The sequence below is a fragment of the Faecalibacterium sp. BCRC 81149 genome (genome assembly GCF_022750605.1).
Classification (GTDB): Bacteria; Bacillota; Clostridia; order Oscillospirales; family Ruminococcaceae; genus Faecalibacterium; species Faecalibacterium duncaniae.
In genome coordinates this window covers 1-41,679 of record NZ_QXJA01000018.1, presented here as the reverse complement: position 1 = coordinate 41,679, position 41,679 = coordinate 1, and the positions used below count along the sequence as shown (strand labels likewise).

At 52.0% G+C, this 41,679-nt stretch carries 35 protein-coding genes and 1 tRNA gene; 12 read left to right on the top strand and 24 right to left on the bottom strand.

Features of this window, described 5'->3' with window-relative positions:
• Positions 1 to 674, top strand: a 674-nt coding sequence (locus D3F01_RS14370; RefSeq protein ID WP_242889378.1) for an FAD-binding protein, incomplete at its 5' end; no start/stop codon positions are given.
• The gene (locus D3F01_RS14365) at positions 671 to 1,372 is read left to right on the top strand and encodes a 2Fe-2S iron-sulfur cluster-binding protein (protein ID WP_242889377.1); all 702 of its coding nucleotides are present in this window, start codon (positions 671 to 673) and stop codon (positions 1,370 to 1,372) included. The genes D3F01_RS14370 and D3F01_RS14365, both read left to right, overlap by 4 nt.
• Positions 1,373 to 1,416: 44 nt before the next feature.
• Here D3F01_RS14365 and D3F01_RS14360 read toward each other — a convergent pair whose 3' ends face one another.
• Both D3F01_RS14360 and D3F01_RS14355 read right to left on the bottom strand, forming a co-directional pair.
• Entirely contained in the window at positions 1,417 to 1,668 is a 252-nt protein-coding gene (locus tag D3F01_RS14360; protein WP_242889376.1) for a DUF6061 family protein, read from the bottom strand.
• 174 nt (positions 1,669 to 1,842) lie between these two features.
• Positions 1,843 to 1,929: transfer RNA gene (locus D3F01_RS14355), tRNA-Leu, on the bottom strand.
• A 220-nt stretch (positions 1,930 to 2,149) separates the two neighbouring features.
• On the opposite strand from D3F01_RS14355, the gene D3F01_RS14350 reads away from it, so the two are divergent.
• Together D3F01_RS14350 and D3F01_RS14345 are read left to right on the top strand one after the other, a co-directional pair.
• Positions 2,150 to 2,524, top strand: a complete 375-nt coding sequence (locus tag D3F01_RS14350) for a DUF3592 domain-containing protein (RefSeq protein ID WP_097770026.1) — start codon at positions 2,150 to 2,152, stop codon at positions 2,522 to 2,524.
• 15 nt (positions 2,525 to 2,539) lie between these two features.
• Entirely contained in the window at positions 2,540 to 3,475 is a 936-nt protein-coding gene (locus D3F01_RS14345) for an FKBP-type peptidylprolyl isomerase (protein ID WP_242889375.1), read from the top strand.
• A 44-nt stretch (positions 3,476 to 3,519) separates the two neighbouring features.
• Here the strand turns inward: D3F01_RS14345 and D3F01_RS14340 are convergent, their stop codons facing one another.
• The 5 genes from D3F01_RS14340 to D3F01_RS14320 all read right to left on the bottom strand — a co-directional run bounded on the left by D3F01_RS14340 (position 3,520) and on the right by D3F01_RS14320 (position 10,249).
• The gene (locus D3F01_RS14340) at positions 3,520 to 5,295 is read right to left on the bottom strand and encodes an ABC transporter ATP-binding protein (protein WP_242889374.1); all 1,776 of its coding nucleotides are present in this window, start codon (positions 5,293 to 5,295) and stop codon (positions 3,520 to 3,522) included.
• Positions 5,292 to 7,031 (bottom strand): ABC transporter ATP-binding protein, encoded by a 1,740-nt coding sequence (locus D3F01_RS14335; protein WP_347568006.1) that lies wholly within the window; start codon positions 7,029 to 7,031, stop codon positions 5,292 to 5,294. Before D3F01_RS14335 ends, D3F01_RS14340 begins: the two co-directional genes overlap by 4 nt.
• Before the next feature lie 169 nt (positions 7,032 to 7,200).
• Positions 7,201 to 8,310, bottom strand: coding sequence for a GGDEF domain-containing protein (locus D3F01_RS14330; protein WP_242889373.1), 1,110 nt, complete (start codon positions 8,308 to 8,310; stop codon positions 7,201 to 7,203).
• An 11-nt stretch (positions 8,311 to 8,321) separates the two neighbouring features.
• Positions 8,322 to 9,488, bottom strand: a complete 1,167-nt coding sequence (gene rlmD / locus D3F01_RS14325) for a 23S rRNA (uracil(1939)-C(5))-methyltransferase RlmD (RefSeq protein WP_242889372.1) — start codon at positions 9,486 to 9,488, stop codon at positions 8,322 to 8,324.
• Between the two features lie 338 nt (positions 9,489 to 9,826).
• Positions 9,827 to 10,249 carry a BlaI/MecI/CopY family transcriptional regulator gene (locus D3F01_RS14320; protein WP_242889371.1) on the bottom strand — a complete coding sequence of 141 codons (423 nt, stop codon included), beginning with the start codon at positions 10,247 to 10,249 and terminating at the stop codon, positions 9,827 to 9,829.
• 315 nt (positions 10,250 to 10,564) lie between these two features.
• Between D3F01_RS14320 and serC the strand changes: the two genes are divergently transcribed.
• Positions 10,565 to 11,647 (top strand): 3-phosphoserine/phosphohydroxythreonine transaminase, encoded by a 1,083-nt coding sequence (gene serC / locus D3F01_RS14315; protein WP_242889370.1) that lies wholly within the window; start codon positions 10,565 to 10,567, stop codon positions 11,645 to 11,647.
• A 24-nt stretch (positions 11,648 to 11,671) separates the two neighbouring features.
• Positions 11,672 to 12,832, top strand: a complete 1,161-nt coding sequence (locus tag D3F01_RS14310; RefSeq protein WP_242889368.1) for a phosphoglycerate dehydrogenase — start codon at positions 11,672 to 11,674, stop codon at positions 12,830 to 12,832.
• Between the two features lie 152 nt (positions 12,833 to 12,984).
• Here D3F01_RS14310 and D3F01_RS14305 read toward each other — a convergent pair whose 3' ends face one another.
• A complete protein-coding gene (locus D3F01_RS14305; protein ID WP_117476371.1) occupies positions 12,985 to 13,854 on the bottom strand; it encodes a phosphoribosylaminoimidazolesuccinocarboxamide synthase in 870 nt (289 codons plus the stop codon).
• A gap of 311 nt (positions 13,855 to 14,165) precedes the next feature.
• Here D3F01_RS14305 and D3F01_RS14300 point away from each other — a divergent pair, with 311 nt between their 5' ends.
• Entirely contained in the window at positions 14,166 to 15,599 is a 1,434-nt protein-coding gene (locus tag D3F01_RS14300; RefSeq protein WP_242889366.1) for a 6-phospho-beta-glucosidase, read from the top strand.
• Positions 15,600 to 15,631: 32 nt separating this feature from the next.
• Positions 15,632 to 16,588 carry a glycerophosphodiester phosphodiesterase family protein gene (locus D3F01_RS14295; RefSeq protein WP_242889365.1) on the top strand — a complete coding sequence of 319 codons (957 nt, stop codon included), beginning with the start codon at positions 15,632 to 15,634 and terminating at the stop codon, positions 16,586 to 16,588.
• A gap of 69 nt (positions 16,589 to 16,657) precedes the next feature.
• Here D3F01_RS14295 and D3F01_RS14290 read toward each other — a convergent pair whose 3' ends face one another.
• Positions 16,658 to 17,959, bottom strand: a complete 1,302-nt coding sequence (locus tag D3F01_RS14290) for a Gfo/Idh/MocA family oxidoreductase (RefSeq protein WP_242889363.1) — start codon at positions 17,957 to 17,959, stop codon at positions 16,658 to 16,660.
• Between the two features lie 344 nt (positions 17,960 to 18,303).
• Here D3F01_RS14290 and D3F01_RS14285 point away from each other — a divergent pair, with 344 nt between their 5' ends.
• The 4 genes from D3F01_RS14285 (at position 18,304) to D3F01_RS14270 (ending at position 24,590) form a co-directional block, all read left to right on the top strand.
• Entirely contained in the window at positions 18,304 to 19,887 is a 1,584-nt protein-coding gene (locus tag D3F01_RS14285) for an extracellular solute-binding protein (RefSeq protein WP_242889361.1), read from the top strand.
• Between the two features lie 115 nt (positions 19,888 to 20,002).
• A complete protein-coding gene (locus D3F01_RS14280) occupies positions 20,003 to 20,959 on the top strand; it encodes an ABC transporter permease subunit (protein ID WP_097770046.1) in 957 nt (318 codons plus the stop codon).
• On the top strand, positions 20,959 to 21,867 hold the full coding sequence (locus D3F01_RS14275) for a carbohydrate ABC transporter permease (protein ID WP_223384868.1): 909 nt from the start codon (positions 20,959 to 20,961) through the stop codon (positions 21,865 to 21,867). The genes D3F01_RS14280 and D3F01_RS14275 overlap by 1 nt, the downstream gene beginning before the upstream one ends.
• A 17-nt stretch (positions 21,868 to 21,884) precedes the next feature.
• A complete protein-coding gene (locus tag D3F01_RS14270; RefSeq protein ID WP_242889360.1) occupies positions 21,885 to 24,590 on the top strand; it encodes a hypothetical protein in 2,706 nt (901 codons plus the stop codon).
• Positions 24,591 to 24,664: 74 nt separating this feature from the next.
• On the opposite strand, the gene D3F01_RS16050 is transcribed toward D3F01_RS14270, so the two are convergent.
• From D3F01_RS16050 to D3F01_RS14195, 15 genes are all read right to left on the bottom strand, one after another.
• The gene (locus D3F01_RS16050; RefSeq protein ID WP_242889359.1) at positions 24,665 to 26,773 is read right to left on the bottom strand and encodes an AraC family transcriptional regulator; all 2,109 of its coding nucleotides are present in this window, start codon (positions 26,771 to 26,773) and stop codon (positions 24,665 to 24,667) included.
• Positions 26,774 to 27,580: 807 nt separating this feature from the next.
• Positions 27,581 to 28,756, bottom strand: coding sequence for a UDP-N-acetylglucosamine 2-epimerase (non-hydrolyzing) (gene wecB / locus D3F01_RS14260; RefSeq protein ID WP_097770049.1), 1,176 nt, complete (start codon positions 28,754 to 28,756; stop codon positions 27,581 to 27,583).
• A gap of 13 nt (positions 28,757 to 28,769) precedes the next feature.
• Positions 28,770 to 29,966: an NAD-dependent epimerase/dehydratase family protein gene (locus D3F01_RS14255; protein ID WP_097770050.1), complete on the bottom strand. Its 1,197-nt coding sequence runs from the start codon at positions 29,964 to 29,966 to the stop codon at positions 28,770 to 28,772.
• A complete protein-coding gene (locus D3F01_RS14250; protein ID WP_097770051.1) occupies positions 29,963 to 30,541 on the bottom strand; it encodes a lipid carrier--UDP-N-acetylgalactosaminyltransferase in 579 nt (192 codons plus the stop codon). The genes D3F01_RS14255 and D3F01_RS14250 overlap by 4 nt, the downstream gene beginning before the upstream one ends.
• Before the next feature lie 212 nt (positions 30,542 to 30,753).
• Positions 30,754 to 31,479 (bottom strand): hypothetical protein, encoded by a 726-nt coding sequence (locus tag D3F01_RS14245; protein WP_242889358.1) that lies wholly within the window; start codon positions 31,477 to 31,479, stop codon positions 30,754 to 30,756.
• Positions 31,480 to 31,507: 28 nt separating this feature from the next.
• Entirely contained in the window at positions 31,508 to 32,548 is a 1,041-nt protein-coding gene (locus tag D3F01_RS14240) for a polysaccharide biosynthesis protein (RefSeq protein ID WP_097770053.1), read from the bottom strand.
• Positions 32,549 to 32,570: 22 nt separating this feature from the next.
• Positions 32,571 to 33,857, bottom strand: a complete 1,287-nt coding sequence (locus tag D3F01_RS14235) for a flippase (protein ID WP_242889356.1) — start codon at positions 33,855 to 33,857, stop codon at positions 32,571 to 32,573.
• A 19-nt stretch (positions 33,858 to 33,876) separates the two neighbouring features.
• Positions 33,877 to 34,827, bottom strand: a complete 951-nt coding sequence (locus tag D3F01_RS14230) for a glycosyltransferase (protein WP_097770055.1) — start codon at positions 34,825 to 34,827, stop codon at positions 33,877 to 33,879.
• Entirely contained in the window at positions 34,808 to 36,004 is a 1,197-nt protein-coding gene (locus D3F01_RS16045) for a glycosyltransferase (RefSeq protein ID WP_223384861.1), read from the bottom strand. Before D3F01_RS16045 ends, D3F01_RS14230 begins: the two co-directional genes overlap by 20 nt.
• Positions 36,005 to 36,027: 23 nt before the next feature.
• On the bottom strand, positions 36,028 to 37,059 hold the full coding sequence (locus D3F01_RS14220) for an EpsG family protein (RefSeq protein ID WP_097770057.1): 1,032 nt from the start codon (positions 37,057 to 37,059) through the stop codon (positions 36,028 to 36,030).
• Positions 37,060 to 37,062: 3 nt separating this feature from the next.
• Positions 37,063 to 38,289 carry a glycosyltransferase gene (locus D3F01_RS14215; RefSeq protein WP_097770058.1) on the bottom strand — a complete coding sequence of 409 codons (1,227 nt, stop codon included), beginning with the start codon at positions 38,287 to 38,289 and terminating at the stop codon, positions 37,063 to 37,065.
• Positions 38,270 to 39,574 (bottom strand): glycosyltransferase, encoded by a 1,305-nt coding sequence (locus tag D3F01_RS14210; RefSeq protein ID WP_097770059.1) that lies wholly within the window; start codon positions 39,572 to 39,574, stop codon positions 38,270 to 38,272. Before D3F01_RS14210 ends, D3F01_RS14215 begins: the two co-directional genes overlap by 20 nt.
• A gap of 223 nt (positions 39,575 to 39,797) precedes the next feature.
• A complete protein-coding gene (locus tag D3F01_RS14205; RefSeq protein WP_223384857.1) occupies positions 39,798 to 40,583 on the bottom strand; it encodes a glycosyltransferase in 786 nt (261 codons plus the stop codon).
• Between the two features lie 72 nt (positions 40,584 to 40,655).
• Positions 40,656 to 41,444, bottom strand: a complete 789-nt coding sequence (locus D3F01_RS14200) for a glycosyltransferase family 2 protein (RefSeq protein ID WP_186851505.1) — start codon at positions 41,442 to 41,444, stop codon at positions 40,656 to 40,658.
• A partial coding sequence (locus tag D3F01_RS14195; protein WP_242889354.1) for a sugar transferase occupies positions 41,444 to 41,679 on the bottom strand: 236 nt, incomplete at its 5' end. The genes D3F01_RS14200 and D3F01_RS14195, both read right to left, overlap by 1 nt.

Below are 41,679 nucleotides of genomic sequence, written 5' to 3'. Positions count from 1 at the left end.
GCCGTGATTATGAGGTGTTCCTCGACATGACAGAACTCCCCAAGGAAGTCATGGAACATAAACTTGCCGGACTGGTGGATGATTGTCAGACCTATCTGCACAAAGATATTCGCAAAGAACCCATTCCAATTTTGCCGGGTATCCATTACTTTATGGGCGGCATTCAGGTGGACGAGCGGCACCGCACTTCGATGCGGAATCTGTACGCTGCCGGTGAATGCTGCGCTCAGTACCACGGCGCAAACCGTCTGGGTGGAAATTCCCTTCTGGGTGCGATCTATGGAGGGCAGATCGCTGCGGAAACTGCCTGTCAGGAAGCAGCCGGCTCCCCCAATATGCCCTGTGCCGAAGAACCCCTTCTGCCCGATCTTTCCCCGGATGCTCAAATGCAGATGAATCGTATTCTGTTGAACGCACTCGGTGTCGTGCGGGATACGCAGACATTGGAAACGGGCGTTCAGGAAATCCGCAAGTTGTCCGGCACACTTCCGCTTCTGGGTCGTGCCATGCTGGAAAGCGCCCTTGCCCGAAAAGAAAGCCGGGGCGCGCACTGGCGGGCAGATTATCCACAACGCAATGATGCCGTTTACTGCAAAACCACCGTGGCACACTGGAACGGGCAGCATATCGCCATCAGCTTTAAATCCATCCCGGAAAGGCGGTATGATTTATGAACTACACCATCCGAATCAAACGGCAGGAAAACCCGCAGGCTTCTCCCTGCTGGCAGGAGTTTACCTTTGAGGGAAGTGCGGACACCTCGATTGCTTCGGTGTTGAACGAGCTGAATCACCGCAGCCCTCTGTGTGAAAAGAACGGAACGGTCGTTTCCCCCATTGCGTGGGAATGCGGCTGCATGATACGCAAGTGCGGTGCCTGTGCCATGCGGATCAACGGTCTGCCTCGTCTTGCCTGTTCCGTTTTTCTGCGTGACTGCAAGGGAAGCGTTGTTACTTTGGAGCCTTTGAGCAAATTCCCGCTGGTGAAAGATCTGGTCGTAGACCGTTCCGTGATCTTTGAAGCACTGAAACGGACAAAGCTGTGGCTGGAAGGAGATGCGTTCCAGACCAGCTATACGCACAGCCAGCGGTATCAATCTGCTAAGTGTCTGCTCTGCGGCTGCTGTCTGGAGGTCTGCCCGAACTTTGACCCGAACAGCGAATTTGCCGGAGCTGTTCTGCCCGTCAACGCTTACCGTATTCTGAACGAAGAACAGGATATTGCCCATCGGACAGAACTCGCAAATGCGTATCGTCAGCTTTATTTTGAAGGCTGCGGAAAATCTCTTGCGTGCCAGGACATCTGCCCAGCCGGAATCCCGGTCGAAGAACTGATGTCACGTTCCAATGCCGCAGCGGTCTGGAAGCGATAAAGTGTAAAAGGGTATGCGGTTTATAGCCGCATACCCTTTTATGCTTAATCTTCTAATCCGTGACTTCCCGCCACATTCTTCAGATACTCCTCTGGTTCGCCGTTCAGAATCAAGTCTGCATAGCCAAACGGGTCATTGTAGATGAGATACTCCAACTCCGACCTCTGCGCCATGGTCACGTCCAATTCATCCTCGACCCCAGTGCAGTCAATGGAGATCATTCTCCCATCCCGGAGCAGCAGCTCCACGCAGCCGGTATCCATGTTGAAATGGCAGGCTCTTGCATCGTACTTCATGCTTGTGTCCTTTCTGCCTTACGGCACCTTTACAGTTGTGACTTTTGTTATACGGTTCTTCTGATAAGGTTTTGGACACACAGCCGTCAGGGAAGAGCCCTTGTTTTCGTTTCCGAAGAAAACAAAAAATCCGAACCCTTCTCCTATCGAGAAAAGGTTCGGATTTTCATGGTTTGGTGCGGATAAGAGGACTTGAACCTCCACCGAGTTGCCCCGATTAGAACCTGAATCTAACGCGTCTGCCAATTCCGCCATATCCGCATATTCTGTTTTGTTCGTAGGCCGTTCGGCTCGGAACGTTAATTATTATACCACAGCCACAAGAAAAGTCAAGCACTATTTTCAAAATTGTTCGACAAAAAAATGCTCTAAATTTCGGGCACTCCGTACAGGGGCATTTGGGCCGGAATATGGTACAATAAAAGCTGACCGTCCGGCCTGTATGCCGCCGGGCGAGTAATGACGGAATGAGGGAAACTGAATGTTCAATGTTCTGATCTTTATCATCGGCGCGGGCATCATGTTCTACATGGGCCTGCGCAGTGTGCTGCAGCGCCGCCGCTTACAGCAGAAGGGCCAGCGTGTGGAGGCCCGGGTGGCAGGCACCGTTCAGAGCCGGGACGGCACGGCTTATCTGCTTGAGTTCGAGACCGAGGGCGGCAGCCACCGCCTGCACTACCCCAAAGCCGCCAAGAGCAAGGGCTTTGCCAGCGGGGAAACGGTCACGCTGTACTACGACCCCGAAGATCCCGAAAAGATGTATGTGGAGGGCGACCGCTCCGTTCTGGGGGCCGAGATCCTCTATTTCTGTCTGGCCGTTGTGCTGCTGGCACTGATGGTCAGCTTTAGCCGCTGAGAGGAGGTCACCGCAATGGTATTGGAACATGTAGGAATGCCCCAGCCCGGGGACTGCCGGGTGGTATTTTCCGCCAGCGCCGAGGAGCTGGAAGCGGCCATTCAGGCCGAGCAGGCCGCAGAGAACCCACCGCAGGCGGAAGAGGACCTGCTGACCGCCGCCGTGAACCGGGCTATCCTGACCGGTTTTTCCACATTATATCAGGAGCTTGTGGAAAAAGAGCATCTGGTTCCCGTGACCGATCCGGATTTTGAGCTGCTGGCCGTCAACCGGGCCGAAGGCTTCCGGGCGGGGGCAGAGTTCTACTGCCTGCCGCCGCTGGAACTGGAGCGTTACACCGGCTTCACCCAGCCCATCCAGCCCCGGCCCATCCGGCAGGTGAGCATTGAGCTGGAAGTGAACACCCGCCACGGCGATGAAGACCGCGCCGCCGATACCGCAGGCAAAGCAGCCCTGCGCCAGCAGGTGGCACGGGAGCTCTATTCCCAGCGCTGTGCGCAGGCCAGAGCACTGGCCCGCCGGGAACTTATCTTCCAGCTGGGCGGCTGTGTCAGGGGCCCCCTGCCCAAGGACCTGGTCTCCGGCAACTATTTTGCCGAGCAGCGGAACTTCAACCTGCGGCTGCAGGCCAACAACGTCAACTTTGACCAGTACCTCAAGGTGCGGGGCCAGACCGTGGAGCAGTTCCGCACTGAGCTTCACGCACAGGCAGAGCAGAAGCTGCGGGGCAGTCTGGGCCTTCTGATGGTGGCCGAGCAGGAACACCTCTGGCCCACCGATGCCGAGGTGGAGGCCGCACTGGCGCACTGGAAAGGTGAGCGCACCTTCCCTGCCAACGATTTCCGCAAGGTGCGGCAGGGCATTGCCAGCCAGCGGGCGGCAGAGTTCATGGAAGCCCACTCCACCCTGCTTCCCCCGCCGGAGGAACCGGTGCTGGAAACCATCGCATAAAAAATGGGAGATGCCGCTGTTGGCATCTCCCATTTTTTGTTTTTTCAGGTCTCCACGCCCTCGAACTGGCTGTTATAGAGCTTGGCATAGAAGCCGCCCTGCGCCAGCAGGGTGTCGTGGTCGCCCTGCTCCACGATATGGCCATCCTTCATCACCAGGATGACATCGGCCTCACGGATGGTGGACAGGCGGTGGGCCACAATAAAGCTGGTGCGGCCCTGCATCATCCGGGCAAAGGCAGCCTGGATGCGCACCTCGGTGCGGGTGTCGATGGAGGAGGTCGCCTCGTCCAGAATCAGCATGGGAGGCAGGCAGAGCATCACGCGGGCGATGCAGAGCAGCTGCTTCTGGCCCTGACTGATGTTGCCGCCGTCCTCAGCAATGACGGTATCGTAACCCTTGGGCAGGCGGCGGATGAAGCTGTCGGCGTGGGCCGCTTTGGCGGCGGCAACGATCTCTTCCTCAGTGGCATCGGGCTTGCCGTAGGCAATGTTCTCCCGCACAGTACCGGCACGCAGCCAGGTCTCCTGCAGCACCATGCCGTAGCTTCCGCGCAGGGAGGCGCGGGTCAGGGTGCGGATATCATTCCCGGCCACCTCAATGGAGCCGCCGTTGACATCATAGAACCGCATGAGCAGGTTGATGAGGGTGGTCTTGCCGCAGCCGGTGGGGCCGACGATGGCGATGCGCTGGCCGGGCTTCACATCCAGATCCAGGCCCTCGATGAGGGGGCGGTCCGGCAGGTAGCGGAAGGAAACGTCCTTCAGCTCCACATGGCCGTCGGTCTCCAGCACCTTGGCGTTCTCCGCCTCGGGCACCTGGTCCTCGGCATCCAGCAGCTCGAACACACGGGCCGCGCAGGCCAGTGCGTTCTGCAGCTCGGTGACCACGCCGGAGATCTCGTTGAAGGGCTTGGTGTACTGGTTGGCATAGTTCAGGAAGATGCTCAGCTGGCCGATGGTGATGCCGCCTGCCACAGCGTAAACGGCACCCACCAGACCGACACCTGCATAAACGATGTTGTTCACAAAGCGGGTAGCGGGGTTGGTCATGCTGGAGAAAAAGATGGCCTTCAGGCTCACGCTCTGCAGGCGGCCATTCACCTCGTCAAAGGCGGCAAGACTCTCGGCCTCATGGCCAAAGGCCTGCACGACCTTCTGGCCCTCGATCATCTCGTTGACCAGGGCAGTCTGCTCACCGCGCACGGTGCTCTGGCCCTGGAAATACTTGTAGCTGCGCTTGGCAAGGAAGCTTGCCACCACCAGGCTCAGCGGGGTGATGCAGACCACCACCAGCGTGATGGGCACATTCTCACCGAGCATGAACAGCAGGGTGCCAAAGATGGTCAGCACACCGCTGAACAGCTGGGTAAAGCCCATGAGCAGGCCGTCCGCAAAGGTGTCCACATCGGCGACCATGCGGCTGACGATATCGCCGGAGGGGTGGCTGTCCAGATAAGAGAGCGGCAGGGTCTGGATCTTACGGAGCGCGGCGTTGCGCAGGTCCCGGCTGACCGAGAAGGTGATGCGGTTGTTGCAGACACTCAGCAGCCACTGGGCAAATGCAGCCACCACGGCCACGATCACGATTTCCACCACGATGCGCAGAACACCGTTGAAGTCCACATTCCCCTTGCCCAGCATCATATCAATGGCGCTGCCGCAGAGGATGGGGATATACAGCTGGGCAGCCACGCTCACAGCGGCCACGATCAGACTGCACACCACAAAAAAGCCGTAAGGGCGGATCTTTTCCAGCACACGCCGAAGCGTTGCGTTGCGCTGTTCCGGGGTCAGCTTACTCTTTGCTTTTGCACTCATTTCTGCGCATCCCCTTTCTTGAACTGGCTGGCGTAGATCTCCTCGTAAACGGGGCAGGTCTTCAGCAGATCGGCGTGCCTGCCCAGGCCCACCATCCTGCCGTCATCCAGCACGATGATCTGGTCGGCGTGCTGCAGGCTGGCGGCACGCTGGCTCACGATGAACACGGTCAGGTCACCGGGCAGAGCGGCCAGTGCCTTGCGCAGGGCCGCATCGGTGGCGTAATCCAGCGCGCTGGCGCTGTCGTCCAGGATCAGGATCTCGGGCTTGCCCACCAGCGCACGGGCAATGGTCAGGCGCTGCTTCTGGCCGCCGGACAGGTTCCGGCCGCCCTGCTCCACAGGCTCGTCCAGCCCAAGGGGCTTTGCCCTGACAAAATCCGCAGCCTGCGCAGTCTCCAGTGCGGCCCACAGATCAGCGTCCGCCGCGTTTTTGTTGCCCCACAGCAGGTTGGAGCGGATGGTGCCGCCAAACAGCTGGGCTTTCTGCATCACGACCGCCACACTGCCGCGCAGAGCCGCGCGGGGGTACTCCTGCGCCGGACGGCCCAGGATCTCCACGGTGCCCTCCGTGGCATCATAGAAGCGGGGGATCAGGTTGATGAGGCTGGATTTGCCGCTGCCCGTGCCGCCGATGACACCAATGGTCTGGCCGCGCTTTGCGGTAAAACTGATATCGGTCAGGCTGGGGGCACCGGCACCGGCGTAGGTCAGGCTGACATGGTCGAACCGCACAGCGTCCCCGGCCTTGTCCGCAGGTGCCTCACCCTTGAGTGCAACGGGGAATTTCATGCCCGGTTCGGTGTCCAGCACAGCCTGCACACGGCCGGCACAGGCCAGCGCCTTGCTCACCTGCACGATGAGGTTCGCCAGTTTGACCAGCTCCACCAGGATCTGGTTCATGTAGTTCACCAGCGCGATCACATCGCCGGAGGCCATGCCGCCCACATTGATCTCGATGCTGCCCACATAGAGCAGAGCCACGATGGCCAGATTGATGATGACGTAGGTCAGCGGGCTCATCAGGGAGGAGATGTGGCCCACATGGAGCTGCATCCGGGTCAGCAGGTCGTTGGCCGACTCAAAGCGGTCGATCTCGCTCTGCTCCTTATCAAAGGCGCGGACCACGCGCACACCGGTCAGGTTCTCGCGGGTCAGGCCCAGCACACGGTCCAGCCGGGCCTGGGCCGTTTTGTACAGCGGGTTGGTGATGACCATGACCCCGAACACCACCACGCTCAGCAGCGGGATGGCGACCACAAAGATCCAGGCGGCCCGCACATTCACGGTGAACGCCATGACCATGGCACCAACCACCACGAACGGGCTGCGCAGGAACAGGCGCAGGAAGAGGTTCAGACCGCTCTGCACCTGATTGATGTCACTGGTCATGCGGGTGATGAGGGTGCTGGTGCCCATGGTATCCATCTCGGTAAAGCCAAGCCTCTGGATGTGCTCAAATAGAGCATGGCGCAGGGAGGTGGAATAGCCCACCGCCGCCTTGGCCGAGAAATACTGGGCCGTCAGGCTGCAGGCAAGGCCCACAACGGCCAGCAGCAGCAGGATGCCGCACCGCACAAGGATATAGTGGAAATCATGTGCTGCAATGCCCACGTTGACGATGTCTGCCATGACCAGCGGCACAAACAGGTCGAACGTGGCTTCCAGCATCTTGAACAGCGGTGCAAGCACAGCCTCGCGCTTGTAGCCGTTCAGGTGGGTAAGCATTTTATTCAAGGGGTGATTCTCCTTTCCCAGTGATAGCGGGTGTAAACTTCACAGTTCTTTATTATAGTACAGGAAATGCAAAAAAGCCAGTTCAAATCACGTCATTGCGCACCGTGCCCTGCCAGAACAAGGAAAGGGACTGCCGCACAGGGGGAGACCCCAGTGCAGCAGTCCCTTTTCATAGGAGGGTATGATTCGGAGAACAATGAGCGGCATCGGGCTTCCGGGCCTTTTTGTGGCGGTACATTTCCTGATCGGCCCGATTCTTCACAGCCAGCACATCCTCCCCCAAAAAGGGAGCTGAACCAAAGGACACCATGGGCAGAAAATCCACGGCCTTTCGCCGCTGTTCCAGCTGGCGCACAAACTCCTGTGCGCACTGGGCCTCCCGGTCTGCATTTTCCATCAGAACACAGAACTCGTCGCCGCCGGTGCGGTAACAGTAGCCGCTGCGGGCATAGGCTTTTTTGATGCAGCGGCCGATCTCGGCCAGACAGAGATCCCCCTGCAGGTGGCCATAGCGGTCGTTGATCTGCTTGAAATCGTCCACATCGAACACCACCAGCACCCCGCCGCGGCGGCGCATCTCAGCAGTGCGGTTCAGATAGCTGTTCTGATTCAGCAGCCCGGTAAGGGCATCCAATTGGTTCCACATCTCGCTGCAGTAGATAAAGTACAGCACCGACAACAGGGTAACGCACAGCCATGTAACGTGGAGGTCCGGCAGTGTCACCTGAATGATGGTCTCAATGAGCAGAAAGATCATCAGGGGGTAGATCAGCGCCCGGCTGCGGTTCTGAAATTCCCGCGCCGTGACAATGGTGGACACCGAGAGATACACGATGGCCGCAAAATACAGGATGATATAAATATAGAAGTATTGCCCACGGGAATAAACGTTGTCGGCGCTGACGGAGAACACCAGCCCGGCGGGGATGGACAGAGCAAGGAACAGCAGGTAGCACGCCTCGCAGCACACCGCCGCCCTGAACCAGCGGTTCATCCTCTTTTTCCGGTCCATGACATACACAAGGCAGAGACACACCCCCGGGGACAGGCCGAACCCCAGATAGTTGGACAGGATGTTCAGCCAGCGGTAGCCCGCCGGGGTTCCATCCACCGCCAGTGTCACCACCTCCAGCACCGAGATCGCCGCGATCAGCGCAAAAGCAAGGAAAAATCCCTGCTTTTGCTTTTTGTTCAGGGACTCGCTGAGCTTTGTGAGGATGCACATGAAGCTCAGCACAAAAAGGTCAATGGCCGTTAATACATAAAAATATCCATTCATCGTGGCTTGTTTCACCCTTTGGACTTCTGTGATCTGGTCAGCGCGCCGACCACCTCACAATGGGCGGTCTGGGGGAAGAGATCAACAGGGGTAAAACCCTCGGCACGGTAGCCCTTGGCGGTCAGGAGGGCAAGATCACGGGCCATGGTCTCAGGATTGCAGCTGACATAGACCACCCGTTTGGGGGCCATGCGGGCCACGCTCTCGATGAACTGGGGGGTGGAGCCTTCGCGGGGCGGGTCCATGAAAATAACATCTGCCCTCTGCCCGGCAGCTGCTGCTTCCGTGATCCACTGGGTGGCATCGGCGGCAAAGAAGCGGGCGTTTTTCACGTTGTTGTGCCTTGCGTTGCCGATGGCATCCCGGACAGCGTCCCGGTTCAGCTCCACGCCCACCACCTGCTTTGCCCTGCCGCTGGCGGTCAGACCGATGGTGCCAATGCCGCAGTAGGCATCCAGCACCACCTCTTTGCCGGTCAGGCGGGCGGCTTCCACAGCCAGACCATACAGCACCTCGGTCTGGTCATGGTTGATCTGGTAGAAGCTCCGGGGGCTCAGGGCATAGGTCTTGCCGCAGAGGGTATCCAGAATGAAGCCCTTGCCGTAGAGCACCTTTTCCTCTTCGCCCAGCACAACGCTGGTGCGGCGGGGGTTGTAGTTCTGCACCACGGTGGTCACGGGGACATGGCGCTTTTCGGCTTCGGCCAGCAGGGCGCGGACAAAGTTTTTTGCCCCGGGCAGAACCGGCTGGGCGGTCACCAATACCACCATCACCTGCCCGGACACCACACCGCGCCGCAGCAGGCAGTGGCGGAGCAGGCCGGTGCCCTTGTCCTCATTGTAAGGCTGGTAGCGGCAGGCGCTGACCGCCGCCCGCACCGCCTGCATCACGGTGTCCAGCACTTCGTCCTGCAGCAGGCAGCTTTCCACAGGCAGCACTTTATGCGTGCCTGCCGCATAGATGCCGGACACCAGTTTCCCGCCGGGGCCCGCTGCAAAGGTAGAGATCACCTTATTGCGGTAATGGCAGGGGTTTTCCGCGCCCCGGATGGGAGCCACCGGGCCGTATTTTCCCACCAGCTTACGGACAGCGGCCTCTTTTTGTTTCAGCTGCTCGGCATAATCCAGCCCCAGCATCGGACAGCCGCCGCATTTTTTTGCTTTCAATCTGCACTCCATCGTATATCCTTCCGCCACTTGACAAAACAAAAAAAAATCACTATACTACAAATAGAAAAGGCACTGCGACAAGCGGTTAGCCCTGAAGGGTTTTAGCTATCTATTTGCATAGAAAACCGTCACCGGCCAGGGTGGCGGTTTTCGCTTTTCACCTTGATGGTAAATACCAGTCCAAAAATATGGAACGTCAAAGTAATCGGCATTGCTCTCACCTCCTTCCGGAAGTGTGGGCTCCCCGCCTGCCGTTATGTGCAGTACCTTTTCGCATTTGATTTTAACACATCTTTCGACCGAATGCAACGAAAAAGCTCCCGTAATGGGAGCTTTTTCGTTTTCCGTCACCCATAGGGATCGTACAGGTCATATTCTTCTGCCTCCTCATGCTGCTCCTCCAGCACCCGGATGGCCTGTTCCAGCTGGCTCTGGGAAGCGCCGCTCTCGCTGGCAAGGGCGCGGACCGCTTCGGGCAGGCTGCCGCCGAACAGGGTGTCCATCCGCTGGCGCATGGCCGCAACGCAATAGGCCCGGCGGGTGACCGTGGGCAGATAGGTGTTCTGGCTCCCCGCCTTGCCGCCCTTGACCCAGCCCTTTTCCTCCAGACGGTACAAAAAGTTGAGCACCGTGGCCGGAGCCCAGCCGGTGGCGGTCAGCTTTTCGCTGATATCCCGCCGGGTGGCCGGGGCGGGGCAGTCCCAGAGCGCCAGCAGCACCTGCTCCTCGGCGGCAGAGAGTGGTTTCAGTCTGTCTGAAAGTCCATACACCGGTTTCACCTCCGATTTTTTGCTTTTACATTTGTCTTATTTTAACACGATTATACCACACCCGGCACAAACAGGCAAGCAGTAAAAGTGAGGAGCCATGCGGCAAAACCGCTATCTTTTACATTCGTCTTAAAAAGTGTTCTTTGTTCAAGGACAGTTGTGTGTTTTGTGCGTTCAGGGCAGGCAGAACAGTCCCATCTTTGTGCAAAGATGCTCTTGTTTTTGCACCCCCGGAACCGGTATACTACGGACAAATCAAGCACACACCTGCCGCAGATGAGAGCGGCGGTACGGATAGGAAAGGGAGAGTTCCATATGGCACGAGTATACAACTTCAGCGCAGGCCCCAGCATGTTACCGGAAAAGGTGCTCCGCCAGGCACAGGCAGAGCTGCTGGAATACGGCGATTCCGGCCAGAGCGTGATGGAAATGAGCCATCGCAGCAAGTGGTTCGATGCCATCATCACTGAAACCGAAGCCACCCTGCGCCGGGTGATGAACATCCCTGACAACTACAAGGTCGGCTTCTTCCAGGGTGGTGCCACCCAGCAGTTTGCCATGGTACCCCTGAACTTTATGACCACCGGCAAGGCCGATTATCTGGTCACCGGCAATTTCTCGAACCTGGCTGCCAAGGAGGCCGCCAAGTTCGGCGAGGTGAAGATCGTTGCTTCCAGCAAGGACAAGAACTTCACCTACATCCCCGATGTCAACGCCATCGACTACGACAAGGACGCAAGCTACATCCACATCTGCCAGAACAACACCATCTTCGGCACCCAGTACGTTGAGGTACCTCAGGTGGAGGGTGTGCCGCTGGTGGCGGACATGAGCTCGATGATCCTCTCCAAACCTGTGGATGTGAACAAGTACGGCTGCATCTACTTTGGCGTGCAGAAGAACGTAGCCCCCGCCGGCATGGCCATCGCCATTGTCCGGGACGACCTGCTGGGCCACGCCGCCGACATCGTGCCCACCATGATGAACTACACCACCCTGCTGGCCAAGGACAGCATGTACAACACGCCCCCCTGCTGGTGCATCTATATGACCGGTCTGGTGCTCAAGTATCTGGAAAACGACATCGGCGGTCTGGAAAACATGCAGAAGATCAACGAAGCTAAGGCCAGGATCCTGTACGATTATCTGGACGGTCAGGAGTTCTTCCACAACCCTGTGGAGCACCGTTACCGCAGCACGATGAACGTCACCTTTACCAGCCCTGACCCCGACATGGACAAGAAGTTCTGCGCCGAGGCCGCCGAAGCCGGTTTTGTCAACCTGAAGGGCCACCGTCTGGTGGGCGGTATGCGCGCTTCCATTTATAATGCAATGCCCACCGAAGGCGTAGAGAAGCTGGTGGACTTCATGGAGAAATTCCGCAAGGCAAATGCCTGATTTGTGTATAGGAGATAGGAAAGTATGTTTACGATCAAGACCCTGAACGCCATCAGCCCGGTGGGCCTGGCAAAGCTGAACAAGAACCTGTTTGATGTTTCGGTGGACACCGATGCCCCCGATGGCATTCTGGTGCGCAGCGCCGACCTGCTGAACACCACCTTCAACGACAACCTGCTGGCCATTGCCCGTGCCGGTGCCGGTGTGAACAACATCCCGCTGGATCGCTGCTCGGAGCAGGGCATCGTGGTGTTCAACACCCCCGGTGCCAACGCCAACGCCGTGGCTGAGCTGGTCATTGGGATGCTGATCGCAGGCAGCCGCAATGTGGCCGCCGCCGCCCAGTGGTGCCAGGGCCTGACCGGCGATCCCGCCATGGCCAAGACCGTGGAAAAGGGCAAGAAAAAGTTCGTGGGCAACGAGATCAAAGGCAAGACGCTGGGTGTCATCGGTCTGGGTGCCATCGGTTCCCGGGTGGCCAACTGCGCCATTGAGCTGGGCATGGAGGTCTACGGCTACGATCCCTACATCTCCATTGATGCCGCCTGGAACCTGTCCAGCCAGGTCCACCACTGCGTGAACCTGAACGACATGCTCCCCCTGTGCGACTACATCACCATCCATGTTCCCTATCTGCCCACCACCAAGGATACCATCAACACCCAGACCCTTGCCCTGTGCAAGGACGGCGTGAAGATCCTGAACTATGCCCGCGGTGAGCTGGTGAACACCGCAGCCCTGCTGGAGGCCATGGAGACGGGCAAGGTCTCCGGCTACATGACCGACTTCCCCACTGAGGCCATTCTGGGCAAGCCCGGCATCGTCTGCACCCCGCATCTGGGTGCTTCCACGCCGGAGGCCGAGGACAACTGTGCCGCAATGGCCGTGCAGGAGATCAGCGATTACCTCAAGAACGGCAACATCACCCACTCGGTGAACATGCCCGAGGTGCATCAGCCCCGTGCAGGCGGCAAGCGCATCTGCATCATCCACAAGAACGAGCCCGGCATGATCAGCCAGATCACCGCCCTGACCACCGAAGCGGGCCTGAACATTGAAAACATGGTGAACAAGAGCAAAAAGAACATGGCTTACACCATGCTGGACGCGACCGGTGCCGTGGACGGCAGGCTGGCTGAGAAGCTGGCCGCCATCCCTGCTGTCATCCGGGTGCGCATCCTGTAACACTGCCAACCCTTAGCTTTCCCCTCGCCCCATCTGTTCATGGGCGGGGGGATTTTTTGTGGAACACCCCACCGTCCCTCCGGGGGAAGCCGTTGACACAAAAAATCCCCCCTGCCATTATACAGCAGAGGGGAGAAAGAAGATCAGAGTGTTTACAGCTTCTTGCCGGTCAGGAGCTCATAAGCTTCCTCGTACTTGGCAATGGTCTTGTCGATGACATCCTGAGGCAGATCGTAGTTGCTGTCGGGATTGGCCTTGAGCCAGTTGCGGACGAACTGCTTATCGAAAGAGGGCTGACCGTGGCCGGCCTCATAGCCCTCCAGCGGCCAGAAGCGGCTGGAATCGGGGGTGAGCATCTCATCGCCCAGCACCACGTTGCCATTCTCATCCAGACCAAACTCGAACTTGGTGTCGGCAATGATGATGCCGCGGCTCAGGGCATACGCGGCGCACTTCTTGTACAGAGCAATGGTATAGTCCCGCAGCTTGGTGGCGTAGTCCTCGCCATGGCCGGGGAACTGCTTTTCCAGCACCTCAATGCTCTTTTCGTAGCTGATGTTCTCATCGTGGTCGCCGATCTCAGCCTTGGTGGAAGGAGTGTAGATGGGCTCGGGCAGCTGCTGGGATTCCTGCAGGCCCTCGGGCAGACGGATGCCGCAGACGGTGCCGTTCTGCTGGTAGCTGGCCCAGCCGCTGCCGGTGATGTAGCCGCGCACGATGCACTCGATGGGCAGCATGGCCAGCTTGCGGCACTTCATGCTCCGGCCCTCAAAGGCAGGCGTGCGGAAGAACTCGGGCATATCGGCGGTATCCACGCTCAGCATGTGGTTGGGCAAAACATCCTTGGTGTAGTCGAACCAGAATCTGCTCATCTGGGTCAGCACCTTGCCCTTGTTGGTCACTTTATTTTTCAGGATCACATCAAATGCAGAGATACGATCGGTGGCAACCATAATGAGGCTGTCGCCATTGTCATAGATCTCGCGGACTTTGCCTTCCTTGATGGGCTTGAATTCAGTCATAGCAAACACTCCATTTTTCCTGATAGCTCTTTCATCAACGTCCTCGCCCGCTCCGGCATTGCAAAGCAACGAAGGGCAGGGTGAGCCGTTTTCCGTTTACCTATTCAGTCTATCACACTTACTGTCCGTTTGGAAGAAACAGATTCCAAGGAAAATCGCTCGCAATTTTCGATTTCTTCGTGAAAAGTGTCAAAAATCAGCAACATTTTTCGTCGAATTGACGGCTAAAGTCATACTTTCCCGGTTGACAGCGGCGCAGAACATGGTATCATTGAATCATCAGAATTCAACTGCATCAGGAGGTAAGACCTATGGGCAAATTCCCGAAAGACTTTTTGTGGGGCGGTGCCACTGCCGCCAACCAGTGCGAGGGCGCTTACAACGAGGGCGGACGCGGCCTGTCCAGCGTGGACGTGGTGCCCTTTGGCCCCGACCGCTTCCCCGTGGCGCTGGGCCAGCTGAAGATGCTGGACTGCGATGCCGAGCACTTCTACCCCTCCCACGAAGCCATTGACATGTACCACCACTTCAAGGAGGACATCAAGCTCTTTGCCGAGATGGGCTTCCGCTGCTACCGCCTGTCCATTGCCTGGACCCGCATCCTGCCCAACGGCGATGACGCGCAGCCCAACGAAGAGGGCCTGCGCTTCTATGAGGAACTCTTTGATGAGTGCCACAAGTACGGCATTGAGCCGCTGGTGACCCTGTGCCACTTTGATACCCCCATTGCCCTGATCAAAAAGTACGGCGGCTGGAAAGACCGCCGGATGGTGGATGCCTACGCTCACTACTGTGAGGTGCTGTTCCAGCGCTTCCGGGGCAAGGTCAAGTACTGGCTGACCTTCAACGAGATCAACATGCTGCTCCACATGCCCTTTATGGGAGCCGGTCTGCTCTTTGTGCCCGGCGAGAACGTGCAGCAGGTCAAGTATCAGGCCGCTCACCACGAGCTGGTGGCCAGCGCGAAGGCCGTCAAACTGGCCCATGCCATCATGCCCGATGCCATGGTGGGCTGTATGTTGGCCGCCGGTCAGTTCTACCCCCGCACCTGCGCCCCTGCCGATGTGCAGGCCGCTGCCGAGGCTGACCGCGACAACTACTTCTTCATTGATGTCCAGTCCCGCGGCGAATACCCTGTCTGGGCCAAAAAACGGATGGAACGTGCAGGCATCACCCTGCAGATGGAGCCGGGCGACGAGCAGCTGCTGAAAGAGGGCACTGTGGACTTCATCTCCTTCAGCTACTATTCCAGCCGCTGCACCACTGTGGACCCCGAACTGATGAACAAGGCCAGCGGCAATGCCATCATGGATGCCGTCAAGAACCCCTACCTCAAGGCCAGCGATTGGGGCTGGGCCATCGACCCGGTGGGCCTGCGCATCACCATGAACAGCCTGTATGACCGCTACCAGAAACCGCTCTTCATCGTGGAGAATGGTCTGGGTGCGGTGGACAAGGTGGAAGCAGATGGTTCCATCCACGACACCTACCGCATCGACTACCTGCGGGCCCACATTGAGCAGATGGAAAAGGCCATCAACGAGGATGGCCTGCCCCTGCTGGGCTACACCACCTGGGGCCCCATCGACCTGGTCAGTGCTTCCACCGGCGAGATGAAGAAGCGGTACGGCTTCATCTATGTGGACAAGGACAACGAAGGCAAGGGCACGCTGGCCCGCAGCCGGAAGGACAGCTTCTACTGGTATAAAAAGGTCATCGCCTCCGACGGCGAAGATCTGGCCTGAGCCAACTGTGAGGAAAGGAATCATAGCACAAGATGACGACACCCCAAATCATTGCGCACCGCGGTGCATCCTATCTGGCCCCTGAGAACACGCTGGTCGCCTTCCGCAAGGCGATGGAGATTGGCGCGGACGGCGTGGAAATGGATGTACAGAAGACCTACGACAACGAGCTGGTCATTCACCACGACTATATGGTGGATATGCACACCGACATCTCCGGCCAGATCTACGACCTGACCATGGGCGAGCTGAAGACCCTGGATTTTGGCAGCTGGAAAGATGCCATCTACGCCAACGAGAGGATCGCCACGCTGCAGGAAGCGCTGGAGCTCTGCGCCGGCATGGAGGGCACGCAGGTGCAGCTGGAACTGAAAAGCCCACTGCAGGACGACCCCGACTTTGTGCCCCGGGTGCTGGATGCGGTCCGCGCCGCCGGGCTCACCGACCGGCTCACCCTCATCTCCTTCCACCACTCCCAGCTGCGGCAGGCAAAGCAGCTGATGCCTGAGCTGAAGGTAGGCGCACTGACCTACGGCGCTTTCCTCAGCATGGTGCTGCCTCCGCCGGTGGTGTGGAAGGATCTGGGTCTTGTGAACAGCATGGACGAGCCCTTCAGCCAGGAAAACTGCATCGACCTGCGGAACAATCTCATCTACCGCACTGTGGCCGACAAGGTCGATATGCTCCGCGCCAACTTCCCCGGCGAGACCGTGGAGCAGGTCATCGGTCATCTGGAGGAGCAGGCAGATGTGGCTGCCTACATCAAAACGCTGGATTTCCCTGTGGACATCGTCAGCTGCGAGTACCACACCGCCTATTCCAACCCCGAGCTTGTGAACCAGCTCCACGCCATGGGCATTCAGGCCGCGTTCTGGACCGTGGACACCCAGGACGCTGTCCGTTCCCTGCTGCCCCTTGGCCCTGACTGCATTGTCACCAACCGGCCTGACCGCGTGCGGGAATGGGTGAATGCGGAAATGAGGAAATAAAAAGATCACAAAACGTCCCCGTGCAGGATATCAAAACTGCACGGGGACGTTTTCTATGTCAGCACCGCATTATCTGATGTCTGGCATCGGTATGACGGCGCTCTCCTTGCGAGCACGCTCTGCGCAGAAGACCCCCAGATGCCCATTGATCGAATCTTTGATCGTCGTGCAGGAGATGGAAGGCTCCTCGCCCTGAAGCACATGAACAAAGTCCTCCACCAGCCGCAGGTCGCCGCCGCCATGAGAGCCTGTCATGCCGCTCTTATCTCCACCGATCTTCAGGTCTACCACTTCCTCGTTCCAGCCCTTCTCGCTGGCGGTATCTATGGTGCGCACAGTGAAAACCGAATCGTCAAACACGCCCTTGATCTCACCCTTCGTACCAATGATATGGATATTGCGCTCCGGCTTCGCGGTGCCGCCGATCATGTTCAGGGTCGCAGTTGCACCATCCGCAAAATTCATCAGCACCGATTGATGATCCACCACCGTATGTTCACAATCCCACACACAGCGTCCATGGATATTGTCTGTCATCAGCGACTTGCGCTTGTCCTCCAGCGTCGGATTCTCAATATTCTCCAGGCAGTCCCATACATAGAACGCCCACCGATCCGGGTGATCCAGATAATGCTTTTTGGCAGAGTACAAACAGGTCTCCTCGCACTGGCAATCCACCAGGCAGCGCTTGCCTGCCCCTGCGGGCTTTTTGGCAGGATCAAACTGGAAGTCACTTCCAAAGCTAGCGATCTGTTTGGGCGAAACGCCGCTCTTCAGCCACATAATGAGATCCATGTCATGGCAGCACTTTGCCAGCAGCATCGGAGCCCCGCATTTTTCCTCGTTGCCCCATTTGCCGCGCACAAAGGAGACGGCCAGATGATGGTAGCTGACATGTTCTGTGGCCTGAATATTGATAATGTCACCGATCTCCCCGCTCAGCAGTCTCTGCTTGATTGCGACATAGAAGGGCGCATACCGCAGAACGTGGCAGATCATCACCTTCCGCCCGGTCTCTTTTACCACCTTATATAAATAGTTTACTTCCTCCTCGCTGATCGCGAAGGGCTTTTCCAGCAGCATATCATATCCTGCACGCAGGAGCGGAACCGCAGTGGGCACATGCTGGCGGTCCATGGTTCCATTGATCACCGCGTCTGCCAGCTTAGGCCTTTCTGCCAGCTCCTCAGCGTTCCTGAAGCACATTTCCTCCCCGAAGCCATGCATCTCCGCAACCTTTTTCCGCCGGATCGGATCCGGATCTGCTACGCCCACGATCTTCAGCTCGTCCGGGTGTTCCAGCGCATACAGGCTGTACAGGATCGCCCGATGGCCCGCGCCCACGATGATGGCTGTGATCTGCTTACTCATAGTTTCTCTCTTCCTTTCTTTTGAATGGATTCCGATTCCAATTTTGTTTCCAGCATATCTTTTTGTGCCGGAATCGTCAAGGTGAAGGAGCATGACATTTCATCCCGCACCATGACAAAAGGAAGAATAATCGCATCTTTGTGGATATTGTGCAACAATCACGCTCAAAAATGAGAAAATCTTTTGTGCGTTTTGTATCAAAAAATGTTGCAATTCCAAAAAGAACATGATATGCTTCTGCGTAAGGAAAAACCACTGGTCGGCAGCGTACGAGCTGAACGGAGGTTATGGAAGCACGGGGATCTCCCCTGTCCCATTCCATAAATCAAGGAGGAAAAGATCTTATGAAAGAAAGAAAAATCAGCAGACGCGCCGTATGCAGCGCTATGGTCGCTTCTCTGGCATTGGGTGTTCTGGAGGGCTGTGGCAGCTCTTCCTCTACTACTTCTTCTGCTGCCGGTTCCGGAGCAGCTGCTTCCAACGAGCGCATCACTGTTCGCATCCTGAAATCCAAGGCCGCAAACGAGGTTGCTGCCGAGCAGATGGATGTCTGGAAGGTCCTGGGCGAAAAATTCAATATGGATTTTGAATTTGATAATCCCCCGCAGGACAACTACAACGAGCGCCTGAACCTTGTGATGATGGATGCTCAGCTGCCGGATATCATTATGGATATGCCCACCACCGAAGTGCTGAAATACGGCGAGTCCGGCGTGATCCTGTCCCTGAACGACTACATCGAGAACAACATGCCCAACCTGAAGAAGGAGATCGACAAGCGGGACGGTGTCGAAAAAGCACTGACTTACAGCGACGGCAATATTTATTATATGCCCATGCTGGATGAGAAGGTCTCCGGCAATATGCCCTACATCGTCCGCACCGACTGGCTGGAAAAGCTGGGCATTGAGAGCCCCGTGACCCTGGAGGACTGGGAGAACTACTGGCATCTGGTCAAGACCACCGACCTGAACGGCAACGGCACCAACGATGAGATCCCCTTCAGCTCCTACGATATGACCGGCCTGCGGAACTTCTGCACCGCCTTCGGCTGCCTGGATGACTTCTACACCGACCCGGACGATGGCGGCAAGGTCCACTACGGCCCCATCGACCCCAAGTACAAAAAGGCCGTGACCTGGATGCATGACATGTATGAGAAGGGCTATATTGATCCCGAGATCATCACCATGGACTACGCTTCCTTCGTGCCGAAGCTGGCCCAGAACGCGGTGGCTTCCTTCTACGGCCCGCTGGGCGGTATGCTGGCTGCACAGAACGCCACCATGCCTGCCTCCTTCCCCGGCTTCCATGTTGAGGCCACCGTACCCCCCAAGGGCGATGCACAGATCCACTCCTATATTGATCAGGAGCCGCGTGCCATTGCAGCCGCCACCATCACCGCAAGCTGCAAGAACGTTGACCGCGTGGTCGCTCTGCTGGATTACATGTACAGCGACGAGGGCACCCGGCTGATCAACATGGGTATTGAGGGCACTCACTACACCATGCAGGACGGCAAGCCGATCTTCACCGATTATGTTATGAACAATCCTGACGGCCTGTCTCCCAAAAACGCGATCGGCACCTTCACCTTTGCACAGAGCTCCGGCCCGTTCATTCTGAGCCAGGATGAGGTCACACAGCTGGATGATGAGTCTGTCAACCGCGCAAAGCAGGACTGCATCATTCCCTTCCTGGAAGAATCCAAGAAGTATGTGATCCCCGGCTCCACCTCCTTCTCCTCTGAGGACGATGCCGTCCGCCGTGCTGTGATGGCTGATGTAGACACTTACGTTGACGAGATGATCATCAAGTTTGTTTCCGGTCGTGAGCCGCTGTCCAACTGGGACACCTACGTTGAAAAGGTCAATGGCATGGGCATTGCAGAAGTCGTCGATATCTACCAGAAGACGCTGAATGGCTGATGCCTCAGCAGGCACCTATTTTTTGATCCAGTAAAATAACGGCCGGGGCAGGAATACCCTGTTCCCGGCCTATTTTTTCCTGGGTTCTTCAGAACGAAAACAGGAGAATACCACCATGAAAACAGCCACCGCAGCAAAACCGATCACACTGCCAACAGCGAACCGCCTTGATCATGCCTGCAAAAAGTTCTGGCGCAGCCGTTATCTGCTTTTGATGCTGCTGCCCGCCCTGATCTGGTATATCGTGTTCATGTACGCGCCCATGTACGGCGCGCAGATCGCCTTCCGTGATTTCTCTCCCGTACTGGGCATCACGGGCAGCAAGTGGGTCGGCTTCAAATATTTCATCCAGTTCTTTAAATCCGAGTATTTTGGCCGTCTGATCAAAAACACGCTTGGCATCAGCCTGTATTCCATTATTGTGGGCTTTCCCATTCCCATCATTCTGGCTCTGCTGATCAACGAAGTCCGCGGTAAATTCTTCAAACGCAGCGTACAGACCGTAGTGTACCTGCCCCACTTCATTTCCGCCGTGGTCGTTGTCAGTATTCTGAGTGCCCTGCTTTCTCCTTCCAGCGGCCTGATCAACCAGCTGATCACTGCCTTTGGCGGTACGCCGATCCATTTTATGGCCGAACCCAAGTACTTCAAGACGATCTATGTTCTTTCTGACATCTGGCAAAGCGCCGGCTACGGTTCCATTGTGTACATGGCGGCACTGACCGGCATCGACCCCTCTCTCTACGAGGCCGCCACCGTTGACGGTGCTTCCAAATGGGACAAGCTGATCCATATCACGCTGCCCGGCCTGCTGCCCACGATCATCATCATGCTGATCCTCCGCATGGGCTCTATTTTCTCGGTCGGCTATGAAAAGATCATGCTGATGTACAACCCTGCAACCTATGAGACTGCCGATGTGATCTCCACTTACGTTTACCGCCGTGCCTTTGAAAGCGGCGATTACAGCTTCTCTGCGGCTGTGGGCCTGTTCAATTCCGTGATCAATTTTACCATTATCGTGCTGTTCAACAAGTTCAGCAAAAAGATCAGTGAGGTGAGCCTGTGGTGATGAAAAAAAATATTGATGCGATGAATCACCCCACGAAAGTGAAGGAAAGCATCGGGGAACGGATCTATACCATTGTTGTGTATCTGCTGCTGATCCTGATCAGCGCAACCATTATTCTGCCGCTTCTGCACATCGTCAGCGGCTCGTTCAGTGATCCCATGCAGCTGCTGACAGGCAATGTTTCCTTCTGGCCCAAAGGCTTTACGACCTCCATGTATGAGAAGGTTCTGAAGGATGCCAGCATCTGGACGGGTTATCTGAACACGATCCTGTATACCGTGCTGGGCACCCTGATCAGCGTGACCCTTACCGCCTGCGCCGCCTACCCCCTGTCCCGCAAGGATCTGTTCGGGCGCAACGTCTTTATCAGCCTTTTCATCTTTACCATGTTCTTCAACGGCGGCATGATCCCCACTTACCTGATCATTCAGAAGCTGGGTATGCTGAATAAGATCTGGGCGCTGGTGCTGCCTTCCGCCATCAGTACCTATAACATGATCATCATGCGCACGTTCTTTGAAAACACCATCCCGAATGAGCTGATCGAGGCCGCAGCCCTGGACGGCTGTAACGATATCACGACCTTCTTCCGCATTGTTCTTCCGCTCTCCGGTGCAGTGTTCGCCGTTATGGCGCTGTTCTACGGCGTTGCGCAGTGGAACAGCTGGTTCCCGGCATTGCTGTACATTCGGGATCGTTCTCTGTATCCTTTGCAGATGATCCTGCGTGAGGTCCTGATCCAGAGCGACATCGGCAACATGGCCGGTTCCACCGGTGATGTCGAGGTCATCGGCGACGGTCTGAAATATGCCACCATGGTGGTTTCCACCCTGCCGATCATGTGCCTGTATCCGTTCCTGCAGAAGTACTTTGTTGCCGGTGTTACCATTGGCGCAGTCAAGGGCTGATGGGAGGATATCACACCATGCAATCACATGACCTTTCCTTGCCTGCGTGGGGCCCCTACACCAAACGTTACAGCGGCATTTCCCATATTCCTGCGGCCAACGACGGCGTTCGGTTTGACCTGTCTGTTTTTCCGGGAATGTATCGCCGCCGGGTCGATGTGCCCAATGTTCGGTTTGAAAGCGGCTTTCACCCCTGGGCTGCGGCTCCGGATCTGAGCTGCTACACGTTCCGCCACGAGCTCCTGTGGAAGGATCAGCTGTATGCAGACATCTCTTTTGCCCCCTTGGGGGAGGATGCCCGGCTGATCCGTGCCGAGCTCCACAACAATACAGATGCTCCGCAGAATCTGGTGCTTCATTATATGGCATCCGCCTGGGATCCCGTTCCTTCCTACCGCGGCTTCTCCCTGCCGGGCTGTGAGGTGTCCCTGCCGGAAAACGCGGCCTTTGTCTGGGCAAAGGATTATGACACCCTGGATTTTTCCATCCACCGTCCCAATGAATGTCTGACCTGGGATGGTCTGCGCCGGGGCGAAGAAGCCGTTCCCGGCTTTGGTCAGGGATACGGCATTGGCACGGGGTTCGGCTGTTCCGAAGGCAAAGGACCTTTTGGTCAGGTCATGCCCAGCGGAAAAGGGGACACCGTTACCTTTACGCTTTCCCTTACCGCGCCCCTGCATACCCCCTGTCTCTGTGTACGGTATTGGAATCCGGCAGATGAAAGTTCCGAGTACGATGTCAATGGTCAGGATACGTTACAGCTGCCACCCTGTCAGAAGCCTTCCATTGCCATCCTGCCGCTGAATGCTTCCATTCCCGCCGGGAAATTCACTCTGACCCTGACCGCTGCCGGTGTTGGAGGGGCGAAGCTGGATTGTCTCGCTCTGTGCGAGCAGGCGGACGCAGGTAACTTTACCGTTACACTGCGTGGAGATGGCTCCCGGCCTCAGGCCGAACCCGCCGCTGATGAGAACTATCTGACTCTGCAGTATCCCCACATTCAGGAGTGCTACGGGATCCTGTGGGATGATATCACCACCCATATTCGCACGATCGAAAACGATGAACTGGATATCTTTCTGCGTGACACCGTACACGACCATGTAAACGCCACGCTGCGCGGCAACGGAAAAGGGCATTACGTCAATCTCTTTATGGGGCCGATCCCCTTGGAGGCAGGACAGACAAAGGTGATCTATGGAGCGGTCTGTGCTGCTCCGGATGCTTCTGCCGCCGCGCTGCGCTGCCATGAGCTGCTGACGCAGCGCAGCGATTGGGATCATTTATGGCAGCAGGCTTCCGCCTCCCTTGCAGCACCGCCCGCTTTACCGGCTGCCGAATCGCTTGCCTTGGGCCAACAGTTGATGAACGCAGTTCTCTGCACCAACGTTGTGTATCCGGTGTACACGCGGGGACAGTATATCCGTCACTACACTCCCGGACGCTGGTGGGACTGTGTCTACACATGGGATTCCGGATTCATTGGAATGGGTCTGGCTCAGACCAGCCTGCGCAATGCCTTTGACTGCCTGAACACCTACCTGATGCCCCCGGATTCTGTGGATGCTGCTTTCTTACACCATGGCTCCATGGTGCCAACGCAGTTTTATCTGTACGCCGAGCTGTTGAATCGCACCAGCAGCAGAGAACTTGCCGCCTACTGCTATCCACGCCTGAAGCTGTACTACCGCTTCTTCACCGGGCAGGAAGGCGGCTCCACTACCGCCAACCTGCACAGCGGCCTGCTGCGTCCCTGGGATTATTTCTATAATTCCGGTGGATGGGACGATTATCCCCCACAGCAGGAGGCCCATCGCCGCCGTTTGCAGGCCAGCTGCGCGCCCGTGGTCACAACTGCCCATGCGATACGCTGTGCCAAGATCCTGGCTTACACCGCCCGCCTGCTGGGCGAGACAACCGACGCAGATGCTTTTGATGCCGATGCGCTTCGCTTGGGGCGCTCCCTGCAGACTGCATGGGACGAAGAAAGCGGTTACTTCGGGTACCTCCTGCACGATCCTTCCGGTGATGCTGCGGATATTCTGCGCACCGAGCAGGGCCTGAACTACGATATGGGCCTGGATGGCGCTTCGCCGCTGTTTGCAGGTGCCTGTACAGAACCGCAGAAGGAGCTTCTGTGGCAGAAGCTGCAAAGCCCGGAACACCTGTGGTGTGCCTGCGGCCTTTCTACCGTAGATCAGAGTGCGCCGTACTATCGGCGTGACGGCTACTGGAACGGCGCTGTATGGATGCCTTACCAGTGGATGTTCTTCAAATCTGCACTGGATGCGGGCCTTGCCGATTTTGCTTACCGCATTGCCGACACCGCTCTTACCCTGTGGCAGAACGAGTGTGCCGAAAGCTACTGTTGTTTTGAACACTTTATGATCGAAAGCCGCCGTGGTGCCGGCTGGCATCAGTTCAGCGGGCTTTCTTCTCCCATTGTACAGTGGTTTTCCGCTTACTACCGCCCCGGCACCCTCACGACCGGTTTTGATGCCTTTGTCCGGCATACGGATTGGGCACCGGACAACAGCGCCTTAAATGCCACGCTGGATTTTACCGCGGCGGGCCGCAGCACTGTTCTGGCTGTTCTGCAGCCGGGTCCCAAAGTTGTTACAGCCTCTGTGCCCTGCACCGTGACCACACGCCACGATGGGCTGCTTGAGCTGACCTTTGCATTGGATGCTCCCTGCACCGTGACCATAAGCATCCATCCCTGAACCCACCTGTAAAAAGAAACGAACGATGTCCGTCCGGATCGGAGGACATCGTTCGTTTTTTTTCTGCGCTGAGATCAGTTGTCTCCCTTGCGAACTGCAGAAGGCGAGAGCTGATACTTCCGCCGGAATGCCTTATAGAATGTATTCGCCGTGGAGAAGCCGCACTGTTCTGCAATATCCGTAATATTCAGATCTGTCGTTCTCAGCAGCTGCATCGCATGATCCAGACGCAATTCTTCCACATACTCTGTATAGCTCTTTCCAGTTTGCTCCTTCAGGAATTGCGAAAGATACTTTTTCGAGATCTTGAACTGCTCTGCCGTCATCGCCGCATTGATCTCCGGATTCTGGAAATTCTGTGCCAGCCAGTCCAGAATATTCTTTTGAAGCGCATCATTGTGGCTATGCTTCAGGAATTGCACATGGTTGCAGATCTCCACACAGCAGTCCTGCAGCCGGCTCAGCATCTGGCGGGCAGTCAGTTTTGAGTCATAACTGCACAGATAGGCGATATCCGGACAGCGTACCCTTTCTGCCGTGTTCAGCAGAATGCCGCCTGCCGTGTAAAAATCCTGCTTGAAGTTTTCCGGGTCCAGATTATCCACCGAGAACAGTTCACTCAGAAGCGAAACCGCTTCTTCCGTGCATCCGGAAAGCAGATACTCCCGAAGCCGCGCTGCATTGGTTGCATTGACCGTGGTACCGCGCTGCGCACTGCTGTTCCCCAAATAGCAGATCTTCTGTGTTGGATCCGCATAGGCCGCCACATTGCGGGCCTTCCAGTAAATATCTGACAGCTGCTCCATTTTCTCAAAAGGATCGCTCAATATCAGGGGGGTTGTCAGATGCAGCGCATCATACAGCTGCTCTGTGCGGAAACACATCTCCCGCAGTTCCTCTGCTTCATCCGTTGCCTGCGTCAGGATCACCAGGATCAGGTCATCTGCCGTTGCCTGTACATAAAATCTCTGCCCGTAAATTTGACGGATCTGCTCTGACACCACCACGGTACGCAGCTCTTCTTTCAGTGAGCACTCGGCGTTTTCCTGAAGAGATGGGATCAGCAGCAGGAAGTTATAGGCTTTCAGCTGCACCGCATCCGTCAGCTGCTGAAGGGTTTCCTGACTTACAGACCCTGTACGCAGCAAAATTTCCATTTTGCCATGTTCCAGCTCGCTGCGTGAATGCTCCAGTTCCTGTGCCAGTTTATGCTGACTGTTCACATTTCGGAGAAAGATCTCATTCAGCACTTTCCGTGATGCCAGATCCGATTCGTCCAGCGTGTCCAGCATCGGACGCAGGCTGTTCATATCCTCCAGTGTCATGCAGACGCTGATCAATACACAGCCCAGAACGCCCACGATCAGATACAGACAAATTGCACGCTGTACTGCCAACAGGCCCGATTCATAGAGCGACGGCGGCATTCCAATGACCGCCGTTGCATTCAGAGATGCCACATATCGCGTTGCCATCAGATAGCGCTGCCCCTGATAGGTCTCCCAACCCGTATCATCACTCGCCAGGGAAAGTGTCGTTCCGTCATAGTTATTTCCCGCCAGGATCGTTCCGTCATCGGAGATCAGGCAGAAAAGCCCTTCCTTGCGCCATTGCTGCTGCGAAAGGAACATTGAAACGACATCTTTTTCCTTGATCAGCACCGTCATTGCGCCGCAAAGGCGGCCCGCCGTGTTCACATAGGGCTGATATACCGTGATATATGAATTGCCATAGCTGGAATGCATCAGTTTGACAACATGGGCGGGCTTTATCGTCGTTACATCGATCTGATTCTGTGCATCCCATTCCTTCTGAGACACATCCTCATACTCAAGTGCTCCCGGGTAAAAATTGCTATGGCTTTCATACGCGCTCCGGTCATCCAATATGATGCCATTCCGCTCAAATGTAATATAGCTGTATGTGATCACAGAGGAATCGTAGGTCTTATCCTGTAACGATTTGCTGGCTCTCGTCAGTGTCTGATAATCTCCCAGAATACTGTTGTCATAACTGCTGGCAAGCAGAGTATACTCCGTTTCGCTAAACAATTTGTTCGTCGTGCTGCGGATATTGCTCAGGCAGCGTTCAAACTGGGTGGTGCCGATTGCCAGCATTTCCATCGCGCTGGAGGACTGCGCCTGGATCGTCTGGCGGATCATCAGGCTATATAGAGGAAACACGACCAGGAAGAACCCAACCGGAATACAAAGATACCTTAGAAGCCTTCGGATCCAGTTTCTAACAAACAGTCTCTTACGCATCTGCAAAACTCCAAGCAATGATGATTTCTATGGAACTGTTGGCTGCGCCCGCAAGGCGTTTATGGAGCCGGTGCATGTTGCACAGCTCCTCCCTCCGCAATTTCGCAGCATCTTTCCAATTATTTTACCACAGAAGGATTTTTTCCTCAACATTTTTATTGATTTGTAACAAAAATCCACTTTATCACCATGATTTTCAATGCTTGAAAATCTCTGTCAGATGGTCTATCACTTTGCTCCGCAAACCGTGTTGTCGTTCAAAGCCACCACCCGGGGCCTGATTGTCTGAGGGAACTCGAATCCCTGGCCCTCTGATTAAAAAGCTTACTTTGATGGACTTTTGTGCTCCGAACTGTTGCGAAACACACGATTTTACGGCATTTTTTGCGTTACTCCGCCCTGTAGCAGCTCCTCATGCATTTTCAAGTTGTCGCATTTTGTCGCACTTTTTTGCGGAACTATAAATGGCACCTTTTTCATTAGCCATGATAAACGAGAGTTCAGGATCCATAATTTCGGATAGATGGAAACTGCACGGTTTGCTGCAACAGGAAGAATGATCTCGGGTGGTTCCCCTACCATATTTCAGGATGCTGCACTCATCAAAATTTCGCCGGAGTGAGTTTGGCGGCAGGTGTGGGGAGGGGTGGGGATTATTGCTTGATATAAAACTTTTCTTACTTCTTCACCCTAGATCATGGCTTGCGTACATCAAATCAGCCTCTATTAATATTTTCTCCACACCATTTTATTGACCACGCCAGTATAGCTCTGGATGATTTTCACGACTTTATCAGACACGTTCTCATCCACATAGTCCGGTACAGGAATGCCCAAATCACGATTCCGGTTCATCTCGACCGCCACATCCACAGCCTGCAGCAGATGGTCACCGTCAATACCGGCAAGGATGAAATCCCCCTTATCCAGTGCTTCCGGGCGCTCAGTACTGGTACGAATACACACCGCCGGGAACGGGTGCCCTACGCTGGTGAAGAAGCTACTCTCCTCCGGCAACGTTCCACTATCGGATACCACACAGAAGGCATTCATCTGCAGGCAGTTGTAGTCATGGAAGCCCAAAGGCTCATGCTGGATCACACGCTTGTCCAGCTGGAAACCACTCTGTTCCAGACGCTTTCGGCTGCGGGGATGGCAGGAGTACAGAATCGGCATATCGTACTTTTCTGCCATTTTATTGATTGCAGTGAACAGCGAATTAAAGTTTTTCTCGGTGTCAATATTCTCCTCACGATGGGCAGAAAGCAGAATATATTTACCCTTTTCCAGTCCCAGACGGGCGTGGATATCGGATGCCTCGATCTTGGCCAGATTCTGATGCAGCACTTCAGCCATGGGTGAACCCGTCACATAGGTACGCTCTTTGGGCAAACCAGTATCAGCCAGATAGCGGCGGGCATGCTCAGAATAGGCCATGTTCACGTCGGAAATGATATCGACGATGCGGCGGTTGGTCTCTTCAGGCAGGCACTCATCTTTACAACGGTTACCGGCTTCCATGTGGAAGATGGGAATATGCAGCCGCTTTGCACCGATGACAGACAGGCAGCTGTTGGTATCGCCCAGCACCAGTACGGCGTCTGGCTGGATAGCAACCATCAGCTTATAGCTTTCGGAGATGATATTGCCCATCGTCTCACCCAGGTCTGCACCCACGGCATTCATATATACTTCCGGATCTGCCAGCTGTAAATCGTGGAAGAACACGCCGTTCAGGTTATAGTCGTAGTTCTGACCAGTATGGGCCAGAATTACATCAAAGTATTTCCGAGTCTTGTTGATGACCGCTGCCAGGCGGATGATTTCAGGGCGGGTACCAACAATGATGAGCAGTTTCAGCTTGCCATTATTCTTAAAAGAAACATTGCTATAGTCAGCCATTATTTTTCTCCTCTCACACCGGCTCAAAGAAGGTGTCCGGGTGCTTCGGGTCAAAGATCTCGTTACAGGTCATGACCGTGACCAGATTTTCCGTCTCAGACAGGTTAATGATATTGTGCGTCCAGCCGGGAATCATGTGGACAGCCTCGATCTTGTCCCCAGAAACCTCAAACTCCACCGTTTCGCCAGTATTGATGTTCCGTTCCTGGATCAGACCATGCCCAGCCACCACAATGAATAGCTCCCACTTGGAGTTATGCCAGTGCTGCCCCTTGGTAATGCCCGGGCGGCTGATGTTGATGCTCACCTGTCCGCAGTCGGCGGTATGCACCAGTTCAGTGAAGGAACCACGGCTGTCCACGTTCATCTTCAAAGCATACTTGAACTTGTCAGTCGGCAGGTAGGTCAGATACAGGGAGTACAGCTTCTTGGCAAAGGAGCCATCTGGCATCTTGGGCATCATCAGAGTCGTTGGCTGCGCCTTGAATTCCTGTAGCAGATCCACAATTTCGCCCAGTGTGACCTTATGTGTCACGGGGACGCAGCAGTAACGGCCATCCGCTTTGAGAACCGTTTCCACACCATCAAATTCGCAGTGCTGCTCCTTGCCTTCCAGCAGGTCAAACATCCCTTCTACCAAGTCATCGATGTACAGCAGCTCCAGCTCGGTGCTACGGTCGTTGACAGTGAAGGGTTCGTCATTGGCAACCGCCCAGCAGAAGGTACTGACGGCACTGTTGTACTTGGGGCGGCTGTGTCCCATTAGATTCGGAAAACGATAGACCGCCACTTTTGCACCAGTTTCTTGGGCATAATCGAAGAACAGCTCTTCACCCGCCTTCTTGCTGCGGCCATACTCGCTGTTGCCAAAGCGTCCGGCCAAAGTTGCCTGAATGGACGAAGACAGCATGATGGTGGCCTTATTGTTGTGCTTTTTCAGGCAGTTCAACAGGTCAAAGGCAAAGCCAAAGTTGCCCTTCATGAAATCTTCCGGGTTTTCCGGGCGATTCACCCCTGCCAGATTGAACACAAAGTCTGCCTTCTGGCAGTATTCGTCCAGTTCTGCCGGGGTCGAATTCAGGTCGTATTCATAGATTTCATCAATATGCAGTTCTTTGCGGGTCTTGTTTTTTCCGTCTCGGATATTTTTCAGGTTGTTCACAAGGGCGGTTCCCACCATGCCCTTGGCACCTGTCACCAGAATGTTCATTTTCTCACCTCCGGGCGTACCGCTGTGCAATCCGGAACATCTGCTCCATCTGGCACGACTGCAGAATTGCAAACCGTCACATTGCTACCGATACGAGCATACTTGCCAACTTTTGCACCAGTGCGAACGACGCTATTTGCATAAATGAGCGCATAATCTTCCACGATTGCATCACAATGGATTTCTGTACCCGCATTCAGCAACACGCCATTGCCCACGACTGCACCATTCTGAACACAGGCATTCTGCAAAATGACACACCCATTACCAAGTTTGGCGTAGGGGCTAACGTAGGCACTGGGTGCAATGATATTCGGGAAAGTATAGCCCATTGCCGCAGCTTTCTCATATACCTGCACCCGGAAGTTGTTATTACCAATGCCAACCACGAGCAAACCATAACTCTTGCGCAACTCAGGCAAATTCGCAATCTCACCAACAACAGGAGTACCACAAACCCCAGTCCCAACAGGTTGTCCATCGTCCACAAAAGCGCAGTCATACTGGAGCATTGCCTGCTCGGCCACCATGCGTCCAAAACCACCAGCACCGACGATCAACAGTTTCTTTTTCATGTGAAATTATTTCTTCATAATAGTGTTTCTAAGCATCTTTTTTATCTTATCGAGAAATGGAATTCTATTAAGTCGAAAAGTTTTCCAAACTTTTTCATCGACTGGAATCTTTCCGATTTTTATGTATTTATCATATATTTTCAGCATTCCTTGTTCTTTTTCTGCCGGAAGATGTAGAATTGTGATTCGATTATATTCATAACAAGTTGAAATCAGCCTGAATCCTGCACCAGTCCAAAAACGATAATATACGCTCCTGCATTCTTAATGCTTTCCCTCATCTCATTCGCTGCAAGAGATAAAATAAACTCATCACCTTTCGTTGTTATAAAATTTTTCTGGAGCATTTCATAATAGACCTGCTCGCATGTGTCAACAAAAGCTTTTGCATTCTCTGCAGATGCTGCAAAAAATTCTCCGCCATAATGTGTAATCAGTTTCCTTTGTCCGCAGTAACTCTCAATCTCATCACACAGCAGAACATAATCCCGTGTGTTCAGGCCATGATTGATATCATATAGCATGATATTCTGCCTGCATTCTGTCCAAATAGCATCAAAACTTCCCTGAATGTAGACATCGGTGTCCATGTAGCAAATTGACTCATACTTCATACAAGAGAGCTTTTTTAGGACGCAAAGCTTATAAAATGCAAGCGCCCATGTATAACTACCTTGAAATCTAAACTGGTCAAATGGGATTTCCATCACTTTAATCTCCCATTTATCAAAAATAGACAGAAATTCTTCAGGAATATTCCATCTGCCAAAGTTTGTAACTAGCGCAACATCCGAATCCGGATTGTAATATTTAGCCGAAATCAATGCCACACAAGCATTCTTTAAATATATTTCGATTTTGCCTTTTCCCTTTATAGAGACATTGACCCCTGAATTCATATTTTCTTCATAGGCAAACGGAATGCAAATCAAATTCATGCCAGTTGTTCCTCTTTACAGACTAATTTTACTTATCTTCTTTCAATGCATTCTGCACATACTCAGTGGTCATAATTTTCTTAACGGTACCTTCCACATCCAGCCGGGTGGTGTTGTGGCTGGTGTAAGACTCATCGGCCATGGTGTGGACCTCGCCCTTGACCACGAACTTATCGTAGTTCAGGTCACGATTGTCAGCGGCGACACGGAAGTAGTGCCCCATGTCCTCACTGCGCAGACGCTCCTCGCGGGTCATCAGGGTCTCGAACAGCTTCTCACCATGACGGGTACCAATGATGTTCGTGCCAGTGTCACCAAACAGCTGCTGAACAGCCTTTGCCAGATCACCAATAGTGGAAGCATCAGACTTTTGGATGAACAGGTCACCGGGATTTCCGTGCTGGAAGGCGAACATGACCAGATCTACAGCCTCGTCCAGATTCATCAGGAAACGGGTCATATTCGGATCCGTGATGGTGATGGGATTGCCCGCCTTGATCTGGTCGATAAACAGTGGGATGACACTGCCGCGAGAGCACATAACGTTACCATAACGAGTGCAGCAGATGGTCGTACCGCCACGCTCAGCCGCCACACGGGCATTTGCAAAGATAACATGCTCCATCATAGCCTTGGAGATACCCATGGCATTGATAGGATAAGCCGCCTTATCCGTAGACAGACAGACAACACGCTTGACACCGGCATCGATAGCAGCATGCAGAACATTGTCTGTGCCGATGATATTGGTCTGAACAGCCTGCATCGGAAAAAACTCACAGGACGGAACCTGCTTCAAAGCAGCAGCATGGAAGATGTAGTCAACACCGGGCATAGCGTCCTTGATGGACTGCGGGTTGCGGACATCACCGATGTAGAACTTGACCTTCTTGGCTGCTTCCGGGTGTTTTGCCTGAAGCTCATGGCGCATATCGTCCTGCTTCTTCTCATCGCGGGAGAAGATGCGGATTTCCTTGAGATCAGAATCCAGAAAGTGCTTCAGCACGGTGGAGCCGAAAGAACCGGTACCACCAGTGATCATAAGGGTTGCGTTATTAAATGCAGACATTTTTATTTCCTCCTATGTGCAGTCAAAACACATCTTTCAAGCAAATTGCATCAAGCATAAGTTTCACATTTGGTCGCATTTTGCGAATAAACAGTGGAAAAATCATGATTATTGAAATTTGTGTTACTACTGATGCGAACGCAGCACCAGAAGCTCCAAACAATGGAATCAGAAAATAGTTCATTACAACATTTGTTATTGCCGACCCGATATATAGATATTTCAGATATTTTTGACAGTCATAACTTATAACCCAAACATTTCTCGCATCTCCCAAATAAGAAAATGCAATGTACCATGTAACAATTCTCATAGGGGTAATTGCTGGCAGATACGCTTCTCCATACAATATCAAAATGATGTATTTTGCAAACATTGTATACAATATTGAAACTCCAGCAGAAGTATAAAACACAATCGCATATAATTGCCTGCACTTTCGTTCAAAAAGCTTTATATCCGATTCAAATGCCTCCAATATCACCGGATACATTGAGTCATTGATTGCTGCCAGAATAAAACACCATAGACCACATACAGTAACCGCTGTTGAATAAAATCCAACTTCTGTCTCATCCATCATTTGCTTTAGCATCAGTTTGTCGGTACTTCCATAAATCGATACCATCAGTGAAACCAAAATAAAATGATGGCTACTATTCAACAATTCTTTTACTTTTCTCCACGAAAACGAAAGAGATGGTCCTCCATGCCTTCTATAATTGTAATAAAGGCATACTGCAACCACTAGATATTCGATTGAAGACGCTGCTGCAAACCACACCACATTCTTTTGAAACACAAGCAATGAGATTTTATAACCCATCATCACCGTGTATCCAATTGCGGATGCTATCGCAGCATATTTTGATTCAAGTTTTGCTTGGAACCAGTAGTTCAAGGTATCAAAAACCTGTGGAATTGCTCCCAACCCCAGCAACAATTCTACTAAATGTGTTGTCCTTTCTCCTCGATCCAGAAAAAGTGTTGCAACCATAATAAGAACAACTGAACAGATACTTGATATCATCCGAACGCCAATAGCTGATCCTGTCGTTTTTCCCTCTTCATTTGGATGATCAATGAAATTTTTAACAATTACCGAATTGATTCCAAGTACACAAAATGTCGAAAAAAAAGATGTGAACGATGATGCATAATTAATCAAGCCATAATTTGATGGTCCAAGATAGCGTGCAGTAAGCATGCTGACAACAAAGGACAGACTCATCTGGTAAATCCGACCAATAATCATCCAGCTAGCATTTCTCGTCACTTTATTTTTAAAAATATTTTTTATTTTTTTCATTAATTTTATCTCTAAGCAATCATTTCACGATGTAATGTGCAAACTTATACACATAGAAAAGATGATGTGACAAAATAAACATCCATTGATTGCACTCCTTACTCGATGGAATATAATCTTCTTTATTATCAAGAATATATTCCAAGAGTTTTTTTTCTACATCTCGGTATTCGTCTCTTGTACGAACAGCCAAAATCCTAAGCACATTCATTCTTGCCTTCAGCAGCATATTCTTAGCAAGGTCATGCATTTGGGGAAATTGTTCTTCAATTTTCTTGTACTTCAAATCAGACACTTTCAAAATATCAAAATATTTTTCAGAAAAAACCGTCCTAGATGAACTTTCCGAATTCGCCCGATAAAAATAAATCACATCGTTTGTCAAAACAAAAACATTTTGTTTACAGAGAAGTTGAAATACAAAATAACTATCTTCATTTATTCTTATATCTGGAGTAAACCGAGTTTTTCCAATAAATTCTCTCCGAATCAATTTTGCACATGCGGAATACGTAAACAAGTGATCTTTTAGAGAATTTTCAAGAGCTTCTGCACCAGTCCAAATTATTCTGTCTTGAAAAAGTTCCTGATTCTCACAACTTCTTCCAGCAACAACATCCGCATTCGTCTCTTCTGCAATGTTTACCGTCTTTGCCAAGCAGTCTTCAATAAGCTCATCATCCGCATCGAGAAATACAACATAATTTCCAGTTGCTTCATCAATTCCTTGATTTCGAGCCAATGAAACCCCCAAATTTTTCTGATGAAAAACTGTTATCCGTTCATCAGCAAATCCATATTCTTCCGCTATTCGCCCTGATTTATCTGTGCTCCCATCATCAATCAAAATCAATTCCCAGTTTGTATATGTTTGTCTCAGCACAGACTGAATACAACTATCCAAATATTTTTCCGCATTATAAATCGGCACAATAATGCTTACAAGCGAATCATTTACCGAACCAATCATTTTCCATCACCTTCGCTTCGCTGCAGATTCCATTTTCATATGGACTTTTAGTTTTCTTGGCAAATATTATATTTTCGCACAAATCAATCAGTCTTTCTGCCGCCACATCTGCATTCCACAAATCTGCTATTGTATGGTAAGCATTCAATCCAAGCTTCATGCGATACTCGGCATCATCCATCAATCTACAAACCTGTTGTTCAAGCTGCTTTTGGTTTCCGTTTTCATAGATCAGACCATTCTCTTCGTCCTTGATCAAAAACGGAACCGATCCAATCGCATGGCTTGCCACAACTGCGCAGCCGCTGTTCATAGATTCATTCAGAACCGCGCCCCAGCCTTCATTGAAATCACTGGTGAAGAGGTAAATATCGGCTTTTTCCATATAGGAACGGACTTCACTCGCCTTCATAGCGCCAGGCATTTCCACGCAGTCTTCCAGGCTCTTATCTCTAATCATGTTATGGAGCTGTTCTTCCATTTCACCCGTACCAATAAGGGTCATTTTGAAAGAATAACCTTTTTCCTTGAGAGACTCCGCCAGCCGAATGGAAGCATCCGGGTGTTTCCATCCGATCAATCTTCCCGCCCACAGGATGGAAACGCACGGGCGCTTCAGACCATCTGATGCAGCCGACAGTTTTCCTTTCATCAGCTCATCCGGATCATATTTTTTTGCCTCCGGAAAATATCCCCATTTGTAGCATTTTCCACGATAACAGCCAAAACGAGCATAATCGTCTGCAGTATAGGCACTTGCTGCCAGCATATAAAGCGGTTTGGACTGGAATCGTCCGTGATGAAGCCACATCCCGCAAATGATATGCGCAAGGTTGTTCCAATGGATGCCCTTCTTCAATGGGCGCTCACTGTATTTGAAAGTCAGTTTATTCCTTTTCAGACGTGGGATAATATAGGAATCCGGCGCACTTCCAATGATCACAACATCGCTTTCAATAGCCAGTTGTTCAGCTTTTTTCTGCAGCTCATTGCTTTCATTTGCTTTTATCTCAAATGGGTATGTATCTTTATCCAGACTCCAGCCTAATTTGATGCGTTCCTCCGTCATCGGCTCAGTGGCAACAAATTTGAAATCCTCGCCCAAACGATTCACCATTGCCTTACAGAATGGAAGCTGATGCGGGCCAAGGAAATTTGATATAAATGTAATTTTCACTGTCTTATCCCTTTCTTCTGCTTTCATTTCCAGAACGGAACATACGGACTGACTCCCAGATATCCCCAGCCTGTATTCTTGTAGAAGTACAGCAGGCAGAACGCCACACATCCAACGTAAAGCATAAGTTTCAATTCTCTCGATCGGGTTGTTTTTTCAATCATTTCAGGAATCAAAAGGCATTCAAAGAAAGCAAAGTAATACCCCACCCGGCCAATATTCATATGATAAAGGCCCAAGCATTGGATTGCCGCAGCTAGATACATACAATTTATATACAGGTTCCACGGGGCATCACATCGAATAAGAAGGGAGCTCATAAACCAGATCAGAGCATACAATAAGAAACAGGCGTATGCTCCTGTAAACTGGATCGTATTATAGCTGCCAAACAGTGTCGCAGCGACTTGTATAATGGCCGGTGCCATGAAAATCTCAACTATAAATGCTCCAAGCATCAAAAAATGAACGATATGATTTTTGACTTTGATTTTTGAAAGCGGCCATACAACTATCCCAATCAGCGCAGACTTATGGAACATTGCTGCCAAAAGAATCAATGCTGTAAATTTGAGCCACTGCTCATCCTCCGCTTGGAGTACAGCCAGCAAAAACAGACCTATTGCAATCATCTGCCGGATTCCTGAGAAGGAAAACGTAAACAAGCCGAATGTAAAATAGATCAAGATGCTCAAGCACGGATTTTTTGCTCTTTTGTAAAAGAAGTAGAAAACTGGGGCCTGACATAGCACAGACATGATAGCAATAAACCCCTGCCTTGGCACATGAAATACAGCCAGTGTATGAATCAGGATACGAAAAATCAGCTCAAAGTTAAAAACGGGATCGAGCCATCCGCCCCGGGCACTGGCTGTATATCCCCGAAGATACTGTACCATATCTCCACCGACATATTCCGCACGGAGACTCTGCAGTAACACGGTTGACAAAAAAGCCAGACAGACAAAAGTCTTCTTTTTATCTTTCAGTCGGACGTGTTTTATCCCGCCATAAAGGATTCCTGTCCATAAAATCAATCCATAATAAGGAATCATATTTTAATCCGTACTCTGCTCCAAAATCTTTTTGTATATTTTCTCATAATTTTCCACCATTACTTTTTGAGAAAATATTTTTTGACCAGCTTCACAACAAATTTTCTTTTCTTCAGGATGATCAGATACATTTTTCACAGTGTCAGTAAGCTGTTCCATATCACCGTGTGGAATAAAATGCACGTATTTTTCTGGGAAGCTTCCTTCGCCTTCATCTCCATGAAAATAGAAACTGACAATTTCTGTACCACAGCAAAGTGACTCCAGACATGTGGTCGGAAGGCATTCACGATAGCTTGTCAATACCATCACATCAGCTGCAGAATAGAACGCCGCAAGCTCCTCCTGTCCATTTGCACGACCATAGTAGATACCACAAAAGTCTTTTGGGGGAGGGTTATTCAATCCGTCCACAACTACAACCACGTACTTTTCGGAATCCAACCGTTGGGACAATTCCGTGATAAACTTTCCGCCTTTTACAGGGTCGGTATAGCTTGCCGTTACATGAAGGATCATCTTGCGGTCGCCAACATTTAGTTTCTCTCGAAGAACCAGCGCTTCTTTTTCTCGATAATGAAATATATCTGTGTCAATTCCATTTAATACGGTGCGGATTGGATACTGCTTCAGTACCGGCGACTGTGTCGCTCGCTCTCCCACCCAATTCGAAACCGGACAAAGGATCAGATCATCAAACCCTTCAAATGCTTCTTTCATCTTCTTCCAGTTCCACGCAGCTGCTCCTTTTCTGGTGGAATTGATTGCTTCTTTTTGATTTGGGCAATTATGACAACCAGTCTTCCATTCATTGCATTCAAATGCATGTCCGCAATTTCCGGTATACATAAACTCAGCATGAAGCGTTAAAACGGTTGGAATATGATTCTTTTTCAGATAATTTAAAAGTCGATAGATATCCACAAAGTAACCATTGATGCACTGCAGATGCACCACATCCGGTTTTTCCCGCTCCAATCGGTGCAGCAGTGTCAGTGTTCCAAATGGTGTCACAGCATACGGATGACCTGTCAGCCGGGACAGAACATTCCATGCCTTCGCCTCGAACTCTGTACAGGTTTTATAAACCCCTGCTTCCTGTACTTTCTGACGACGTCCATATAAAACAACACTGTCAAATCCATTTTTCTGCATGTTTTTATGGATATCTCTCGTAATTTTTCCAGTGCTTCCATAGTCGTATACGCAATTAATTTGTAGAATTTTCATTTTGTGACTTATCCACTACTTCTTGCAGCCATTTGCGAACCTTTCGAGGGTTTACATCTGCGTTATGATTTTTCAACGCCAATGCTCTGGCATTTCTTACAATCTGCTCCCGTAATTCCTTATTTGTCAGAATCTCCTCGAGACCTTTTTCCAGATCTTCCGGCCTTGAAATCACATATGCGGCATTATTTTCTTTCAGATAATCGATTGATGCGATTCCCTCTGGACCATAAGCGATCAGGCACGGGCCATACATTAGTGACTCGGCGATTTTTGTAGAGACTGAGAAGCGAACCAACTCCATCATTTCCTGCTCAAAAGATTCTGTATGAATAACAGCCATACTGTTAGCCATAACTTCCAATACACTTTCTGCCGAAATTTCTCCACAAAAATTAATTCCTGGTGCTTTTTTTAGCGGTTCAATACAGTCAAATTCTCTTGTTCCAGAGTATACATCAATAACATTTGGGACATTTTCATCTCGCAGCTCTGAAAGCGCTTTTCCTATATCAATTAACGTCTTGTACCGGCCACACTTCAAATTTCCTATATATGAAACATGCCTTGCAGTTTGAGCTAATTGCACATTTTTCCTTTCTGCAACAGTATGTAATGTCAAACATTTTTTTTCAAAAAGCTTGCCATACGCATCATTCATCTCATCACAAATTGTAAAAATCATATCGCAATCTTTCGCTGTCTTGTTGACGACTCTCATAAAGTTTTTTTGCCTTATTCCCCCAAGAATCTCTTTTTTATTGCGATTATTTATAAAGAAATCATCCATGCAAACCATAATAAGTGGCTTATTCAAATATCTCGCAATTTCATCAGCGATTCTATATATAAATGCCCCATCCCCAGGAGCAAAAAATATAACATCCGCCCCAGTCCGATCAAGCCATTTTAGAAGTTCTCTGTTCTTCCACGAACTCAGTTTCCAGATCGTATCTCGTACAAAGAGCATCCACGCTTTATGCGCTGCTCCTAATTTATAAATTTCATCCTTTTCCGCTACTTCTTCGGCATCTTTCTTTTTAAATACCTCAGATTCCTTAGTAAATGATTTTCCTTGTATTTTATGATTCAGGATTGATTTCATTGCATCAGAATCTGAAAAGCAATAATATTTTTCACAAACATCTGTATTTTCAGGTACACCTTCGTGCAAATATAGCTGAGATATATCGTCTGGAGAAAAATCTCTAAAGTACCCCATCAAGGTCTTTCCCATATTATTTGTTTTGCTTAAAACCGGTTGACTTATAATTAATACCTTCATTTGATTTCCTCAGCCATATTCGACGCAGTGCTCACAAATAGTACTTCATCACGCCATTTACTGCGTATCTCACAAAAGCCCACGCACTGGTGGCCAGATTCAAATTCAACGCCTTGCGGTATGTATTCCATCGTTCTTTTGCCGCATTTCCCTTTTTATTTGACCTAGATCCTGTGACCTGCCGATAGTTCATCAGCACTTTCTCAAACACAAACTTCCTTAACTAATTTGGAGCCAATGCTGATCCACTGCGAATCACACAACTTTTGATGTACTGACCATTCCCAATGAATCCACTGCCCCTCATAAAACGGAACAACCTCATCTGCGTTTCGGCATACTTCCAGCCTGCCCGACGCTTGTACATCTCTGAACCGGCTCGCATATGCAACAACGGCTCCTGAATGTTATAGCCTTGATATCCAGCCATCAGCATCCGCAGCCAAAGATAATAGTCCTCCAGCAAATAGAAATCCTGATACGAACCGACTGCTTTAACCACTGACTTCCGGTACATTACGCAGGGATGATTGAACGGATTACGCTTCTTTGCAAACTCTACGATTTCCACATTCGTCTCCGGCGGCACTCGCTTTGCGTCAACAGTATTGGGGTCAGTTGTAAACTCCTCTACGATGCCGGAGCATATGCCCACTTCCGGATGCTCGTCAAACACGGAAAGCTGTTTCTCACAGCGATCCGGATACGCAATATCATCGCTATCCATCCGAGCAATCAGCTCGTTTTTACAGTACTTGATGCCTTCATTGAGTGCATTTCCAAGTCCACCGTTCTTTGCGAGACGAACAACATTCAGTACCGTACCCATCTCCTGTTGCTTTGCAAAAATCACTCCATCCAATGCATCATTCAATGGACCATCGCACACCAGCACAAAATCATCCGTCAGGAGTGCCTGTGCTTGAATGCTCTCAATTGCTTGCTTCAAATACTCTGGCTTCTCTTTGTGATAAACTGACATCAATACAGAATACTTGGAAGCCATCATGCAGCCTCCAGTTGTTCTTCATGCAGTTGCTCAGGGACGATCAGAATATCAAACGAAGCAATGTAAATCACCTCATTCCATACCCCCCCTCCCGGATATTTTTAGGTTCGTGTACTTAATCACATTTTTTATCATGTACCAGCCCTCATAATAAGCGGCCTCTATCGGATTCAATCCGATATACCGATATGTATTCCAATTCATCTTTGCAGCCTTGAACTTGTTGCCCGACTTCGATGATTTTGCAATTCTATAAATGAGCAGCGGCTCATCTACACCATAGGCCTTTCGTCCATCTTTCAGGATATTGAGCCACAGCGCAAAGTCTTCATGCATTCCATCGCCTACCGCATAGTACTTTGCATATAGCTCCTTACGGACAAGCGCAGAAGAATTAGATAAGACATTCTGTTTCAACAGCTGCCGGTAGGTAACTTCTGCAGGAGCAGCTAGATACCAGTCGATTGGTTTTCCATCCGCATCCATGAAAGCCGATCCGGTAAACAGCAGGTCTGCATTTGTTTTCTTTTGAAGATTGATCTGCTTTTCCAGTTTCTCCGGTGCCCACGCATCATCGCTGTCAAGAATAGCGACCCACTCACCGCTAGCTTCTTCCAGCCCATGTTTCCGGGTGTAAGAAACGCCGCTGTTCTTCTCATTCGAAATCAACCGAACCCGATCATCTTTTTTCACGATTGCTTCAGCCAACATTGCGGTTTTATCTGTCGAACAGTCGTTCACAACCAGAAGTTCGAAATCAGGGTACGTCTGGCTCAAGACTGAGTTGATCGCTTGTTCAATCGTTTTTTCAGCATTGTACGCTGCCATAATGATACTGATCAGACCAAAATCATTCTGCATCACTTCGTCTCCTGTTCCATCGCCGTGGTCGCACCTTCTGCCACACCTTCCGTGCTCTCCGGCATAAACAAGATCTTGACGGTTGCCAGCATGATCTTCAGATCCTCGATCAAGCTGGGATGGGCGATGTACATCAGATCCATCTGCAGTTTATCGTAAGGAGTCGTATTGTACTTGCCGTACACCTGCGCGTAACCGGTCAAGCCAGCCTTTGCCTGAAGCCGCAGTGCAAACT

Excerpts from the sequence above, each read along its gene's own strand:
- D3F01_RS14200 (WP_186851505.1), bottom strand. The coding sequence starts at position 41,444 with ATGCAGAATGATTTTGGTCTGATCAGTATCATTATGGCAGCGTACAAT.
- D3F01_RS14270 (WP_242889360.1), top strand. The coding sequence starts at position 21,885 with ATGCAATCACATGACCTTTCCTTGCCTGCGTGGGGCCCCTACACCAAA.
- D3F01_RS14350 (WP_097770026.1), top strand. The coding sequence starts at position 2,150 with ATGTTCAATGTTCTGATCTTTATCATCGGCGCGGGCATCATGTTCTAC.
- D3F01_RS14255 (WP_097770050.1), bottom strand. The coding sequence starts at position 29,966 with ATGAACATTCTGGTGACAGGTGCCAAGGGCATGGTGGGAACCGCCCTT.
- D3F01_RS14360 (WP_242889376.1), bottom strand. The coding sequence starts at position 1,668 with ATGAAGTACGATGCAAGAGCCTGCCATTTCAACATGGATACCGGCTGC.
- serC (WP_242889370.1), top strand. The coding sequence starts at position 10,565 with ATGGCACGAGTATACAACTTCAGCGCAGGCCCCAGCATGTTACCGGAA.
- D3F01_RS14205 (WP_223384857.1), bottom strand. The coding sequence starts at position 40,583 with ATGATGGCTTCCAAGTATTCTGTATTGATGTCAGTTTATCACAAAGAG.
- D3F01_RS14345 (WP_242889375.1), top strand. The coding sequence starts at position 2,540 with ATGGTATTGGAACATGTAGGAATGCCCCAGCCCGGGGACTGCCGGGTG.
- D3F01_RS14210 (WP_097770059.1), bottom strand. The coding sequence starts at position 39,574 with ATGAAGGTATTAATTATAAGTCAACCGGTTTTAAGCAAAACAAATAAT.
- D3F01_RS14275 (WP_223384868.1), top strand. The coding sequence starts at position 20,959 with ATGAAAAAAAATATTGATGCGATGAATCACCCCACGAAAGTGAAGGAA.
- D3F01_RS14295 (WP_242889365.1), top strand. The coding sequence starts at position 15,632 with ATGACGACACCCCAAATCATTGCGCACCGCGGTGCATCCTATCTGGCC.
- wecB (WP_097770049.1), bottom strand. The coding sequence starts at position 28,756 with ATGGCTGACTATAGCAATGTTTCTTTTAAGAATAATGGCAAGCTGAAA.
- D3F01_RS14280 (WP_097770046.1), top strand. The coding sequence starts at position 20,003 with ATGAAAACAGCCACCGCAGCAAAACCGATCACACTGCCAACAGCGAAC.
- D3F01_RS14245 (WP_242889358.1), bottom strand. The coding sequence starts at position 31,479 with ATGAATTTGATTTGCATTCCGTTTGCCTATGAAGAAAATATGAATTCA.
- D3F01_RS14285 (WP_242889361.1), top strand. The coding sequence starts at position 18,304 with ATGAAAGAAAGAAAAATCAGCAGACGCGCCGTATGCAGCGCTATGGTC.
- D3F01_RS14235 (WP_242889356.1), bottom strand. The coding sequence starts at position 33,857 with ATGAAAAAAATAAAAAATATTTTTAAAAATAAAGTGACGAGAAATGCT.
- D3F01_RS14340 (WP_242889374.1), bottom strand. The coding sequence starts at position 5,295 with ATGAGTGCAAAAGCAAAGAGTAAGCTGACCCCGGAACAGCGCAACGCA.
- D3F01_RS14330 (WP_242889373.1), bottom strand. The coding sequence starts at position 8,310 with ATGAATGGATATTTTTATGTATTAACGGCCATTGACCTTTTTGTGCTG.
- D3F01_RS14365 (WP_242889377.1), top strand. The coding sequence starts at position 671 with ATGAACTACACCATCCGAATCAAACGGCAGGAAAACCCGCAGGCTTCT.
- D3F01_RS14305 (WP_117476371.1), bottom strand. The coding sequence starts at position 13,854 with ATGACTGAATTCAAGCCCATCAAGGAAGGCAAAGTCCGCGAGATCTAT.
- D3F01_RS14240 (WP_097770053.1), bottom strand. The coding sequence starts at position 32,548 with ATGTCTGCATTTAATAACGCAACCCTTATGATCACTGGTGGTACCGGT.
- D3F01_RS14230 (WP_097770055.1), bottom strand. The coding sequence starts at position 34,827 with ATGATTGGTTCGGTAAATGATTCGCTTGTAAGCATTATTGTGCCGATT.
- rlmD (WP_242889372.1), bottom strand. The coding sequence starts at position 9,488 with ATGGAGTGCAGATTGAAAGCAAAAAAATGCGGCGGCTGTCCGATGCTG.
- D3F01_RS14250 (WP_097770051.1), bottom strand. The coding sequence starts at position 30,541 with ATGAAAAAGAAACTGTTGATCGTCGGTGCTGGTGGTTTTGGACGCATG.
- D3F01_RS14215 (WP_097770058.1), bottom strand. The coding sequence starts at position 38,289 with ATGAAAATTCTACAAATTAATTGCGTATACGACTATGGAAGCACTGGA.
- D3F01_RS14220 (WP_097770057.1), bottom strand. The coding sequence starts at position 37,059 with ATGATTCCTTATTATGGATTGATTTTATGGACAGGAATCCTTTATGGC.
- D3F01_RS14310 (WP_242889368.1), top strand. The coding sequence starts at position 11,672 with ATGTTTACGATCAAGACCCTGAACGCCATCAGCCCGGTGGGCCTGGCA.
- D3F01_RS14290 (WP_242889363.1), bottom strand. The coding sequence starts at position 17,959 with ATGAGTAAGCAGATCACAGCCATCATCGTGGGCGCGGGCCATCGGGCG.
- D3F01_RS14300 (WP_242889366.1), top strand. The coding sequence starts at position 14,166 with ATGGGCAAATTCCCGAAAGACTTTTTGTGGGGCGGTGCCACTGCCGCC.